The organism is Paenibacillus sp. G34 (assembly GCF_056856875.1).
In genome coordinates this window covers 1,326,442-1,384,112 of the sequence record NZ_CM166469.1, presented here as the reverse complement: position 1 = coordinate 1,384,112, position 57,671 = coordinate 1,326,442, and the positions used below count along the sequence as shown (strand labels likewise).

General features: G+C 45.6%; 46 protein-coding genes, 1 tRNA gene and 1 pseudogene (2 of these 48 only partly in view). 21 read left to right on the top strand and 27 right to left on the bottom strand.

Annotation, left to right across the window (positions count from 1 at the left end; translation table 11 throughout):
• Nucleotides 1-1,412 carry the 5' portion of an ATP-binding protein gene (locus tag AC1VYS_RS06055; RefSeq protein ID WP_482913453.1) on the bottom strand. It extends 490 nt beyond the left edge of the window, so 1,412 of the gene's 1,902 nt are visible here — the first part of the coding sequence; it begins with the start codon at nt 1,410-1,412; its stop codon lies off the left edge, out of view.
• A gap of 152 nt (nt 1,413-1,564) precedes the next feature.
• On the bottom strand, nt 1,565-1,846 hold the full coding sequence (locus AC1VYS_RS06050) for a hypothetical protein (protein WP_482913452.1): 282 nt from the start codon (nt 1,844-1,846) through the stop codon (nt 1,565-1,567).
• A gap of 144 nt (nt 1,847-1,990) precedes the next feature.
• Between AC1VYS_RS06050 and AC1VYS_RS06045 the strand changes: the two genes are divergently transcribed.
• The 3 genes from AC1VYS_RS06045 to AC1VYS_RS06035 all read left to right on the top strand — a co-directional run bounded on the left by AC1VYS_RS06045 (nt 1,991) and on the right by AC1VYS_RS06035 (nt 2,900).
• Entirely contained in the window at nt 1,991-2,152 is a 162-nt protein-coding gene (locus tag AC1VYS_RS06045; protein ID WP_221819028.1) for a hypothetical protein, read from the top strand.
• A gap of 132 nt (nt 2,153-2,284) precedes the next feature.
• Nucleotides 2,285-2,662 (top strand): hypothetical protein, encoded by a 378-nt coding sequence (locus AC1VYS_RS06040; protein ID WP_482913451.1) that lies wholly within the window; start codon nt 2,285-2,287, stop codon nt 2,660-2,662.
• Between the two features lie 40 nt (nt 2,663-2,702).
• On the top strand, nt 2,703-2,900 hold the full coding sequence (locus tag AC1VYS_RS06035) for a hypothetical protein (protein ID WP_482913450.1): 198 nt from the start codon (nt 2,703-2,705) through the stop codon (nt 2,898-2,900).
• 216 nt (nt 2,901-3,116) lie between these two features.
• Here the strand turns inward: AC1VYS_RS06035 and AC1VYS_RS06030 are convergent.
• A pseudogene (locus AC1VYS_RS06030) lies at nt 3,117-4,328 on the bottom strand (MFS transporter).
• A gap of 256 nt (nt 4,329-4,584) precedes the next feature.
• Between AC1VYS_RS06030 and AC1VYS_RS06025 the strand changes: the two are divergent.
• The 3 genes from AC1VYS_RS06025 (at nt 4,585) to AC1VYS_RS06015 (ending at nt 6,891) form a co-directional block, all read left to right on the top strand.
• Nucleotides 4,585-5,244: a peptidylprolyl isomerase gene (locus tag AC1VYS_RS06025; RefSeq protein ID WP_482913449.1), complete on the top strand. Its 660-nt coding sequence runs from the start codon at nt 4,585-4,587 to the stop codon at nt 5,242-5,244.
• A 431-nt stretch (nt 5,245-5,675) separates the two neighbouring features.
• Nucleotides 5,676-5,942, top strand: a complete 267-nt coding sequence (locus AC1VYS_RS06020; protein WP_482913448.1) for a YqkE family protein — start codon at nt 5,676-5,678, stop codon at nt 5,940-5,942.
• A gap of 154 nt (nt 5,943-6,096) precedes the next feature.
• On the top strand, nt 6,097-6,891 hold the full coding sequence (locus AC1VYS_RS06015) for an SDR family oxidoreductase (protein WP_482913447.1): 795 nt from the start codon (nt 6,097-6,099) through the stop codon (nt 6,889-6,891).
• 303 nt (nt 6,892-7,194) lie between these two features.
• On the opposite strand, the gene AC1VYS_RS06010 is transcribed toward AC1VYS_RS06015, so the two are convergent.
• Nucleotides 7,195-7,971: a YwaF family protein gene (locus AC1VYS_RS06010; RefSeq protein ID WP_482913446.1), complete on the bottom strand. Its 777-nt coding sequence runs from the start codon at nt 7,969-7,971 to the stop codon at nt 7,195-7,197.
• 303 nt (nt 7,972-8,274) lie between these two features.
• Between AC1VYS_RS06010 and AC1VYS_RS06005 the strand changes: the two genes are divergently transcribed.
• A complete protein-coding gene (locus tag AC1VYS_RS06005; RefSeq protein WP_482913445.1) occupies nt 8,275-9,249 on the top strand; it encodes a ring-cleaving dioxygenase in 975 nt (324 codons plus the stop codon).
• Between the two features lie 139 nt (nt 9,250-9,388).
• On the opposite strand, the gene AC1VYS_RS06000 is transcribed toward AC1VYS_RS06005, so the two are convergent.
• The 3 genes from AC1VYS_RS06000 to AC1VYS_RS05990 all read right to left on the bottom strand — a co-directional run bounded on the left by AC1VYS_RS06000 (nt 9,389) and on the right by AC1VYS_RS05990 (nt 12,698).
• Entirely contained in the window at nt 9,389-10,099 is a 711-nt protein-coding gene (locus AC1VYS_RS06000; RefSeq protein WP_482913444.1) for a stalk domain-containing protein, read from the bottom strand.
• A 243-nt stretch (nt 10,100-10,342) separates the two neighbouring features.
• Nucleotides 10,343-11,188 (bottom strand): hypothetical protein, encoded by an 846-nt coding sequence (locus AC1VYS_RS05995; RefSeq protein WP_482913443.1) that lies wholly within the window; start codon nt 11,186-11,188, stop codon nt 10,343-10,345.
• Nucleotides 11,189-11,420: 232 nt separating this feature from the next.
• Nucleotides 11,421-12,698, bottom strand: a complete 1,278-nt coding sequence (locus AC1VYS_RS05990; protein ID WP_482913442.1) for a methyl-accepting chemotaxis protein — start codon at nt 12,696-12,698, stop codon at nt 11,421-11,423.
• Nucleotides 12,699-13,031: 333 nt separating this feature from the next.
• Between AC1VYS_RS05990 and AC1VYS_RS05985 the strand changes: the two genes are divergently transcribed.
• On the top strand, nt 13,032-14,465 hold the full coding sequence (locus AC1VYS_RS05985; protein ID WP_482913441.1) for an aspartate ammonia-lyase: 1,434 nt from the start codon (nt 13,032-13,034) through the stop codon (nt 14,463-14,465).
• Between the two features lie 166 nt (nt 14,466-14,631).
• Here AC1VYS_RS05985 and rpoN read toward each other — a convergent pair whose 3' ends face one another.
• A complete protein-coding gene (gene rpoN / locus AC1VYS_RS05980) occupies nt 14,632-15,936 on the bottom strand; it encodes an RNA polymerase factor sigma-54 (protein WP_482913440.1) in 1,305 nt (434 codons plus the stop codon).
• Between the two features lie 219 nt (nt 15,937-16,155).
• The gene (pruA, locus tag AC1VYS_RS05975; protein ID WP_482913439.1) at nt 16,156-17,703 is read right to left on the bottom strand and encodes an L-glutamate gamma-semialdehyde dehydrogenase; all 1,548 of its coding nucleotides are present in this window, start codon (nt 17,701-17,703) and stop codon (nt 16,156-16,158) included.
• Between the two features lie 444 nt (nt 17,704-18,147).
• On the opposite strand from pruA, the gene AC1VYS_RS05970 reads away from it, so the two are divergent.
• Together AC1VYS_RS05970 and AC1VYS_RS05965 are read left to right on the top strand one after the other, a co-directional pair.
• The gene (locus tag AC1VYS_RS05970) at nt 18,148-19,071 is read left to right on the top strand and encodes a proline dehydrogenase family protein (RefSeq protein ID WP_482913438.1); all 924 of its coding nucleotides are present in this window, start codon (nt 18,148-18,150) and stop codon (nt 19,069-19,071) included.
• Nucleotides 19,072-19,631: 560 nt separating this feature from the next.
• Nucleotides 19,632-21,590 carry a sigma-54 interaction domain-containing protein gene (locus AC1VYS_RS05965; protein ID WP_482913437.1) on the top strand — a complete coding sequence of 653 codons (1,959 nt, stop codon included), beginning with the start codon at nt 19,632-19,634 and terminating at the stop codon, nt 21,588-21,590.
• Between the two features lie 509 nt (nt 21,591-22,099).
• On the opposite strand, the gene AC1VYS_RS05960 is transcribed toward AC1VYS_RS05965, so the two are convergent.
• Both AC1VYS_RS05960 and AC1VYS_RS05955 read right to left on the bottom strand, forming a co-directional pair.
• Complete coding sequence (locus tag AC1VYS_RS05960) at nt 22,100-24,172, bottom strand: nSTAND1 domain-containing NTPase (RefSeq protein ID WP_482913435.1); 2,073 nt, start codon at nt 24,170-24,172, stop codon at nt 22,100-22,102.
• Nucleotides 24,173-24,814: 642 nt separating this feature from the next.
• Complete coding sequence (locus tag AC1VYS_RS05955) at nt 24,815-26,485, bottom strand: PucR family transcriptional regulator (protein ID WP_482913434.1); 1,671 nt, start codon at nt 26,483-26,485, stop codon at nt 24,815-24,817.
• Nucleotides 26,486-26,674: 189 nt separating this feature from the next.
• On the opposite strand from AC1VYS_RS05955, the gene ald reads away from it, so the two are divergent.
• Nucleotides 26,675-27,808, top strand: coding sequence for an alanine dehydrogenase (gene ald / locus AC1VYS_RS05950; protein ID WP_482913433.1), 1,134 nt, complete (start codon nt 26,675-26,677; stop codon nt 27,806-27,808).
• Between the two features lie 338 nt (nt 27,809-28,146).
• On the opposite strand, the gene AC1VYS_RS05945 is transcribed toward ald, so the two are convergent.
• Together AC1VYS_RS05945 and AC1VYS_RS05940 are read right to left on the bottom strand one after the other, a co-directional pair.
• On the bottom strand, nt 28,147-28,926 hold the full coding sequence (locus AC1VYS_RS05945; protein WP_482914922.1) for a class I SAM-dependent methyltransferase: 780 nt from the start codon (nt 28,924-28,926) through the stop codon (nt 28,147-28,149).
• Nucleotides 28,927-29,075: 149 nt separating this feature from the next.
• Complete coding sequence (locus AC1VYS_RS05940; protein WP_482913432.1) at nt 29,076-29,993, bottom strand: RecB family exonuclease; 918 nt, start codon at nt 29,991-29,993, stop codon at nt 29,076-29,078.
• An 875-nt stretch (nt 29,994-30,868) separates the two neighbouring features.
• Between AC1VYS_RS05940 and AC1VYS_RS05935 the strand changes: the two genes are divergently transcribed.
• Nucleotides 30,869-31,552 carry a serine/threonine protein kinase gene (locus AC1VYS_RS05935; RefSeq protein ID WP_482913431.1) on the top strand — a complete coding sequence of 228 codons (684 nt, stop codon included), beginning with the start codon at nt 30,869-30,871 and terminating at the stop codon, nt 31,550-31,552.
• 250 nt (nt 31,553-31,802) lie between these two features.
• On the opposite strand, the gene AC1VYS_RS05930 is transcribed toward AC1VYS_RS05935, so the two are convergent.
• Nucleotides 31,803-32,699, bottom strand: a complete 897-nt coding sequence (locus AC1VYS_RS05930; protein ID WP_482913430.1) for a helix-turn-helix transcriptional regulator — start codon at nt 32,697-32,699, stop codon at nt 31,803-31,805.
• A 130-nt stretch (nt 32,700-32,829) separates the two neighbouring features.
• Here AC1VYS_RS05930 and AC1VYS_RS05925 point away from each other — a divergent pair, with 130 nt between their 5' ends.
• The 3 genes from AC1VYS_RS05925 (at nt 32,830) to AC1VYS_RS05915 (ending at nt 35,553) form a co-directional block, all read left to right on the top strand.
• A complete protein-coding gene (locus AC1VYS_RS05925; RefSeq protein ID WP_482913429.1) occupies nt 32,830-33,717 on the top strand; it encodes a sugar phosphate isomerase/epimerase family protein in 888 nt (295 codons plus the stop codon).
• Nucleotides 33,718-33,868: 151 nt separating this feature from the next.
• Nucleotides 33,869-34,936 carry a Gfo/Idh/MocA family protein gene (locus tag AC1VYS_RS05920; RefSeq protein ID WP_482913428.1) on the top strand — a complete coding sequence of 356 codons (1,068 nt, stop codon included), beginning with the start codon at nt 33,869-33,871 and terminating at the stop codon, nt 34,934-34,936.
• A 71-nt stretch (nt 34,937-35,007) separates the two neighbouring features.
• Nucleotides 35,008-35,553: a GNAT family N-acetyltransferase gene (locus AC1VYS_RS05915; protein ID WP_482913427.1), complete on the top strand. Its 546-nt coding sequence runs from the start codon at nt 35,008-35,010 to the stop codon at nt 35,551-35,553.
• Between the two features lie 63 nt (nt 35,554-35,616).
• Here AC1VYS_RS05915 and AC1VYS_RS05910 read toward each other — a convergent pair whose 3' ends face one another.
• Entirely contained in the window at nt 35,617-36,936 is a 1,320-nt protein-coding gene (locus AC1VYS_RS05910; protein ID WP_482913426.1) for a glycoside hydrolase family 125 protein, read from the bottom strand.
• A 253-nt stretch (nt 36,937-37,189) separates the two neighbouring features.
• Here AC1VYS_RS05910 and AC1VYS_RS05905 point away from each other — a divergent pair, with 253 nt between their 5' ends.
• Nucleotides 37,190-38,251 (top strand): LacI family DNA-binding transcriptional regulator, encoded by a 1,062-nt coding sequence (locus tag AC1VYS_RS05905; protein WP_482913425.1) that lies wholly within the window; start codon nt 37,190-37,192, stop codon nt 38,249-38,251.
• A gap of 91 nt (nt 38,252-38,342) precedes the next feature.
• On the opposite strand, the gene AC1VYS_RS05900 is transcribed toward AC1VYS_RS05905, so the two are convergent.
• The 4 genes from AC1VYS_RS05900 to AC1VYS_RS05885 all read right to left on the bottom strand — a co-directional run bounded on the left by AC1VYS_RS05900 (nt 38,343) and on the right by AC1VYS_RS05885 (nt 44,491).
• Nucleotides 38,343-41,294: a P-loop NTPase fold protein gene (locus tag AC1VYS_RS05900; protein ID WP_482934486.1), complete on the bottom strand. Its 2,952-nt coding sequence runs from the start codon at nt 41,292-41,294 to the stop codon at nt 38,343-38,345.
• Between the two features lie 340 nt (nt 41,295-41,634).
• Nucleotides 41,635-43,257 carry a hypothetical protein gene (locus tag AC1VYS_RS05895; protein ID WP_482913423.1) on the bottom strand — a complete coding sequence of 541 codons (1,623 nt, stop codon included), beginning with the start codon at nt 43,255-43,257 and terminating at the stop codon, nt 41,635-41,637.
• Entirely contained in the window at nt 43,238-43,807 is a 570-nt protein-coding gene (locus AC1VYS_RS05890) for an RNA polymerase sigma factor (RefSeq protein ID WP_482913422.1), read from the bottom strand. Before AC1VYS_RS05890 ends, AC1VYS_RS05895 begins: the two co-directional genes overlap by 20 nt.
• A 168-nt stretch (nt 43,808-43,975) precedes the next feature.
• Entirely contained in the window at nt 43,976-44,491 is a 516-nt protein-coding gene (locus AC1VYS_RS05885) for a mismatch-specific DNA-glycosylase (protein ID WP_482913421.1), read from the bottom strand.
• 120 nt (nt 44,492-44,611) lie between these two features.
• Between AC1VYS_RS05885 and AC1VYS_RS05880 the strand changes: the two genes are divergently transcribed.
• The 4 genes from AC1VYS_RS05880 (at nt 44,612) to AC1VYS_RS05865 (ending at nt 48,260) form a co-directional block, all read left to right on the top strand.
• Nucleotides 44,612-45,532, top strand: a complete 921-nt coding sequence (locus AC1VYS_RS05880; protein WP_482914921.1) for an AEC family transporter — start codon at nt 44,612-44,614, stop codon at nt 45,530-45,532.
• A 265-nt stretch (nt 45,533-45,797) separates the two neighbouring features.
• Complete coding sequence (locus AC1VYS_RS05875) at nt 45,798-46,865, top strand: WXG100 family type VII secretion target (protein ID WP_482913420.1); 1,068 nt, start codon at nt 45,798-45,800, stop codon at nt 46,863-46,865.
• 32 nt (nt 46,866-46,897) lie between these two features.
• Complete coding sequence (locus tag AC1VYS_RS05870) at nt 46,898-47,368, top strand: hypothetical protein (protein WP_482913419.1); 471 nt, start codon at nt 46,898-46,900, stop codon at nt 47,366-47,368.
• A 49-nt stretch (nt 47,369-47,417) separates the two neighbouring features.
• On the top strand, nt 47,418-48,260 hold the full coding sequence (locus AC1VYS_RS05865; RefSeq protein ID WP_482913418.1) for a hypothetical protein: 843 nt from the start codon (nt 47,418-47,420) through the stop codon (nt 48,258-48,260).
• Between the two features lie 143 nt (nt 48,261-48,403).
• On the opposite strand, the gene AC1VYS_RS05860 is transcribed toward AC1VYS_RS05865, so the two are convergent.
• The 8 genes from AC1VYS_RS05860 to AC1VYS_RS05825 form a co-directional block, all read right to left on the bottom strand.
• A complete protein-coding gene (locus AC1VYS_RS05860) occupies nt 48,404-48,655 on the bottom strand; it encodes an RNA-binding protein (protein WP_441926057.1) in 252 nt (83 codons plus the stop codon).
• Between the two features lie 176 nt (nt 48,656-48,831).
• Nucleotides 48,832-49,359 carry a pentapeptide repeat-containing protein gene (locus tag AC1VYS_RS05855; RefSeq protein WP_482913417.1) on the bottom strand — a complete coding sequence of 176 codons (528 nt, stop codon included), beginning with the start codon at nt 49,357-49,359 and terminating at the stop codon, nt 48,832-48,834.
• 437 nt (nt 49,360-49,796) lie between these two features.
• Entirely contained in the window at nt 49,797-50,351 is a 555-nt protein-coding gene (locus AC1VYS_RS05850) for a GNAT family N-acetyltransferase (protein ID WP_482913416.1), read from the bottom strand.
• 144 nt (nt 50,352-50,495) lie between these two features.
• Entirely contained in the window at nt 50,496-53,123 is a 2,628-nt protein-coding gene (locus AC1VYS_RS05845) for a polynucleotide kinase-phosphatase (RefSeq protein ID WP_482913415.1), read from the bottom strand.
• Nucleotides 53,120-54,595 carry a 3' terminal RNA ribose 2'-O-methyltransferase Hen1 gene (locus tag AC1VYS_RS05840; RefSeq protein WP_482913414.1) on the bottom strand — a complete coding sequence of 492 codons (1,476 nt, stop codon included), beginning with the start codon at nt 54,593-54,595 and terminating at the stop codon, nt 53,120-53,122. Before AC1VYS_RS05840 ends, AC1VYS_RS05845 begins: the two co-directional genes overlap by 4 nt.
• A 57-nt stretch (nt 54,596-54,652) precedes the next feature.
• Nucleotides 54,653-55,447, bottom strand: coding sequence for a nucleotidyltransferase domain-containing protein (locus AC1VYS_RS05835; RefSeq protein WP_482913413.1), 795 nt, complete (start codon nt 55,445-55,447; stop codon nt 54,653-54,655).
• Nucleotides 55,448-55,475: 28 nt separating this feature from the next.
• On the bottom strand, nt 55,476-56,969 hold the full coding sequence (locus AC1VYS_RS05830; RefSeq protein WP_482913412.1) for a TROVE domain-containing protein: 1,494 nt from the start codon (nt 56,967-56,969) through the stop codon (nt 55,476-55,478).
• A 153-nt stretch (nt 56,970-57,122) separates the two neighbouring features.
• Nucleotides 57,123-57,222, bottom strand: a tRNA-Asn gene (locus AC1VYS_RS05825).
• 225 nt (nt 57,223-57,447) lie between these two features.
• Here AC1VYS_RS05825 and AC1VYS_RS05820 point away from each other — a divergent pair.
• A protein-coding gene (locus AC1VYS_RS05820) for a helix-turn-helix transcriptional regulator (RefSeq protein WP_482913411.1) crosses the window boundary here: on the top strand, nt 57,448-57,671 show its start. Its footprint extends 1,132 nt past the window's final position; only the first 224 of its 1,356 coding nucleotides appear in the window; it begins with the start codon at nt 57,448-57,450; its stop codon lies off the right edge, out of view.

Here is a 57,671-nt window from a genome sequence, read left to right as displayed (position 1 = left end):
ATGCCGGAAGCCCGGTCGAGTTCTTCCAAGGCAATACGAACATATCCTTTATTCTTGTTATCCTCCTGCTCTGTCATAAGCTGAAGAAATCCTCGCGTCACCTGAAGTGGATTACGCACCTCATGAGCAACCGAAGCGGCAAGCTCACTAATGATCTCCATCTTCTCCGATCGCTGCAATTCATTGTTGAACAACTCCAGCTCTTTGGAGTACTCCAGTACTTTGTTATGCTTTTCCGCAAAACGGCTTCCCAGAATAGCAATTAACGAGATGACAAAGGCCACCATTGACCACTTCCACCACAAGAGATGGTACGCCCCATTACGCTGATAATACCATAACAGTTCGACTACACTGATCAGAGAAAACGTACCAAAACCGGATGCTAACAGGATTGCTTCACGGTTACGCTGCAGTGCTTTGGCTATGGTGCCAACCAGCAGGATGGTCAGTAAAATTACCAATACGATACCAACTACATGCTGTACTAGCAGACTGTACAACAGATCCCATTGCCCACCTGATACAACGTAAATAAACAATGAGAACACCGCTATTATGGAATAAGCCCATTGAATTTTTCTTAGTTTGGTAAATATTCCGTATACTCCTGGGCCAATAATTTGTTCAAAGAAATAACAAAGCGCCGGCATCCCGAGAATCATGGATAGATCAAACATAACTGAATACAGGTCACCATACACTTGAGAGAAAGTGTACAAGAATTGAGAGTAAGTGATCACCATTGTTCCGATGGAACCCATCACGACACACAGTGATACCCATAACCCTTTATGAAACTGCCCCAGGAAGAATGTGCAACTCAGCATTATTAGCGAGGTAAATACAAAAGTTGAACCCAGAATGATATCAATTAACCCATTATGGATATACTTCTCCTGCAACATGGAGTATGGCCCGACTTGGACATCACCTTGAATGCCCACCCATCCTCTTTCATTTTGTGCCCATACATAGAGTGTATTTCCAGAATTATCAGCTGATAACGGTAAAAAAACAGCATTATTGTCGTAATTATAATGGTAATTCTCATACACTTTACGATCTTCAAGATAAATTACAATATGAGTACCTTTAATATTTTCGAAACGAATCGCTGAACTTCCATCAGGCAAATAGGGAATCGTCAAGCGTGACCACAAAGATCCGGATGGTTCTTTCGTAATGTCCATCATCTGATCGGCGCTCTGTTTCTCCCAAATCTCATCTTTACCCATGGCCTCACTGATGAAACCTTGATCGCCCGCGTTCCCCCATTTCACTTCCCATCCTGTTATGGATACAGGCTGCCGAATCTCTTCTGGTGCTGCAAGTACATGTCCGTGCGGCAACCACAGAATCATCCAGACCGTCATCCACAAGACGATGATCGCTTTGGGTACATTTCTCATTCACAGCACCTCAAAGTTTTTATTTTCTCTTCTTCATATCCCCTCATATATCATTCGCCACCGTATATCATGTCACCTTCTTATACAAAATCAAAATTCACATATAAGTAGATTTATAGTCTTTTTTCCATTTTATTGTTATACAAGACCCATTAATCTCGTAAGTCCTCATACTGATTTTCGATCATCTCACGTTCCTTCTGTTCCACTTTCGTTCGAAACTCAAGCCATTGCTTCGTATCTTCATCATCGTAAATGGTCCATATATCGGTGAACAAAAAATCACGTAGCTGAACGACCTGACCGGACCAGATACCACCAACCCAAAATAAACCATCAGGGCGACGAATAACGGTGCGGGAAAATCCCGGCGTAGACGCTTTCTGTCCGATCCGAATACGCGTAATCATATTACCAAGTGTGTACCAGTCCATGAGGCACCCTCCTTATGTATCCAAGCTTTATCATAACATAGGCAAAACAAGAAAAGCTGTAAAAACGGGTTGGGCGATTCAACCTTGCGGATCATGTGTAATGGTTTCTCAAAGCAAACACTCACTAACAAGGAGATGATTACAATGAATGAGCCTCATCGTACGGTAGAAGTTGAACATAAGGATGTACAACACAAATCAGATTCAAGTATGGTCGCTTCTACATTCATCAAATATGCCGCATATGTCATTATCTTTTTTGGTTTTCTCTACTTCCTCGTGAAGTATGTATTTCCGAAATTCTAACGAACTCCTGACATAACCTGATCTATTTACGGGGACAATATCATGCTCGGTATGATAATGAAACGCTGAAATGATGGGTTTACTATGTAGAATTGTTTGTACTACAAACTTGTACGGAAGGATGTGCTGATCATGTCTGACAAACCAATTAGCAACGTAGAAAGCGAACGCTATTATGACCGCTACCAGAGGTCCCGTGATATCCCTCCTGAAACTGAAGTCCCGGAAGGTGACATGGATACCTTTGATGAAGTTTCTGGGCGCCGTATTGAGATTGAAATGGAAGATTCGGAGCAGCCACCCGTTACTTCATCTGATATAGATGAAGCAGGTTTGGAATCCCGCTTGACGGAAACTCCACTAGAATCTGTCCCTGATGCAGATTTGGTGCAACCGGGTAGCCCGGTGGACCCCGCCGCACCTGATCCCGATGCCTTGCATGGTACAGATCTGTTAAACGGCGCTGGAGCTGACGCTAAGCCACAACAGAATATCCTGCCGCCACGTTAAACGTTTGAATTGGCGTATTCTGACATTAGGAGGGGCTGACATGACCAATAATAATCAGAAAGAACAACGCGAAAAAACGAATAACCTTGTTACAGAGCGGGATATCGATCCTGATTTTGGACTCTTCACCGAAGACTCTTTCCCAGGTGCGCTGGAGGACGAAGATCAGCGGGATGCAATCCAACATGCCATTCCCGAAGATCATACGTCAGATAAACCCTCTTCGGATAAATCTTGAAGTGTAATCTAATGTAAAACATTGTGACAAGTGAACCGATATGTATGCGCAATTTTGCGCTGAATTTGATGCTGGAGAAACCTCACAAAGTAGGGGTTTCTTTTATTTTTCCACTTCAAAGCTTGCCCTCGTTTCTATAGAAAAGAAGATGACAACTACATCTCCGCCATCTCCTTTCCATATCAGAAACTTATTTGTATCCATATCAAATCCTAGTTACTTCTCCACCGCTTTGGCCGCTCCCGGAATCTTGTACTCCAGTCTGGACCATTTCACCGCTATTGCAGTAGCCAGGAGTGCTAGACCGTTAATGATAAATATCCAGCGAATAGGTATCCAGCCGCCAAGGACCCCACCGATAATCGGTCCTGCCATCGTTCCAATCTGAGCAGCAGACTGGTTCAAACTGAAAGCCCGTCCCCGAAATGCCGGTTCAGTAACTTGCACAATCATCGCATTGATCGCAGGAAACACGGCCGCAAAAAAGAGTCCGTAAACAAATCTTAGGATGCCAAACGCGACATAACCTGTAGTGAAAAATTGCAGCAAATTGCCTACCGCCCCACCGATCAGTCCAATCACTAACACTTTCCCAAAACCGATCCTTGACCCGAGCTTGCCCCAGCGCGGAGCCATAATGACCGTTGCAACCCCTACCGCCGAGAAAATAATCCCTGAGCTTAAGGAAGCCCGATCAGGCTGAACGCCCATCTCCATAACATATACCGTCAATAGCGGCTCGAGAATCATAACGGAAAAGGTACATATGCCCATCATACTGAGTACAGTAACAAACACACGATTCGCTCTCGCTTCACGGATATCATCCATAACATGCGAACGGGCTTTGTTACGATTAAAATTCTCTTCCTTGACCCAGAAGGTTGCAATGAGCGCAGACACCAGCACGACTATCGCCGAAAATAGAAACGCACTCCGGTTGCCATAATAATGGCTGACAAACCCACCAATCAGTGGACCGATAATACCACCCGTAGCTCCCGCTGTAGACATAATGCCCAATGCATATCCTGTCTTCTCCTCGGGTGTATTGGTTCCTACCAGTGCAATCGCCGCAGGCACAAATCCCGCAAGCAACCCTTGGAAAAGTCGAACCACAATCAGTGAATACGGATCTTACACAAAAAAATTAATCAGATACAGGATGGCCAGGCTATATCCCGATCGAATTAACATCGGCTTGCGCCCATATTTATCTGCCAGTGACCCCCAGAAGGGTGATACAAGAGCGCTTGCAAGAAAGGTAATGCCAAAAGAAAGTCCTGACCAGAATTCCAGATGATTGCGCACGCCCAGATCGCTGCTTAGAAATAAGGGCAAAAATGGAATTGAAATTGAATATGCCGTACTGCAAAAAAAGACACCGATCCACAATATGATCAGATTACGCTTCCAAGAGAAGTTCATATCCCCGCACGTCCTTTCCGTAAATGACGCCGGGACTGCCGTGTTTGGAGCGGACGGAACAGACCCGTACGTCCCCCTGATGCGGAAGCATTTTCCTTATTTTACACCCATGCTCTCTTGAAGACCATCCCCAGTTCACCAGATTAACACGGCTTGCATTGCCATTCTGCGCCTAGAAACGGTATGATAGTTGAAGAAATAACCAAACTATATTTCATGAAATTCGTTATACAACGAACCAAGGAGGAACCTATTCATGTTTTCACGGTGGAAAAAAACAACCGCAGTCTCGCTTGTCTTTGCGATGCTGTTAATCGTTGTGAGCGGGTGCGTACGCCCTGCAAGCAATGCTGCACAACCCTCGGTTCCGGCTCCGCCGGAGGGGCCAAAACCTGTAGCAACAATTGAGATGCAGGACGGGCAGAAGATCGTCATTGAACTGTATCCAGAAATCGCACCAAATACAGTGTACAATTTCATCTCACTTGCGAACAAAGGCTTCTATGATGGTCTGATCTTCCATCGGGTTATTCCTGGCTTTATGATCCAGGGCGGTGATCCTGAAGGTAGAGGTACAGGTGGTCCAGGCTATGCAATTAAAGGTGAATTCACCTCTAACGGTCATAAAAATCATCTGAAGCATACCCGTGGAGTAATCTCCATGGCTCGTGGAGATAATTTGGACTCAGCGGGTTCCCAGTTCTTTATTATGCTGGCAGATGCAGATCATCTGGATAACGCCTATGCTTCTTTTGGTAAGGTTACCGAAGGTATGGACGTGGTTGATGGTATTGCAGCACAAGAAATCGGTGGAGGAGACAAGCCGGTTACGGACCAAGTCATGAAAAAAGTAACCGTTGATACACACGGACTGGAATATCCAGAACCTGTGAAGATTACGGAGGAGAAGAAGTAACCTCTTCCAAGAACAAACAAAAGCTCTGTTCTGTGCATGTAGCGCAGAGCAGAGCTTATTTAATGATAACGTTTACATTAATAACTGAATCAAACCTCTTTTTCGGCCACGGATAACACCTCAATGTATCCATCCCAATAAATTCAGCCACCCGATAACCGCAATCCATAGTGGGAAACTAAAGGCCATCCCCCATGCAAGCCCTTTCAACAAGCTACGGTTTGCCTCCATGAACAACGACTCCTTTCTCCAGGGAATAGTCGTAGTATCGGTACCATTATATGGTTTTATACCTGTCTTCATTCGCCGTGACATGCCCTTTTTCCTGCATCTGCCCTTCAACTTCATGGAATGCGCACGATGAACCTGATATACTATGACTACTATAATGATGTGGACTATGATTTATGTTGTGAAAGGAGATTTTCCAAGTGGCTAAATCCAAAAGACATACTCCAGCACCCAAGGCGAAGGCTCAGAATCAGGACCAACCGACCACGCTGAAAGATTTACTGAGCAGTGATGTTCTCGAGAAACTGAAAGCACAGGCCGATGAAGCCAAAGCTGCTGAAGCGCAGCGCAAGGAACAGGAGCGTTTACAGGCAGAGGAAGCTCGTAAGGCAGAGCAAAAGCGCCGGGATAATGATTTTGAATACTTGCTGAATAACAGCTCCATGGACTGGAAGAAACATAAGTAATCAAGGGAGCAAAGAAAAAAAACAATGTTACTTTGGAGACAGGGTCCAAATTGGGCTCTGTTTTTTTATATGTATACATATGATTCACCTCCCCCATGTCGGGTATTTAGAAGTAGAGTGTTCAAGGACAATTCATACATGGAGGGATCAATGAATGGCTGAACAACGTTTGGAAGGCAAAGTAGCAATTGTTACTGGAGGCGGCTCCGGTATTGGTCAGACCTCTGCCATTCGATTTGCCGAGCAAGGGGCCAAAGTATACATGTTAGATCGTACGCCCGAGAACGCAGAGGAAACGAAACAGATCATCGAAAAAGCCGGTGGCGAAGCTTATGTGATTGAATGCGATATCTCCAAGCCGGAACATGTAGAAAAAGCCATCAACCAGGCGGCAACCGAAGCAGGCAAGCTGGATATCGTTTTTGCTAATGCAGGAATTAATGGCGCCATGGCTCCAATTGAAACGATGAAAATCGAAGATTGGGATCAGACGATGGAGATTAACATGCGTGGTACGTTTGCAACCGTGAAGTATGCCATCCCTCATCTGAAAGAACGCGGCGGCAGCATTATCATTACGAGTTCCATTAACGGCAACCGGGTATTCTCCGGCATCGGATTTTCTGCATACGCTTCCAGTAAAGCCGGTCAAACGGCTTTTACCAAAATGGCGGCACTGGAGCTGGCTCGTTACAAAATTCGTGTTAACGCTGTATGCCCGGGAGCGATTGATACGAACATTGACGACAATACGTATCCATCGGATGACCTGAAAGATGTTCAGATTCCAGTTGAGTTTCCTGAGGGACATGAGCATCCACTCAAGGGTGAACCAGGAACATCGGAGCAAGTTGCCAATCTGGTGCTGTTCCTTGCTTCAGATGAAGCCTCTCATGTGACAGGCACACGAATCTATGTGGATGGCGCAGAATCCCTTCTGCGTGGATGAAGTTATCTACACCTCCACTCTGATGACAGAATAACCTTCTAATCGCTGTTATACCCCAGATTTTTTTGATTCCCTTTTCCAAAGGGGAAAATCCGGTGATAAGCATATGCTTCCGATGCAGCTTTCTTTCAGAAAGCTTTTAGGCGAACGCTTCGCTTTCTCTGGTTTTTTCTGTCCTCTCCGTTCAAGTGTAAATGAATCTTTCATCTTAATTTTAGTGTAAAAAATCTAACAAACCCGCAAATTTTCTGGATGATCAGAATGTTTGCGGGTTATCTTAATTAAAACTAAGATTCAGGAAACTTAGTTTTTCGAATCATATTGTGACTGCTTTAACCTTTTGCTACTGATACGTTTCAGCCACTCCGGAATTGCAAAGAGCAACAGATATAACAAGGAGAACAACACCAGAGCCAGAATTTCTTCTCCAAGAATATAGACCGGATAAGGTCCAAGCATATCTAACACAGAAGGTGTGTTCGGTTTATGTCTCAGGAACATATAATTGGCATCAAGAAGCACATCAATAACGTACACCACGAGCGCAGCAATATTCACGAATATCATGGAGCCTGCAACAGATCTCCATCCAGGACGAAGTTGTTCCACCCATGTCATATAAAGTAGAGCAATAACAATCATCGCATGTGCAACAAAGAATTGAATGAAGCGGAAATGAGCAAAATCATATCCGAGATTTGGCGTTACAATCGCCATCAGAGCACCAGCGATACCTGAAAAAAGTAAAGCAGAATATAACCATCTTTTACGTGTCAGTAATAACAGAGCCGATAATAATAACGACAGACTACACAATTCTAGCGGTAGTGAAGTCTGCAGACTCCAAATCCCTCCATACATATACCAGAATTGTAGTACAATCTCACAACTAATCATGAACCCTGCCAGCACGATGCGCACTCTCCGGCTTGAACGTTCAGACATTAAACGAAGCCGATGCCGAACAAGAAATAACAGGACAACAAGTACAGCAATGATGATCATGGATACGATATGTGAAGTCGAGAATGCCGCAAAAGGCTCTGCATCATATGGGTCAAGCCAAGGTGGGTAGGCCATACCTTTCTTCTCTCCTTTTGTTCAGGTTAACAGGGGTTACTTTTTACAACGCGAATGGTAACTTTTCTCATTTTGCCACCGAAACTAATAACTGTCCAGCTTCATTCAGATAAGTATTGTATTTTAAATATCTCTATGTTAAGATAAAACCAAGAACAAAACAAACAAAAAGTTAGTAACTTTAAATTCCGCATTTCAAATATGATCTTAATTGATCTGAGCTTATTCTTATTAACCTTAGCGTTCTAATACATTCAGGAAAATTTCAGAAGATTTCAACTTTACCTTTAGGAGGAATATATTATGCTAATCAAAGGACTCCACCACGTATCCGCACTTACCGCACATGCCGATCAGAACTACCGGTTCTATACAGACATCATGGGCCTGCGTTTGATCAAAAAAACTGTCAATCAGGATGACGTCTCAGTCTATCACCTGTTCTATGGAGATGAAAAAGGAAATCCCGGTACAGAGCTTACCTTCTTCGAAATTCCGATGGCTGGACGTACACGTGAAGGGGTGAACAGCATCTCCGCTACTTCACTTCGTGTACCAAGTGATGCTGCTCTCGCCTATTGGGCTCAGCGATTCGACGAATATGAAGTCCCTCACGGAGAGATTATGCAACGGGGAGGCCGTGCGACACTGGCATTCACAGACTTCGAAGGCATGCGGCTGATTCTCGTATCCGACGAACATAACTCGGGTGTTGCCGGGGGTAAACCTTGGGACCGAAGCCCCGTGCCCGCCGAGTATGGGATCATTGGACTCGGCCCCATTCATCTGACTGTTCAGGATGCATCACTCACTACCCCTGTTCTCACAGAGCTGCTTGGATTCAGAGCAAAAGGAAGCTATCCTGCATTTACTCCAGGTCAGCCTGATGTGCTTGTGTTCGAATCTGGCGAAGGTGGCAGCGGTTCGGAAGTTCACTTGGAGGAGCGTAATGACTTGGAGCTGGAACGTCCTGGACGCGGCAGTGTTCACCATGTGGCATTCCGTGTTGACAATGAGGAAGAATTGCGACAATGGGTTGACCGCGTGCATCAGTTCCAATTCCCAAGCTCCGGTTTTGTAGACCGCTTCTACTTCCGTTCCCTGTACTTCCGTGAAGCTAACGGTATTTTGTTTGAGCTTGCTACAGACGGCCCAGGATTTGATACAGATGAGGACTTTGCAACTCTCGGAGAATCGCTCGCACTGCCCCCGTTCCTGGAAGGGCGCCGTGCTCAGATTGAAGCAAACCTGAAACCACTGAATACTATAATCCGCTGATGTCCGTAACAACCGGGTAAGCCAATTTTCAATAAATCAAAAATAAAACGATGATCACCCGGCAGCTCTAATTCAAAACTTGAATCAGAGAATGCCTGGTGAATCATCGTTTTTTATTAGCCAGCATACGTAGTCTGTCTTACTTAGTCAGATATGATGTAGTAAGTGGTACAAACAAGGCTGAACCTGGATCTTCGGATACAATCTCGACATACACAGCATCTGTACCTTTAACATCCACATCAAGACTCATCATACCGCTTTCCGGAGTGATGTTGAACTTTTTGAGTGTCGCGAGATCCTGGTCGTAGATATGAATCTCCTGATTTCCCTTCAGCGCGGCGAGTTCCAAGTGCAGAGAAGAATATTTTTTCCCCGTGTTGATCTGAATATCTTTCCCCTGTTTCGCAGGGTCATTATGAAGATACACATCTTTGTAATCTTTGCCTTTGTATGTGGTATCCTTAGGATCTTTGGTGTGCCAAGCGGTAGATCCCAGTACGGACGTTCCAAGTACACTCAGCGTTACATTGGTGTTTGTTACTGGCGCGGACCCATTTGATCCTCCACCGATGAGGACGGATGAAGTTGCACCATCATAATTGATCTCTGTTCCAAGCAAAGTACCTACCGCTCGAACCGGCAGATATGTGGTTCCGTTATATGTGATCGGCAATACTGTCTTGCCATTCGCATCCTTGGCTGTCACTGTCTCACCATTTAATTTCAGGGTGATTTTGCTGTTGAGATACGCTTTGATTTGCTCCAAACCTGTCGCTGCAAGTGCACCTGTACCAATACCGAGTGTCAATGTGCCCACCATCAAACCAAGTACGACTTTTTTCTTCATCAAATTCCCTCCCAGACGTTTAAATGAGTTGTCCTTTATACATTTAAACGACTAAAGCGTGAATGTCAATTGTTTTCAGCATTTTCTCGAAACTTTTTTTATTTCCAGACAGCACAAAATGAGGCTGAAGTCACTCCTTTTTTTTCAGCCCCATTCGATGGTCACACTTGCCATAGCATATCCGATATTTTATTAGGTATTTACATCTAAGACCTCGCGCTGCAGCGCAAGGCCACCCTTTGTTCAATCAAATGATTCGTAGTACTCTTCTTCGTATACTTCCGTATTATATTTCAAGTCGTTTGCTTTCCACTCTCCATTCTCATACACATAGGAAAACGTCAAATCACCGGCATACACCTCTTCGCCATATGCCCCAGATGTAGAAACAACAAGCTTTCCATCCTCCACGCTATAATAGGTCACACGGCCAAATTGTAACTTATCATTGTAGAGGCCATCACCGACTCCCTTCTCCACATGGGAGGACTCGGCTGGAACCCCATCCACGGCAATATCTATGTTGATCTGGTCGGAGTCTGTAGTCACTCTGGACTCCACATGTTCTTTCACAATCTCATCCAAAGTCTGCATCTTCATTACTTCCAGTGAAACCGGATCAAGAATATGTGCCTGACCCAGATAAATTCCGGTTCCGTGTCCCTCGGAATACAACACCACTATCTCTTTTTTACCGTCACCGTTCAAATCCAGTTCATGCACTTCAGGTTTGTACGATCCGCCCTCTGCTCTCCAATCACTAAATTCACGTTTCTTGCCGTTCGCCTCAACTACAAGGCCATTATATATATATCCAGAGCCTTCGACGCTCATCGGGTACACTCGAACATCGTTATTCTCTGGTGCCACCGAAACATCATCTGCTTGAACTTGCGTCATCTCTTTGTTGCTGCTCACTGCATCATTCATTCGATCTATATGGGAAGCCTCGACCGCTACGGCCTGGCTGGATGATTCATCTATATTAAGCTGTTGTTGCGACTCATTTGTCGTTTTGGCAGTTGAAGTTATCGAAAGTGTAGCCACCGCCAAAATAATCATCAGCAGGATACCTGTCCAAGTTTTCAATATACTGGGCTCCTTCTTCTGTTGTGATAATCCTATTATATCTTCATTTATCGCCCGCGCGTTGCAATTTTGTTAATCTTTCTTAAAAAATCTTTACAAATCTTCAACCAGGCGAAAAAACGTTCGTCTTTTACCATAATAAGCTAGATCGTGTCTGAAAACGCTGATGAAAGCAGCAGGTTCCAAGACACGCCCTAATTTTCCGGAAAATAAAAAACACTCCGGAAGCAGCTCAAGGCTGCATCCGAAATGCTTTGGTTTTATCGAGTAATCGATCCGTCAGTTGTCTTAACTCTTCTGCTGAAGATGATATTTCTTCCATAATGGCTGTTTCTTCGTGCGCAGCATCCATAATGCGTTTGGCTTCATCTGAGAAGGAACCAGCTTTACCTTGGATCTTCTTCACATGACCATGCGTTTGCTCCACACGACCTGTCTGTTCAGCAATTTTGGCACCGATATCATGAGCACCTTTCATAAACACTTCAACCGTTCCTGTCAGTTCATGCAACGTCTGATCTACAGAAATCGTCCGCTCCGACTCGTTCACTACTAGTCCATGCTGTTCATGGCTGAGCTGCACCGTCTCCCTAATCCGTTGCTGCACACGGCTGATCAATTCATTAATGCGATGTACCGAATCTTTACTCTCATCGGCAAGCTTGCGGATCTGTTGAGCTACTACAGCAAATCCTGCGCCCTCTTCCCCAGCCCGCGCCGCTTCAATCGAAGCGTTCAAGGCGAGCAGCCCTGTTTCTTCAGCAATATTTTTGACAGACTGTGTAATCGCTTCAATATCGGAAGCTTCCTTCTCCAGCAGCAACATAATATCCCGGGAACGATTGTGAGACTCCGCTAGCTCGTCCATTCCCTTCATCAATGATGAGAAGGTTTCTTTCGTATGATCTACTGATTTTTCCATCTGGCCAGATAGCTCTGTCATGCCCAAAGACTGATTTTGCATCTTCTGAAAATCATTCAGCATCTCGTCTGCGGTAATCAGAGAATGATGGGAAGTTACTTTCTGATCCTCTACACCAACTGCGATATGATCTACTGCTTCCGACATCATCTCGATTTGTTCGGCAGCTTGGGTAATCGCTTCACTAAGCGACTGTGCATTTTGAGAAGTTGTGCGTGTACTATCCGCAATATCGTTCACAATACTTCTCAGATTAGAAACCATTACGTTAAAAGCATCATATAATACCGTAAGCTCATCTTGCGTACGACGCTTCGGAATCTCCGTGGTCAAATCGCCGGAAGATACCTGTTGTGCTGCACGAGACAGCTGAACAATTGGACGAGTCAGATAGCGGGAAGCTATCCAGCCGAGAATGCCGTTCCAACATACTCCCATAAGCAGAATGATAGTTATGTATAGCCAGTTTGGCATATCAAGTGAAATCCAGTCTTTTACAAAAAAAATAAAAAAGCCGCTAGTTCCGTACGTAATAATTGAAATTAGTACCAAACCTGCAACAGTCTTTGCCCCTAAAGTCCATTTCATGTTCGCACCCCGTAGTCCTTTTTTCCTATTTTACCAATCTTGTACCAAATTTCATGTGACATATATCACTGAAAACGCTCTATTTACCTTTTGTATACAGTTCATGCATGACTTTCATACCATAAAGCTCATAATGAATAAGACAAGCTTAGGTATCCCTCCCTTGTTGCTATAATCATGATATGAAATTTTAAATTCCCCAATTTAAATTATTATCGGTTCCAAGGAAAGAATCATTTAGCTTGGCATCTATTTTGCTTAAATGATATACTGAGTGCGCTTCAGCAACGCTGGAGCCGAACTATTTTTATGATGCCACTGGAGGCGAACGAGATGTCTACTATGTCCACACGGACGGAGAAAGATTTTATCGGCGAAAAAGAAATCCCGGCTTATGCGTACTATGGAATTCAGACAGTTCGGGCTGTAGAGAACTTTCCGATTACCGGCGTTCCGGTTCACCGGGAACTGATCACAGCACTCGCAGCTGTCAAAAAAGCTGCAGCTATGGCGAACATGGAACTGAAAATGCTTCCGAACAAGATTGGTGAAGTCATCATCATGGCAGCAGATGAAATGATGAAAGGCCATCATCTCGATCATTTTATTGTAGACTCCATTCAGGGCGGTGCAGGCACCTCCATGAATATGAATATCAACGAAATTTTGGCCAACCGCGGACTTGAATTATTAACGAAAAACAAGGGTGACTACTTCCACTGTAATCCGAACAACCACGTAAACATGTCTCAGTCTACCAATGACGTTGTGCCAACAGCTCTGCGCATTGCGGCTTATCAGTTATCCGAGACCCTGTTAGGTACGATGAAAAAACTGCAGGAAGCTTTCCATAAAAAAGAAATCGAGTTCAACGATGTTGTCAAAGTAGGACGTACCCACCTTCAGGATGCCGTGCCTATTCGCCTTGGACAAGAGTTCGGTGCTTATGCGCGCGTGATTGGACGGGACATCGAACGTCTTCAATATGCAAATAAACGCATGCTCTCGATCAATATGGGTGCAACGGCTGTAGGCACAGGTCTCAATGCCAAACCCGAGTATATCATTAAGGTTACCGAGTATCTGTCAGAGGTGACTGGCCTACCGTTGCAGACGGCAGATGATTTGGTTGATGCGACGCAGAATACGGACGCGTATCTGGAACTCTCTGCTGCTCTAAAAGTATGCGCAGTTAGCCTGTCCAAAATCTGTAATGACATTCGCATGATGGCTTCAGGCCCGCGTGCCGGATTTAATGAGTTGCTTCTGCCACCTCGGCAGCCGGGATCTTCCATTATGCCTGGTAAAGTCAATCCGGTCATGGCAGAGGTAATCAACCAGGTTTCCTTCCAGGTCATGGGGAATGACCATACGATTTGTATGGCTTGCGAAGCAGGACAATTCGAACTGAATGTGATGGGCCCAGTCATTGCATTCAACCTGTTACAATCACTGAAGATCATGAATAACGGCATTGATGTCTTCACACGATACGCTGTGGAAGAATTGGAAGCCAATCGTGAACGCTGTGAGTTAATTATGAAACAAAGCTTCAGTGTCGTAACTGCCCTTAACCCGCATCTTGGGTACAACGTAGCAGCTTCGATCGTAAAAGAAGCTTTAAAAACCGGAATGACCCTGCAGGAAATCATTCTGGAGAGAGGTTTGCTGACACCGGAAGAATTAGAAGAAATCTTGCATCCAGAGCAGATGACCACCCCGGGGATTGCCGGAGAACATTTCCTGCGTAATATGGAGCGCATGTAAACAGATTGATGTTATGAGTAACCCATGAAAATTGCCAGAAAAAGAAGCCATGTTATCCGTTCCTTAACGGTTAACATGGCTTTTTTGAAATGTGACTTTTAAGAATAGACTTTCGATGTTAGCAATTGTCCAAGTCTAACCTGATTTGACATAAATGCATTACACGTCAGGCCCAGCGTTTCCGTTCCAGAGATGGCAGAATTCGCAGCTCCTCCCTGTATTTCGCAACTGTTCTTCGGGAAATAATAATTCCCTCTTCGGCAAGGATCGCAGCAAGTCGGCTGTCCGAGTATGGTCTGCTCATCTGCTCCGTGCGAATGACTTCCTTCAGTCGCCGTTTAACTGCCGATGCAGACGTCTGCTCTCCAGATACAAGCGTAATGCCCGAGTCAAAAAAAACCTTAACCTCATACACCCCATACGGCGTGTGTATATATTTTCCGTTTACAGCCCGGCTAACTGTTGACTCATGCATTTGTATCTTCTCAGCAACTACAGCCATATTAAGCGGCATCAAGGCATCAGGGCCTTCACTCAAAAATCGCTTCTGCTCATCCATAACAGCCCTCAGCACACGAAGCAACGTCCTGCGTCGCTGCTGCACACTGCGTATAATAGCTCTCGCCTCTGCTGCCCGGTTCATCCAGACCTCCCCGGGGGATGATTCCCTGATCCAATTGTTGCAAGCATCATTCATGGATACGCGCGGATTGCCTGCAGCAGGCAACTTAAGCACCATTTCCCCATGAACCAATTCTACAACTGCATCGGGGACAATATAATGTGGGCTTTCATTACACCCTATCGAACGGCAAGGTTTCGGATCGAGCCGAGTAATATAGTCATAGGCCAATTGTGCTTCGTACGAAGTTATACCAAGCCTGCTTGCTGTCCGTCCAGGATAAAAAGGAACCAAGGCCTCCAGCCCTGCCTTCACGATCCGCTCCGCATGAGGAACCGCTGCTGGATCACGCTGGATCTGTAATAACAAGCATTCCTGTAAACTCCGTGCCCCAACACCTGGAGGTTCCAAAGACTGCAGCAATTCAAGCCCTGCGTTCACTTCGCTCACGGACACTCCGAGTTCAGCCTGTACTTCGGATAGCTCAACCCTCAAGTACCCTTCATCACTCACGCATCCGGCTAAATAGACTGCCACCTTCTCCAGTCCATGCTGAACATTCAACAGGCGAATTTGCGAAGCAAGGATATGTTCCAGCGTAGGTGCTGACTCTTTGGCATGAAGCAAAGGATCATAGAACGCTTGCGTTTGCTGGTGATTTCTTCTTACAGGTTTATAAGGATAAACGGACTGCTCTTCCAGTTCAAGTAACGGATTATCTGCTGCGGCATCCCGCAAATAACGAATCAGTTCCTGACCGGGCATGGTCAGCAAATGAAAGGACTGCTTCATCTCCGGCGTGATGGACAGCCGGAACCGTTGTTCCTGCACCAACTGAACACCTAACATCCGATGCCCTCCTTATGTCATGATAGACACAATTGATTACTAAAACTATATCCATTGAACAGTGAGTGATTTACACAATACACTTCCATGACAGAACAATGTGGAGAATAGCGATTTCCAGATTACATTCTTCCTTTTCCAAAGGTATTTGCAGGCATAATACCATATCGTTCAGCCCTTGTCAGCATGTCAATACAGAGATGCTGCCTCCTGCATCATTTAATATTTTTCAGACACCAGCTTCGCTTGGGTAAACAACAACAGATAATCCCTGCCACCTGCTTTGGAATCCGTACCCGACATATTAAATCCGCCAAACGGATGCGTACCTACCAAGGCTCCCGTGCACTTCCGGTTAAAATACAAATTACCCGCAAAATATTCACTTCTTGCCTGCTCCAGATGTGCTCGATTACGGGAGATCACGGCACCCGTCAGACCATAGTCTGTGTTATTGGCAATCTCCAGCGCATCCTGGAATGAATCAGCTTTGATAAAAGCCAGTACCGGGCCGAAAATCTCCTCTTGTGAGATCCGGGCACGGGGTTCCACATCTGCAATAATGGTCGGTTCGATGAAATATCCTGCCGGATCTCCGGTGCCTCCTCCATGAACCAAACGTCCTTCCCCTTTACCAATCTCGATATATTCGATGATCTTTGCGTATGCCTTATCGTCAATGACAGGGCCCATGTCATTCACCACTTCAAGCGGACTACCCATCGTTAGTTTTCGTGTCCGTTCAATCACCTTTTGTAATACTTTATCATATACATCCTTATGAATAATGGCACGGGAGCACGCCGAACATTTTTGTCCCGAGAAACCAAAAGCCGAAGCCGTGATGGACTCGGCTGCCAGTTCCAGATCACTGTCACTGTCAACCACAATGGAGTCTTTACCGCCCATCTCGGCAATCACACGTTTGATCCACTTCTGACCCGGAGCGGTGCGTGCAGCACGTTCATTAATCCGCAGACCGACATCGCGGGAACCCGTGAAACTGATAAAACGTGTCAGTGCATGATCGACAAGATAGTCGCCCACCTCACTCCCTGGCCCAGGCAAGAAGTTTACTACGCCGTCCGGCAGACCCACTTCTTTCAGCAGTTCCACGAACTTTGCAGCAATGACTGGTGTCGTGCTGGCAGGTTTTAACACCACCGTGTTGCCTGAAACCAAAGCTGCAGAGGTCATGCCGGCCATAATCGCCAGCGGGAAATTCCACGGTGGAATCACCACACCAACCCCCAGCGGAATATACGTTAGTTCATTATCCTCACCAGCAATCCGTACAAGCGGCTGCGGCTCACTGAGACGCTGCATTTCCCGCGCATAAAACTCCATAAAATCAATCGCTTCAGCCGTATCTGCATCTGCTTCAGGCCAGGTTTTGCCCGCCTCATAGACCATCCAGGCGGAGAACTCATGCTTGCGGCGGCGCATCATCGCAGCTGCTTTGTAGAGATAACGGGCCCGTTCATTCGGGTCCGTATGTTTCCAGGTATGGAACGTTTCCGCAGCCGTTTGGATGGCCTTCTCGGCCAGCTCCTGATCGGCTTGATGAATCGTTCCAATCACCTGATCCTTAGCAGCCGGGTTCACGGAGGTTAACGTGCGGCTGCCGGTTACTTTTTGCCCACCAATAATCATCGGATATTCCTGTCCAAGTTCAGATTCCACCTTACGGAGCGCTTCCTCAAAGGCTTCCCGGTTCGCTTGCACCGCAAAAGCGGTAAATGGTTCGTTAACAAAAGGGATATTCATCAATGATTCCTCCTTCAGGATGTGGGTTCTACTCACTTTATAAGTTTCACAAAGATAATTTACACGAGCACTCCTAGGACAGAATAACCTTCCATTCGCTGTTATCCCCAGATTTTTTTGGATTCCCTTCTCCTAAGGGAAAAATCCGGTGATAAATGCGACCGCTTCGCTTTCCAGGTTTTTTCTGTCCTCTCCGTTATTTGTGTAAAAAGTTGTTCAACTTATATCGATCGCTGCTCGGATTCACGCAGCACTTACGTCTCATTCAAATATATGAAGCAAGAAGCGTGCCAACTCCGCTAGAACATGAAATATTTTTTTGTCTCACGGAGATAAAAATTTTCACAAAATAATTAGGGCATCAGCAATCGCATTCAACAGATTCTGGCACGGTTTTTGCTAGATATGTAAATACACAATCATGAATGTTTAGGAGGAACCACGATGAGTGTCGGAACGGAACTATACCGCAAAACGTTGTTAACCGTGGCTGGCAATAAAGCCGTAGAGAACCTGTCCCTCAAATACGGTAAAAAGCTGGCTGGCAAGTTTATAGCGGGCAATACACTGGAAGAGGCACTGGAAGAAATTCGTATCTTAAACAGCAAAGGTATCATGGCGACCCTGGATCATTTGGGTGAAGGCATCACCCATCTGCGCGAGGCGGCACTATACAGAGATGAATACGTGAGGCTGGTTGAAGGAATAGCGCATAGCGGTGTGAACTCCAATGTTTCACTCAAGCCAACCCAAATGGGGCTGGCGCTTGACCCGGAAGAAGGTTATCAGAATATTCATGCGGTTGCATCACGGGCAAAGGAACATGAGCTGTTCGTACGCATCGATATGGAGGACAGCCCGTTTACACAGGCAACTCTTGATATCGTGCGAAGATTGCATGCGGAAGGGCTGGATAATTCAGGTACCGTATTACAAGCTTATCTGCATCGAACCGAAGAGGATACACGCGATATGATCCGGGAAGGCATTCGGCTGCGTCTTGTCAAAGGAGCTTACAAAGAACCTGCAACGGTCGCATTTCAAAGTACAGCCGAGGTCATTCATCAGTTCAAAACGATGATTCGTCATCATCTGGATCAAGGCGTTTATACGGCTGTGGCCTCCCATGATGATCATATCATTAACTGGACGAAACAATACGCCAAGGACCGGGATATCCCTCCGGAGGCCTTTGAATTCCAGATGTTATATGGCCTGCGCATGAGTGAGCAGGAACGCCTTGCCCAGGAAGGTTATCGCATTCGTTGTTACGTGCCCTATGGCACAATGTGGTACCCCTACTATACCCGTCGCCTGGCAGAGAAACCCGCGAATCTCTGGATGGTTGTGAAAAACATGTTCCGCTAGAATATATGTAAAAAAGCTCTGGCCATGCCATGCATTGAGCCATTCAGCCATTCATCCATGCAACCCAACCCTACCAAGCCATGCCACCCAGTCTGTCTGGAGAACATGGCTCTTCCTTTTTTTGAATCACACAAAACCACACCTCTAACACGCCATCCCCATACAAAATGAATGTCTAAAAAATAAGAATCTACAATATGTAATGTCAAAATTTTTAGACAAAATAACTTTAAGTGTACTCACACTTTGCTCCTGTTTCGTTATCTCACTCCTCTCTCAGTTAGTTACACTTCAATTTTCAAGTTAATCAATGTCATATAATTTAACAAAGTACCCAAATAAAACTCCTATAAAAAGCCAAAATTTGCAGTAATATCAACAGTTTGTATCTAGTTCATTCAATGAAATCGCATACATAAAACTAACCAAATTTATAAACCGCTTTCAAACAATTCCCGAACAAAGCATGTCAAAAAATATATACACAACAACACGAGAGCGATATAATAGTACTAAATTCCAATCACTTTAATCCGTATGGTGTAATCGAGGTGATCCTGTTGAGACATTTACTTCCCACTCTGAAAGAACTAACACGAACAGATATGCAAATTTACGATGAATCCACCGTCCTGGAACATATCCTACCTTGTCCGCATCCGGATTCCGATGACACGGAAGCTCGTCCAGTATTTGTACGCTCTGCTACGGGAGACGCTTATCTCTATTGTTCGTTAATTGATCAACCAAACACGCTTGCTGAGCAAGGTCTGCCTTTCACATCTTCATCTTCATCTTCATCGTTTTCTACATCAACAGAATCCAGCTCATGTACAGTTAATCGCCCATTCTCTATCCCTGTCCCTATGATCTCGCCTTCCATGCAACTTGCACATACCCTTCCGTTGTTCGCCAAGAGCCCTCTTCTCATCGTCAAAAACAATCGTGACGAATGGGCCGGTTATCTCTCGGCGGCTGATGTTATAAACGCCCTGTTACAAGCTCATCGGCTGATGGAAGCTTATTTGGAGACCACGCTGGAGACAGCGGGCTCTGCCTTGTCATTAATTAATGAGGAAGCGAAGGTAGCCTACTGGACATCCGGTGCGGAGCATATTTTTTCTATCCGCAAAACCGATATCATCGGCCAGCCTGCCGCTAACTTTTTTCCACCCGAACGACTTCAATCGCTCAAAACGTTATATACCGGTGAGACGGTTTACCGCAAACAGCATCAGCCCCGACCTGATCTGTTCGCTTTGATCAATGCCCGCCCTGTCAGACTGGACGGCCGTATTGTCGGCGCTGTCGCTGCGGAGGTGGATATCACAACCGAGATTCGTCTGCATCAGGAACTGCTGCATATGTCCTCCAAAATTCAGCATTTGGAAAAAGCCGTTGCCCGGCTTCGTCCCGAGAGCGATCCTTTTGCCCGTATCAAAGGCAGCAGTCTTATTATGAGGCAATGTCTGGAGACCATCCGCAAGATCAGCACCACCCCAGCTACGGTGCTCATTATGGGGGAAAGCGGCACCGGCAAAGAATTGTTCGCCAAAGCCATCCATGATCTGCGTGAACCGGAGACTGCTCCTTTTATTGCGATAAACTGCGGGGCTATTCCGGCTTCATTGTTCGAAAGTGAATTGTTTGGCTATGAGAAAGGTGCGTTCTCCGGGGCTGATCCCAAGGGCAAAAAGGGGAAAATCGAACTTGCAGAGGGAGGCACCCTTTTTCTCGATGAGATTGGTGAGATGCCTTCTGAACTGCAAGTCAAATTGCTTCGCGTGTTGCAGGAACGAAGTTATTTCCCGGTTGGGGGTACACGTACCAAACAAGCTAACTGCCGGATCATTGCCGCGACCAATCAGGATCTTCCTTCCATGATCGCCCGCAATCAATTCCGGGAGGATCTCTATTATCGACTGAATGTCATCAATCTCATTATTCCGCCACTCCGACTGCGCAAAGAAGATATTTATGAGCTTACCCAGACCTTCCTGCAAGAGTTCTCACTGCTCTACAATCGTCATATTGAAGTCATTCCGCCAGAAGTGTTCAAACGGTTATTCGAGTACGATTGGCCGGGTAATGTCCGCGAGTTGCGTAATGTGATTGAACGCCTGACCATTTTAACGATGGATGGTGAGGTTAAATTGGAATACTTGCCTGATTCGCTTACATCAGCGAAATTAAATGAACCATCTGAACCGGAGCATACAGCAGATAGCCTCACGTTTGCATTTGAAGCCGGAGCAGATGATCCGGATGTGATGGAGACGCAGCAAAAAAGCCAACTGCCTAACCCTTTTGCAGCGGCAACGGAAGAAGTGACTGGCCAGATTGATATAAGTCACGGACAAAGTCCCGGCGACTCTTATCAGCAACAGATGGATGCGTATGAAGCTCGGCTTTTGCTTCAATATTTGAAGGCTGCAGGCGGAAACAAACGGACTTTAGCAAAACAACTCGGCATCTCCAGAGCTACGCTTTATAACCGCATGAAGCGGCTCGGTTTATAGTAAACAACGCCGCGTTGATTACCGCTTGCATATAAAGTTGAGTATCTTGCAAATTGAGCATCATGCAAAGCCAGAAAACGCTAGAAGAAGCTTATTCTTTCCTATGCTTTGCCTAGCGAAAGGACATAGCAAATCGGAGGAGAATTAGGAGAAAACGCATCGAGAGCACAGTCATTATCAATTCAACTCTTGGGCGACTCTAACGATCACCACAGACCTTATTTGCCCATTCTGACGAAGGTTAAAAATCTAACGATCACCAGCGACGCTATTTAGCTGGATTCCAGATGAAAACGGAATAAACTAAACGAATGATGCAAAATAGCGTCGCTACGGATCGTTAGAATTTCAACATGCCCATTTTGGGCGAAATAAGGTTTCTCCTGATCGTTAGGATTCGTGGGGGTTTGTTTATGAACCAATGTATTTACTGCTCACTTTCACACTTCACGCTTCACGCTTCACACTTCATACTTCATACTTCATACTTTATACTTCATACTTCACCCTCACAAAATTCTCGCTAAGCGAATCAGTGCAGTTCTAATATGGCGATAAAAGGTGGCTCTACTCATCGAACAGACCTGCGCAGCGGCAGTTGGATTGCCGGCGTGGGTCCAATAAGCCGCATGTAACAGCTTCTGATCCTGGGGAGACACCCCATGGATTCTTCCTTCCAGCAGATCCAATACATATAATTGCAACTGAATGCCATCTTTCACCCCTGTAACTCTGTCAGCATACTCCTGTAACTCGCCCGGAGAGCGAAGGTGCCCAAGCATTTTGCGCACTTCCTGCTCAGACCAACTCTTGTTACCTGCTCCTGTTATCTCGGGTTGTATTGGATTAACCGATAGGTCTGGATGCAGTAGCGACATTGCCCATGCACCGAATTGTCCGCTACGCAGATCCAGTTCCAGCACATCCGCCCGATCTTCATACCGATCACAAGCACGCGAGCACGTTCTCCGCATCTGAAAACCGATGCTCCGCAGAAATAATTTCAGATGCGGGTTAGTCGCAACAAGAATCGCTCTTGCTCCATCTCCCAGCAACGACAATCGATCCAGAACCATATCCCCGACAAGCTCCTCCCGTGTAAATCCGGGTACATCATCTCTTGCCGCTGCCAGCAAAGCGAAGTGTGTGTCACTTTCATCCGGGTCTTTCTGCAATTCTTCCGGTGCAAAACATTCTTTCATTTCATTCGGAAAATACTTCAGGAGCAAATCACTTGTCTCCCGGTGCACTAGCACTGTAATGAACATCGCAATCGTCCCGCCCTGCTTGTCCCGCTTCAAAACGATACCCTCAGGATATCGATGAGCCAGCTCATGCAAAAAGGGAGCATAGTTTGTAGACTGCCAAGGCTCAACACTGTATTCACACCATTGCTCCAGTAGCTTGTGCAAGGACGGCAGATCTGCCAGATTCATCGGTTCAAGCGGCGAGAACAAAGAATCGCGTGATACATCGGCATATTTACGAAACTGAAGCATGGACTCCTGACAGAGTAGGAGCATTTTCCGCGCTATCTGCTGGCGCTCATGTGTACCGACTTGTTCATGCATCAGTTTCAGCAGTTCAGCAATCCGAATACGCATGGACTGCAATCGGTTGGGCTCCCGCTGCCGAAAGTCCCTCATCAGATGTACTCGGGCCATATCGTGCAGAGCCAGGCCGTCCGGTGCAGAACGGATGAAGGACATCCGCCTCAGCGTATGATATTCTTCCGTTTCAACGGTAATATTCAGCGCAGCGGACAACAGCTCCTGATTTGCTGTCTCTACCAAGGTCAAAACCTCTACCATCGGATGCAAACGGGGTGACGTAAGCTCGAGGAGTAGTCTGGCACTGATCATATGTGATAGCTCAGCCCATTCGGCATGAAGAAGATTGCGCCCCTGATCAGCCGCTTCCACGGCAAGGGCAAGTCCAAGCGGATGTCCATCCGTCATTCTCGCGATGATACCAGCCACATTCGGCTTCAGTGATCCAGCAGTTGCAATATACGTAGTAACCTCATCTACAGTAAAATGCTGCAACTTCAGCTGCACCAGATGCTCATACAGCCTTGGGTGCGTTCGCCATGCTGCTGAAAGCTCTGGACGAGAAGCAAGTATAATCAGTACCCCACTTAGATGAAGTTTCGCAATGAAAACTTCCATAAACCAGCTCTCGAGCAATACTAGTTCCTCGTAGTTATCTACTGCAATAACGAGCCGCTTATCCCTTGGCATGCTTTTCAAAACCGAGAGCAGATGAGCACCGTGGCTGTTTAACAATCCCAGTTCCAGCCCAAGTGTTGAAATAAAATAATCCATAAACACGGAAGGTGTTGTGCCACACGCCCGTCCGTCCATCCATATAGCGGTTGCTCCCCTCTCCCGAGCGATGGACAACATTTCTGAAAGTAGCGAAGACTTTCCGATGCCACCCATACCTGTAACTGAAAATATAGTCATAGGCGCTTCTTCATTTTCAAACCACTGCTCTAGTGTCATTAGTTCTCTAGCTCGACCAACGAAACGCTTTCCGTCCCTGACAACCTTCTGCTTTTGAGATCCACTTCCGTTCCCCATATATATCCTCCGCACTAGATACTGGTACTTTTACTGTAGCTTACTTTTTTTAGAAAAATGAGACTATATTGAGACGCGCAATCGCTTCCGAAATGTTAGAATCTTGATAAAAGCCAATTTATAGAAAAAGACAAACTGTGGACTCTTCTACATCTATCGAACCATACCGCTTATGGATATCACAAAACGAAACACTCCGCCATTCACTCTGAGCAAGCCTGTACACGATTTCCCAACTTAGCTTCATGCTTTCCTTTCGTACCTACTTCAGCCCGATAATTCAGGAAAGGCGGATTTGTGTGAAAAAACATCTCGACATTTCTCATTTGAGCGGACAACTTGGCATCCATTCCAGCGAGCTTCAGGCGTGGTTAAACCTTACCGGCTTAACTGTTGCTGATCCACAAAACAGACGGGATCGAAGGTCTGAACGTATAACATTTCCATATCGCCTTTCAGTAACCACCTCACTATCTCAGGCTCCCTCTTCCCTTGCATCCGAACGTAATCGGGGCCGTTTCTCCAATACAGGGTCTCGTCGCCGGTCTCGTGCCTTACGAGGTATACGACGTATCAACAAGATGTAAACGAGCAAGAAACACCTACTATTCGAGCACAGCCCCTATCTCAAAAACGGTATTGTCATGACGATTGACCATCTCCGCCTTCAATCATGGCGTTAGCAAGCAATGCCATTTCCAGACACACCCGTTTTCCCTGTTGCATGTAATCCGGCCCCAGCAGTTCTTCCAGTTTCTCCAGTCGGTTATATAAGGTCTGCCGATGAACGAACAGCTGGGCAGCCGCATCTCTTTTGCACCCGAAATTCGCAAGATACGCAGTCAGCGTCTCTACCAATCGCAACTGGTGGTTTCGATCATGCTCCATAAGCACCCCCAGATGATCCATCGCAAAGGATTGCAGGAAAGAAGGTGGCATCGCTTTTAACATTTGATATATACCCATACGATCGTAAAAGTGAACATGTTTCATCGATTTTACAGACCGTGCTACTTCAATCACCTGATATGCTTCTTGAAGGCTGTCCTTCAAGCGAGTTAGTTGATTTCGAAGTTTGCCGAATCCGGCATGAATTTCGACTTGTTTGAGATTCGAACTGGCAAATCGCTTGATATCCTGAGTGATGCTCTCTAACATTTGCATTAGTTGCTGCTGTGAAGAAGCTCGTGTCTCTTCCTTTGCACAGCAGAGGTAGATTTGATTATTTTTGAGCATGATGAGACTGGTCAGATGATTTTTCTTCAGAAGTGAACGGAGCAGAACCAGAATATCCTGATGATTCGCCTCCATTCGTTCCCGGCCCGCTCCTTTCATGCGATGCTCAATCTCCAATAGACCTCCCGCGAACCAGTATTGTCCCTTCACCAGCAGACGAAGCCCCATACGTGTTCTCGCTTGCTCCTCCTGCTCAATGAGACCATTCATCAGATCCTGAATCAATTCATTCTGGTTACGTACCATTTTCTCTTCAAGAAATTGGGAACGAAGGGTAAGCGCCGCCGCAGCTTTGGCTGTGTAATCGAGCAGTAGTTTAAGGTACTCCACCGTCGCTGACGGATGCACAATCATGCCTATGGCTGAGAATACTTGACCAAAACAGACCACCGGATAACAGAGCAGCACAGTCTCTTCATCCATATGAAACCACAGCTCGGTATCGGAATCATTCAGATTCAGCTGTTCGACCTCCCGGCTGTACCAGCTATAAATCGCCTGCTCCATTTCCGGAGCTAGCTCAGGTACAAAACTGCCCGCTTCCATGGACGAAATGTACACCACCGGTTTTGCCGCATAGGCGTAGAGCAGTTCCAGCACCGCAGACATATCCGTACTCTGCAACGTTCGCAACTGAAGCTCACGTGAATAGGTCTCCAAGCTCTTTAATAACTGGTGCTGGTGGTTAATAAGTAGGGAGTGGATATCTTGCGTGATCTCAACAAATCGCACGGGTTGCTCAAACACGATGAGCGGAAACTGATGCTGGTTCGCCAGTTCAATTAACGACTCGGGAATCGCATGAATGCTAGTTCCAAACTCGACACATAATCCAGCCGCCTCGCGATTGATCAACTGCATTAGATACGCTTCACGTCCTTCTTCTGACTGAAGCCAAAGACCCGTGGATAAAATAAGATCATTCGGGCTCACAAAAGGAGAAACATTCGTAATTTCCAGCACATGAACCCAGCCCACCTGACGATCCAACCCATCTTGCCCTGCCGCAAGCCGCGCTTGGCTAAATACCGGACGTTGCAGGATATCTCTGACAGTAAACACACGGTCATTTCGCAAAGTTAATCCCTCTTAGTGTTATTTTTTCTTACATTATAATCCAAAGACATCTGTCCTGAACAGTCTGTTTCGACGAAATGTTGAGTCTTGTTTCTGATAAATAGACATCGTGTAAGGTGCAAAACAACTTGTGGAGTCATAAACTTGTAGTATAAGCTAACAACCAATAAATGGACGAGGTGCATGGCGATGAGAATCGGAATTCCCAAAGAAATCAAAAACAATGAAAACCGTGTCGCGATGACTCCTGCCGGGGCGGCTGATTTCGTGAGAGCCGGGCATCAAGTCTTTATCGAGCAAGGTGCCGGACTTGGCAGTGGATTTATGGATCAGGAATACATTCAAGCTGGTGCCCTAATTGTTGAGGAAGCCACGCAGGTATGGCAGGATGCCGAACTCATCCTTAAAGTAAAAGAACCTCTTGCCAGTGAATATCCTTATTTTCGCCCTGGACTGATTTTGTTCACATACCTTCACCTCGCGGCAGAGCCAGCTCTTGCTAAAGCACTGGTTGAAAAACGGGTGACCGCTATCGCATATGAAACATTGGAAGTCGGCGGCTCCCTCCCGCTCCTCACACCCATGAGTGAGGTAGCTGGGCGGATGGCTGCGCAGATTGGTGCGCAGCTTCTGGAGAAAACAGAAGGCGGCAAAGGCATTCTGTTATCCGGTGTGCCTGGCGTAAGCCGCGGCAAGGTTGTCATTATTGGCGGCGGTACGGTAGGTACCAATGCCGCCAAAATTGCACTTGGCCTGGGGGCGGATGTCACGATTCTGGATCTGAATCTGAATCGGCTGCGCCAGCTGGACGATATATTTGGTAATCAGATCCAGACGCTGGTATCCAGCCCTTCCAATATTACGTCCGCTGTCGCTGCGGCGGACCTGCTGATCTGTGCGGTGCTGATTCCGGGCGCGAAAGCGCCAACGCTTGTCAGCGAGCAGGTTGTGAAGACCATGGCACCCGGTTCGGTCATTGTGGATGTGGCGATTGATCAGGGCGGGATCGTCGAGACCATTGATCATATCACCACTCACGATGAACCCACCTATGTGAAACATGGTGTCGTGCACTACGCGGTGGCGAACATGCCTGGCGCCGTTCCGCGCACGTCCACGGTGGCGCTGACCAATGCCACCATGCCTTATGCGCTGCAGCTGGCGAACCACGGTGCAGCCGCCGCGATCCGCGGCAGTTCGTCCATTCGCAGCGCAGTGAATGCGCTGAATGGACACATCACGTATGAGGCGGTTGCCCGTGATCTCGGGCATGCCTATGTTCCCGCAGGACAGGCGCTTGAAGATGGCGCCGCCGTCCAATAAATCTTCTGGCCGTTCCACCCGGGATTAGGCTGTATCCAGCCCGTGGAACGCATAGAAGCGCAGTGCACCAGGAAGGATTTCTAGGGGCACTGCGCTTCTTTTTTTTGCATACAGGATATAGGCTAGAGACATCGCCAACAAAACGCGGAAAACGCACGTTAAGCCATTCGTTGCATAAAAAAAGCGAGCCCCCTTGTAGAGTAAGGGTGAGCCCGCTTTCCATAAATGTAGCAAGAAACAGTTCAACTAACGTCTCCGTTAGCCAACCATGCCGCAAGCGACACTACAGATTTACAGAAGTAAATCCATGAATTCTTCCAAGGGAGTTCAACGATCATTTATAACTTTTCTGCAACAATAGTAAACGTTTTGGGGATGCCTTTATCGAAGACGTCCGAAGATTGATTAGGCAGTTCTTCAAGGACCTTTATACATAGCCTGTTGCTTGCAATGGACGTCACGATCTCTCCGAGGGTCCAGTTACGTAAAAGAACTTTCTGCGCCTGGCTGCTGTCGTTTATAAATTTAGAAAAAGAAATTTCTTTTTCCTCTAATGACGTATCGAAGTAGTCGCCCGTTACCTTATGCTTCCGGATATTGGCTGTCGTGCCGCGAGATGAAATTAACTTTGTAGTCACTGGATGGAAATCTTGTAACACCAGCACTCCGCCGGGGTGAAGAAGTGCCTGTACCACTTTAAACAGCACCTCTAAATCCTTAAAGTAGTGAAGAATCCCATGTTCCATGTATACAACATCGAAGTTACCCGTTAACATTTCAGCCGGCAACTCAAGCACATCGGATACAACGTACTGTAAAGGAACGCCAGCAGCATCGGCTAGCTCCAGTGCATACTTTTCATTCTCAGAAGAAAAGTCCACGACTGTAACATCCGCGCCTAATAACGCCAATGCGACAGCTTTATTCCCATTTGAACCAAGCAGATTCGCGATTTTCTTATCTGTGACATCTCCGATAAAATCCAGGGCTTTGCCAATTCTTTTTGTCGGGTCCTGCTTTATCTTCATCGCGGCTTCGGCGGGTTGACCGAACCGGTTGATCCATGCTTGATATGCCCCGCTATTCCACGATCCCTTATTCTGCTGAGAAGTTCCCAGACGAATCACCACCAGTAGGTTTTATGTCCATTATACCGCAGATACCACTTCAAAAGTAGAAACCTGCCGTTTAGCTTAATCCGCTAACCAGTCTACTTTATTTTCTGATGCCAGCTGTCGAATCGTTTGGCATCAGTCTGTTGTTTATGTTAAACCACTCGTTCGCTGCATACCTCACGAAAGTTGCAATCCCGGCATGCCCGGTGCGAAGGCATCGGGGTGAAGTAGGACATGTCCTTGGGACGGTTGTAATACTCATCGGCCACACAGGAACGCATCTCCTCGATGTAACGCCCTACGTTTTCCTCCACTTTGCGAATGTCCTCTTCGGTTGCAGTAAACTCTTTATGTTTGCCGGTCAACAGATACTCCACCCGAATTTCAATCTGTTCCAACGGAACCCGGTAGTGCTCTCTTACATAGGAAGCGTACAGAATTAACTGATCGGAGAAATCATCTTCTTTGCCCGTCTTCCAATCCACAATGACAATATTTCCGTTGCTGCGTCTGTATAATAAGTCCATTTTCACATATACCCGTGTATCATGCAGCAGCATCGTATCCCATTTCTCAATCTCCAGAATCGTTGTACTTGCACGGGACAAATCTTCCCACGTCAGCGTCTGATACAAGTTACCTACACAGACGCCTGCGCGTTCTTTAATAATTGCGACCCGGTCGTTCAGTGTATCATCGCCATAATAAATTTCCGACAACATCGTATGATTTTTCGGATTGAGTCGCCATTGCTCCGGATTCATGGACTCTTTGTATGCCTGGTTCAGTAGATCACGTATCGTCTTCTGCAAAAAAACTTCACGGGGCTTGGGCTTGCCTTCCTCCCTGCTCCTTACAGCCGATTCACACATTCGGTGTGCCAGATCCCCGAATACCAGATACAGATTGCTCAGCTGCTTCAGACGATACAGACGTACCTGCATCTCATCTGCCGATTCTGTTTTCCAGCCGTTGTGGGCACCATAATAATGATAATAATATTTGCGCAGGCACTCATCGAACATACTCGCCCGCGACTGCGAATAAGACCACTGCGGGTATTGTGCCATATGATAATCTGCCTTTCTGTATACCGGATTCTTTATGCCAATGCTTCATCCTATGCCGTGGGGTGAGTTTGCAGGAAATATTGCAAGACTGCTTAGTAAAATATAACATCCGAACATTGCCATACATGCCCGCCCTTGCATATTGGGCTAGAAGATCCTTTTATTGCTCAAAGTATAAAGCCCTGGCCCTCATGCCGCAACCCGGCTTCCGTTATTTTCTTGTGCACGCAACCGTTTGAGGAACGATACGTATCGTTTATATAGTTACATCAGGATGAAGGGAAGTTATCGCTCGTCTTCATAAAAGGAGAGCATCCCAACCATTGCGAGGCGTTAGAATGCAGAGGTTATCTCGTGCGGAGGCAACGTGCGGAGGCAAGAGGTTATGACGCATACGCAGTAGAATGTCTCTGGCGACGCTAACGATCACCACAGACCTTATTTGCCCCTTTTGATGGAGTCTCAAAATCTAACGATCACCAGAGACGCTATTTAGCTGGATTTCAGTAGAAAACGGGATAAAACGGACGAATTAGGCAAAATAGCGTTCCTACGGATCGTTAGAATTCCAACATGGCTATTTTGAGCGAAATAAGGTTTCTCCTGATCGTTAGAATTTGTGGAGAGGTTGAAATGCATGGAGTATAGGGCCATTCACCCAAAGTTGAAATCGAGCACAAACGGTATTAATCTATTACGTAAATTAAGCTTAAGCTTTCCTATGATCCGCTAACAATTACAACATAACTGCAATGCATAATTGCAGTACAACTTAGAACCACGAATAGATAGAGCATGACAAATCTCCCTTACAAGACACTGTCTTTTCAACTACGGAAAATATGTACAGGCATATCCAAAAGGAGGCGCCACCCATGAATCAGCCAGATTGGTTCCAGGCGGAAGCAGCATTACAACAGATTCAAGTCATCGGAAGCGATCGGAATGAGCTGGTGAAGATCATCGGCGAGACAGCAGGAGTGAACTGCATTGGAATTGGTACGGATGCAGCTGTATTTACGTATGATCAACTGCCGCAGTATGCCTTCAAAATGTACTCGGATCATGCTTTAGATAAACTAAATAATGAAAAACAGGTCTACGCCCAGCTTAAGGGCCTGCCCTACTTCCCGACGTATTACGGCAGCGGCCGAAATATACTGGTCATCAGTTACGAACCCGGAGACACTTTACTCGAATGTTTGGAAAAAGGAATCCCTGTCCCCGAGCAGGTTATGCTCGATGTAGACGCAGCGCGAGAAGCCGTTCGTCGCCTTGGACTAAACCCTCGCGACATTCACCTGAAAAATGTACTTCTCCAGAATGGACGCGGCAAAGTACTCGACGTATCGGAGTATATTCAGGAAGGAGACGACCATCGCTGGGAGCATCTCGTATGGGCATACCACAATATCTATCCACGCATTGAAGGCACGCCTATATCTCCCCGAATGCTGCAAACAATCAAATGGACGTATAATCAGTTCGACCAAGCCAACCTTAAAATGGAGGACCTCTCCAGGAAAGCCAATCGATTACTCTCCAAATTTTTGAAATAAATGTGCTAATGCAATTCTATAAATCCACATGTGGTAAATGAATTCACTGTTTGCGGTTATACCAGGGCTTCTCCCTTCCTCAAACCACTCGAGTTTAGTCGATAATGGGCTAGATTAGAGTGGTTTTTGTACTTCCACATTATTTACTTCACATTTACTCTACTTTTACTTCACGCTCCTTCTTTCACGTTTCTTCCTTCCCCTCCCCTTTTCATCCTTCTGCCCACCTTTCAGCACTCTCTTTTCCTTCTCACCCTTCCGTCATTCCCCGTGCCTGCGAAGGCGTCATGCCCTTATACTGCTTGAATAATTTTGTGAAATAGTTCGCATTGTCGCATCCCACCTGAGCGGCTATTTCCGTAACTGTGAGGTTGCTACCTTGTAGTAGGCGCTCAGCCTCGCTCATTCTGCATCCGTTTACGTATTCTACGAGCGTACGTCCGGTCAGCTTTTTGAACATTTTGCAGAAATGATATACATTCAGGCCTACTTGACTTGCCGCTTCGCCAACAGACAATTTCTCCTGCGGATCAGCCTCGATCCGAGCAATCAACTGCTTGAACCGCTCGCGGTTAGGAAAATACACCGTACCCGCTCGATCCCGCAACTGATGCGGCATAAACGTCCGGGCCATCAGCGTAAACAAGGCATGCAGCTTGGATTTCACCACAAGTTGGTACGCCGGAGGCTGCATCGCCATCTCTTCCACAGCTTCATTTAATAAAGAATAATACCCGGCACAGGCTGCATTCTCTGCGGCTGGTTTGACCGGAAACCGCACACTGCCTTCCAGATAGGGCGCAACATACTGCTCATGTACTGGATCGCTCGCAAAATCCTGAAATAACGCACGATTGACCACAACCGAGTCATAATGCACATCTCCTTCATCCAACGCGTATCCAACATGCAGAGCACCACCCGGAATGATAATAACCTCTCCAGCCTCAATTTCATAAGGTCGGCTATCAATATGAAATACAGCTCTCCCCTTACGCATAATGATCCATTCAAAGTGTTCATGCCAGTGCAAATATAAAATGCATTCTTCCGTCTTTTTCGCAGAACAGCGATTCTGGAACAACTGAAACGGATGGGATTTATGATCAATTCGCGTATCTTCATGAAGCGCTTTCAAGTCTAGCATGGCTTTCTTCCCCCTCACCACAAAATCCGACTAATAAAGCACAAAATTGTTTAGAGCCTTCCCTTAGATCCACGGCTATAATGAGTGTGTCACGAAGTACTATAAGCCAATATTGGAGTGAATGACAACCATGAATCCATCCATTCGTATCGGAACCCTTGTAGGCGGCCATGATGCCGTTCGGGTCATTCCGCAGATTATGCAACACGGCTTCGAATCCTTTAACCTGACGTTCTGGCAAAGCACGGGCAATCTCGATCTGGCAGAAACCGCCAAACGCGTCCGCGATATCGTTGACGAACATGGCATCACCATTTCAGCTGTAAGTGTATTTGGTAATCCGCTCACCGGCTCTGGGGATAACGCCGACACCTTGGCAAGCTGGGAGCGTGTCATTGACCACGCACAGCTGTTTGGGGCAGACATCGTCTCCGGCTTTACCGGACGTCTGACCAATCAACCAATTGACGAATCGATTCCACGGTTCAAGGAAGTGTTCGGTGAACTGGCACGACGGGCGGCAGACCGGGGCGTACGCATTGCTTTTGAAAATTGTGATATGGGTGGAACGTGGCAGACCGGCGACTGGAATATCGCTCACAACCCTACCGCTTGGGAAATGATGTTTAATGCCGTCCCTGATGAAAATGTCGGTCTGGAATGGGAACCCTGTCACCAGATGGTCAGCTTGATTGACCCGATTCCGCAGCTTCGCAAATGGGCCCCGAAAGTGTTCCACGTCCATGGCAAAGACGCCACCATCGCCTGGGATATTGTTAAAGAACATGGCGTACACGGCCCGCATGAATTTGTCTGGCATCGCACCCCCGGCTTTGGAGATAGCAACTGGGCAGATATCATTACTATTTTGCGCCAGAACGGCTATCAAGGCACGATCGACATTGAAGGCTGGCATGACCCGGTGTACCGGGACGAACTCGAAATGACCGGGCAAGTACACGCATTGAATTATTTGAAACATTGCCGCGGCGGTAGTTTTGTGCCCAATCCGGTGTAAAGACATAACAACATGAAGACTGAAAGACTCAGTTACTCATGTGCCCAGAAAATACAAATGCTCGTCACAATCACATGCACTTCTCGCATGGAGCAATAACTTATAACATGGATCAATCACATCTATGCATCTATATGAGGGAGTTGAGCATATGACCTACCCTTATCGGGTTATCATCGCAGGTTGCGGGGCAATGGCAAACACCTGGGCCGACTATGCCAAAGAAAGACCAGATACAGAAATCGTGGGACTTGTTGATCTCTACGAGGAAGCGGCATCATCATTCGCCAAGCGCCACAATCTATCCTGTCCAACCTTTACGAATATTCACGATGCCCTTCAGGCTGTCGATGCCAACATCGTATTTGATGTGACCATCCCTTCCAGCCATTATCATATTGCGATGACCGCACTACAGGCCGGTTGTCACGTCTTTGGCGAGAAACCGCTCGCAGAATCATTCTCGGACTGCACGGATATTGTGCAAACCGCCCGTAGTACAGGACGTATTCAGGCAGTGATGCAGAATCGCAGATTTGATCCGCGTATTCGCGCCTATCGGCAGCTCATTTCCAGCGGAACGATTGGGCAGCCAGGATATGCAGGAGCAGACTTCTTTATAGGGGCACACTTTGGCGGTTTCCGCGACCTCATGGACAGCCCGCTTTTGCTGGATATGGCGATACATACCTTTGATCAGGCGCGTTATATCCTCGGCGCTGATCCGGTGTCGGTGTACTGTCACGAATTCAACCCTCCAGGTTCCTGGTATAAGGGCAATGCGATGGCGATATGTATTTTCGAGATGTCCGACGGATCTGTGTTCGATTATCGGGGGTCCTGGTGTACCGAGGGTGTGCCTACATCCTGGGAAGCAAGCTGGCGTGTGACGGGTGAAAAGGGAACCGCCATCTGGGATGGTCATGACAACATATATGCCGAAGTGGTTAATACACTCACGCTGGAGGCTGATGGCAAACCAGCATTCCTTCAACGCGGTGAACGAATCGAAGCCGAACTGCCTGTAATGGACAAAACCGGACACCACGGCTGTCTTGAAGAGATGTTCGCTGCACTTGAAGAAAAACGCCTGCCCGAAACGGATTGCAGCGACAATCAATACAGCATGGCTATGGTGCTCGCCTCCCTCGAAAGTGCACGTACCGGACAAAAGGTACGGATTGCAGATTTATTGAAAACAACAGGGCCGTCATCCTGAGCTTGAGCAAGATTAGGGTTAATGTTGTTTAAATATATATTTTCAATCGCCATAAAAGGAAGTGAGTCTTATTGGATAGTGAAAGTAAAATTATGATTTCTCCATTAAATGCGGACTTAGTGGATGATATCCATACGACTAACGATGATTTTACGTTATTCGGTAAAATCATCCCCAGTTTACAATCTGGACAATGGTCCTATGAAGAAGTTCTTTTTGATGAACCGAAGGAAACTCGTTTTCCAGATGACAAGCTGGATTGGGACGAATATATCAACCAGGACGATAAAATGTTGTTTTTAGCGTATATGAATCAGGTTTGTATAGGACAGATTAGAATCATTAAGGATTGGAATCGCTTCTGTTATATTGAGAACATTGCGACCAAAAAAGAGTATAGAGGTAGCGGAGTCGGAAGGCTGCTCCTCCATAAAGCAGAAGAATGGGCAAAACAAAAAAATCTTATTGGAATGTCCCTCGAAGCACAAGATGACAATCTGGGTGCATGCCGATTTTATGTAAAACAGGGCTTTGTACTAGGTGGAGCCGACACACTCAAACAGTCCTATACCCCTAATATTGATACCACTTTATACTGGTATAAGTTATTCAAGTAACGAAGACTCCGGCAACATAAGGAAAACAGCCGTTCCAACATTGGAACGGCTGTTTTTATTCACCTACAAAATACGCTTCTTCATCGCTTTGTACACCAATTGCGCAAACAAACTGTTGGACCATGCGAACCATGGACGCGTATACGTATCCGGATCATCGACATGAAAACCTTCATGCATATACCCCGTTCCCGCGTCGGTGTTCTCCAGCAAATCAATCATGGCGAGCATCTCCGCGTCATTGTCTGCCGTCAGTCCTTGCATGGATAATGCCATATGCCAGATGTACCCTGGTGGCGTGTGCGGACTGCCAATGCCCTTGGCCGCTGTTCCTTCATAATAATACGGATTTTCTTTACTCAAAATAAAACGCCGTGTATTCTGATACACCACATCATCCACGGAAACATATCCGATATACGGAATCGACATCAGTCCTGGTGTGCCCGCATCATCCATTAGACAGACGTTGCCATACCCGTCCGTTTCATAAGCGTAAATCTGTCCATACACCGGATGACGGTAGGTACCATAAAGGGCAATGCCGTGCCGGATTTCCTCCTCCAGGCGCGCCATACGGCTCACCAGCTGTTCGTCACGGAACACCCATTTTGCAATCTCCCCCATCTGGCTCAGCGTCACCGCGGCGAACATATTGGACGGAATATTGTAGTGAAAATCACAAGCATCGTCGCTTGGGCGAAAGCCCGACCAGATCATGCCCGTATAGTTTACTGGCATCCCCATTCCCTCGTTACGCAGTGTATCGTGCGCCGGGCAGTTACGCCGCATGAATCGATACGGGGATTGCTCTACATGACGCTGTTCCGTTTCCCACAGGTGCATGATCTGCTCCATGACCTTTTTAAAACGTTCATCAAAGATGTCTGTAAGCTCAGTCTCGCGCCAATATGTATATGCCAGCTTCATAGAGAAACACAGGGAATCCAGCTCAAACTTCCGCTCCCACACCCAAGGCGACATCTCTGTCTCATCATTCGCATCCCAATGCCAGCCGTTAGCCGTTTCGTTAAATGCGTTCGCATAGATGTCCACTTCCGCATAAAAAGTATGCCGCTTGACCAGACCTCCGATAATACGCTGCAACTGCGCGTCATGCTTCGCCAGCGGAACGTAATGGATCACTTGCTCCACCGAATCCCGTAGCCACATCGCGGGAATATCTCCCGTAATGACAAAGGTTGTACCATCATCCAATAGCTTGGTAGTCGTTTCGAGCGTGTTCGGAAAACAATTGCGAAACTGAGCCAGCAGCTTCGGTCTGTGCTTCAAGCGCTCGTCTGCTTCAGCCAAAACATCACGAACAGCTTGGGGTAATTCCAACTCGGGCATCGGAATTTTAGGTAATCTGAACTGATCCATGGGAGTCCTCTCCGTTTCTATGTAAACTGTTAATCAACCAAAATAGACTAATATAGACCTTCTAACAGGATTGTTGTTATTTTTGTTATTATATTTTATAATAACGTTATTAATTGTAAGTGTACCTGTTCCATGTAAGCACGTCAATTGACAATTAATCAGTTTTCTATTCAACTAGCTACCCATATGACACAAGTCATTTTCTTACTGATAAAATTAGGTTTATCCATCTGTCCATAAAAGGAGTAATCATATGTCTCGAAAAGTATCCATCCAAACGCTGGCTGACCAGCTCGGTTTGTCCAAATATGCCGTATCCCGCGCGCTCAGCGGTAAAACTGGTGTCAGCGAGTCCACACGTACTCGTGTTCTGGAACTTGCCCGCGCGCTCGGGTATCGTCAGAGTACACCTGGCTCGGCGAAACAAACTGCCACTACCACTCAGCCAGCCGCATCTGAATCTCCCTTCGCCCTGATCTGTATGAATCAACTCAATCGAGGTGAGCCTCACTACTGGCAGCGTGTCTTGTCAGGTATCATCTCAGGTTGTACCGAACAAGGCTGGCATCACGTTATTGTGTCGCCTTCACTAGATATGCCAGATAAAGAGATCACTCCCGAAAAGGCAATTGCTCCTCATCTGGACTGGACAAGATGTGCCGGGATTATCGTCATGGGCGCTTTCCCACATGCGGTACTGCAACGGCTCGTACAGACAGGCCGCCCCATGATTTTGGTTGATCATCAGGAGCCTTTGCTGAACTGTGATACGGTCAGCCATGATAATCTGGAAGCAGGGATAACTGCAGCCAGATATCTAATATCGAAAGAGTGCAGACACATTGGCTTGATTACTGATGATGGACGTGCCGCCAGTTTTGCACAGCGTAAGATTGGTATCGAGCTAGCTTTGGATCACTTTCATACGGATGCGAGCGAAGACGTCCGCTTTCAAACCTGGAATATAGCTTATGAAAACGGAGATTGGGTGAACAAGCTCGCTGCCACCATTCAAGGTTTGCCTGCGGAAGAACGCCCCGATGCTTGGATTGGAGCGAACGACGATATCGCCTTACAGTGGATGTACAAACTGCAACAGATGGGATTCTCCACGCCTAAGGATTGTCTGGTGATCGGAATCGACAATGTATACACCGCTGCCACCTCCTCTCCCCCGCTGACTACGGTACATTTGTGCAAAGAGGAACTTGGACAACGAGCAGCCCAGGCTTTGAAGCGTCGAATCGAACGCCCAGGTACTCCGAAAGAAACGGTCATGTTATCCACTACATTGATTCCAAGGGATTCGGCGTAGACTAGAATATCTACAACAAGTCAGGAATAATTTCAAACAAAAAAAGAGGACCAAATCTTAGGTCCTCTAGAGGGCTATCAAACAGGCAGAGTTAACTTTGGGATACCAGCTTCTCTACCAAGAGCCCACAATTTCTCCAATACAGTTCACTGTAAATATTTTCATTATGTTTTCCATCAATAATTTTATAAATTTCACTTATATATTGAGAAGTTTCCCTAGATAAAGGATTCATGCCTACTAATTTATTTATTTGTATGATTGTATCATGAAAATAGTGGTATGTTTCGCTTGATTCACTAACCCTATTTGGTGTTATGATTAGATAATGCATTTCCCTAATGGTTTCTTCTACTTCTCTTAATGAAGTTAAGTACTTTGGTTTAACCTCATAGAGATCAGAAAACTTCCCTTTAGACAAAGAATCAAAAATAACATAATGACAAGAAAGAAGTTCCTTAAAGAGATTAATACGCCGTTGACAGTATGTTAGTGCTTTTAAGACCTCTGGCTTTAAGTCATCAAGTTGATTTATTTCGTCCAAAATACTAGCCACATTGTTCTCAAACCAATCTAAATCAATTACTGATTCACTATTGTCTTCTTTTCTACTTAAACCGGAGTACTTCTCCAACGTATCGTTTAATTTTTTCAAATTAGATATGTCCTCTGTTAAATCAAAGAAGAAATTTGAATATCTTTTTTTATGAACAATCTCAGAAGTAGTAATGACTAGCTCAATATCTCCAAGGAAAAATCGGATCAAAGATTGTTCGAGACCATTAAGAATACTATCTAATCGTATCTTCTCATTATTATCTTCAAATACGAAAGGCTTTGTAGCGATTTCCTTAGATAAACTATCGAGAAAAGAAGGGGCTATAGTTAATAAATTTACAGTAATCGTTTTATAATCAAATAATTCAAGAATCTCTTTTGCTTGCACCTTCCCCTGTTTAAGTAAAGATATAATTACATCAAAAACTGTTTCCAGACGCTTCTTAACAAGATTCATTTCCTCTATTCCTATTTTATTCTTTATTGCTTCTATAAAAGGTAATATCTCATCAATAATAGTGATATCAGTAAGTAATTCACTTTGATTATCTATTAGTCTTAACCTATGTTCGGTTTTAGTTATGATTTCTTGTAAATACTCTTCTTCATCTGTTCTTTGAAAAATAATCACATGATACAATTTAATTTTCATTTCTTGAAGAATAACATCACTTTCTCTAAAGAGATTTTTAGATACATCCTGCAGCATGTGTTCTTTGATTAATTTAGATTCACATTTCGAAAGATAATTATTCATATTTCCAGATCTAATTATTAGTTCAAACTCTTCTTCAAATAAGTATTTTATCATCGCTATGTTAAAAACAATACGATGAAGCTCTGCCTTTTTTGCATTTTCAGCAAAAAAGGGATTCCTCTCATTTTGATAAAGTTTGTCCAAAAACATGAGAGCTTCTTTTGATTCTCTTAAGATACGTTTTAATCTTCGTGGATTATTTATTTTTTCTTGAAACAGTTGAAGTTCATTCTCATATTTTTTTAATTGAGATTCAATATCTTGAAGATTATTATCTTCCTTACCCTTCCGTTGTAATCTCTCTTGATGCCCCTTGTGAGTTTTATCAAGAATAGAAAGAATTCCTTTTTCTGCTTCGTCCATATGTGTTATAGCTTTATCCTTTAATATATCCATTTCATCTGAGATAAAACTAAGAGAACCGTTCTCTATCGACAACATTTTTTTGTGATTTAAATAGTAAGTCAAAATCTCTCGGTAGCTTACTTTTTCTAGATCGAATCGCTTCCCTATGAATTTATCCAAATATTCATGCGTAATCTTCTCACCAATTACTAAATTATAGTTCATTAGAAATAAAACCCCACAATATTTGAAATCGACAAGCTCTTTTATGAAAATTAATGTTTCAAGCATCGTGTTTTTTTCCACTCGGTCAAAGTCATCAACTACAATATATAGCCTACGCATCTGTCCTTTTGATGAATACGACAACATCTGATGTATGTCCTCTTCAAGACGCCTTTTCGTTTCTCTAAACTCCTCATTTTTCTCATTCTCGAATACACCTAAAATTTCCACGAAAATATCAATTTTATTGTTCTCTACTAACTTTCCAAATTGCTCAATATATTTTTTGATAGCGCTGCCCTTACCTGTATATATCCCACTATCCTTTAGAATTACCTCAAGTTCGGAAAAGAAAAAATTGATAAGTTTTTCTCTGGTATCAGTAATTGTTGGTTTAAGGAATACAACTTTATTTTTATCTTTTTTCAGTTCAGAGGTTAAAACCTGAATTAAGCTACTTTTCCCTTCACCAAAAGCTGCATTAATTGCTAATGCAAAAGGCTCTTGATATTCCTGAGATGTCATGTAGCTTTTTATTCTTTCTAGCTCTCTCTTTCGAGTAGGGAATAATTGGTCTGGGTTTGCAACTTCTTGGTCAGCCTCTTCTCCCACTTCATTTAGAGAATGAGGCACTGTTGATGTAACGTTTAATGAATTATATATACTAAAAAGAATAAACAAAATACTGATTAAGTTAATACAATCGACAATTTCCCAATTTGATGAAACTATAGTAAAAGGAACTGAGACAAGTCCAGAAAAATATAAAGCCTGAATTAATCTCCATTCAAGCTTCCTCTTCGTTTTCCAGTACAATACTCTCTCTTTTACATATGATATAACTATAAAATAAGTAATAAAAATAATTAGAGGAGAACTACTCAATAATACTCCAACCCACTTTACATTCGGAGAAATAACCAATATCATCCATCCAATTCCACAGACAAACAATATGTGGTATACAAAATGGGAAGTTATCCGCCACTTAAAATCTCTATATTTATAGATAGATATCAATATGTAGTAAACGGCTAAAATAACTAAGACAATTAAAAAAAAAGCTTTATGCATAACGTATGCTGCCACAATACGCATAAAAAAGGCCTGCGTTTCTATTCCTAAATCCCTAAAAAAAATTGTTAGTAAATCTGTCATCCTTTGACCCAAAAAAAGAACCTCCATTGTAATCAGTTTCATTAACTTTAATACATCTTACGTAACAGAATATCGTTAAATAGAACAAGATTCTCAATATTATTTGAATCATACCATACATAGAATTTTGATCAATAGAATTACTGGAATTAGACCTTGATATGCTATCCTAGCAATATTTAATTGAAAGGAGCAATAGAGAGCTAGATTTATTAAAAAGATCCCAATTAGATGAAATGGGATCTCTTCGTCTCGTATGCTTAAATCAGAATCTAAAAAATCTATACTTAGCACTAAATTATATTTGATTTTCTTAATGCCTTGATTGAATAGCCTACCGTTATTGATCCCAAGGCATACTTGAATTACTCGCAAGTTTTACTTTCCAATCCACATCCCCGAAATCACGATGCACCACGGTTCGTTTTAACGTCAATTTCGTCCCTTTATCCTTGTTAAAACCATGCACAATCAGCTTTAGGTCATTAACTACGTACTCTTCCTTATTATTGGGTTTGTCTCGAATACCCATCACTTCGACAGGATACTCTCTTCCCTTAGGATCGATTGCAATCCACTGATCACCATAAAACTCATTTTTAAAAACACCGCCTCCTTCCAGAACCAGGGAAGCTTTCTTCTCCACGTCTGTATCAGCTGATTGCTGCCCAGACTGATAACTGTAGTCCATTACATCTATCAAATCCCCAAGGTGATTAAACGAGGCAAATAAGCGATACGGATTATTCTTTCTGCTCAGATCAACTTCCATCGTCTGTCCCTCTTTCACAGGTATCGTGTAACCGTCCAGGACAAAGCGAATATTGTCTGCATTCAGTGTCACCAAAGACGGGTCCCATGTCTCCGATATCTTAAGTGGACCTCCTGCACTCACTTGGCTTAAATCTCGATAACGGAATTTGGCCTGACGCGCATTGGGTCTGCCCCCGTTGAAAATACGATACTCTCCCGTGTCCTTCACTTCAATATGATACAGAATCTCCATGTCCTTAGCCCAATCTTCTGCTGCTTTAGCACGAAGCTCCTCGTTCAGATTCACTTCCAGATCAAGCCGGGTTCCATTTGGCGTCTGCACCAATTGTGTCATAGCCAGTTCCAGCCCTTCCGGTGTTGTATAGGACGCATTCATCGGCGTTTCTTTGGACATTACTTTGGCTTGGGTCATATCCAGTTTAAACTGAAAGCTCCAGTCTACGGAGACCTTTTTATCCGTATAGGTTTTGGTATTCACATCATAACCATAGCCATCTCCTACATCTAAATGCCCGAAATCTCCACGAACTGTGATTTCATCAGGGATATCTTGGTGCAACTGAAACACAAGCTTATTAAAAGAGCCACTACCTTGCCTTGTATCAAACGCAAGCTCAGCAACATCTTTTCCGTTTTTATCCGTGATGTGGATATCCTCTGCTTTTGAGCCAAGCAGATACATTGCTGTCCCATCAGGTGCCGTTTGTTGCAGCACAAGTATAAGTTGAGAACCGTCTACAAGCACATCTTCAATCTTGAGTTTGTACCCCTGATCATTAATATCCATGTTCGGGTTCAACACAAGTCCAAGCGGTTGAAGCCGTTTGTAGTCGTCTGCCAAATCGGCATCTCTCAGAACCTCCGGGACAGGAATGTTAGGCAAAGGGGGGATATTTACGGCGTTTACAGGAGGCTGAACTGGCTTTTCCTTTGTCCGATCCCAAGCAGCCCAAGCCCCTCCTGCAACCAGTACCGCAACCGCTGCGGCGATACCCGTTCGATAAATCCATGTCCTCTTATGCGACTTTTTGGTTTCCCATGGTACCTGCACATGAGGTTCTTCCATAGACACATGATCCAGCTTCTGCATCACTTGTAATGTAAAATCTACATCCGGCCCCTCGCGGAACAGCTCCTCTTCCCACTTGCGGTCCTGCTTCTTCTCCTGCTCACTTGAAATGGGCTTCATAGGTCGATAAACCTCCTTTGCGTTCCATCTGCTTTCTCAGCATTTTCTTGCCTCGATAAAGTGCATTACGTACTTGTGCGTCACTCATATCTGTAATCGTGGCGATCTCTTCATAGGTCAGCTCATTGGTGTATTTCAAGAGCAGTACAAGCCGGTACGTTTCCGGCAACTGTTCAAGATGACGATGGATTTCCCTCTTCATTTCCTTGTGCATCAATTGTTTCTCAGGTGTGTCTTCACTGACAGATTCGATCTCCTGATCGGCGGTCATCATCGGTTTCTTTTTCCGCATATGATCCCTCATGATGTTCACCGCAATGGTATACACCCAGGCCGAGAAACTGCTCCCCTCTCTCCTGGTTGGCATATATCGATAGATTCGAATAAATGTGTCCTGTGCGAGATCCTGTGCATCCGGGTGACTTGCGCCCATTCCGCGCAGGATGCCGTAGACTTTATTTTTATATCGATCCACGAGCACACTAAACAGCTGTTTATCCCCATCCATAATGCGCTGAATCAGTTCCTCCTCTGGTATCAGATGTGTCATGTAATCCCCCTTCTCTACAGCGTCCATGCATGGTTCTGTACTATATAGACGGAAGCCGCCCTCGAAACCTCTCACTTTATCGTCAAAAAAAGAATCCACCCTCTCCGGCCATCGCCGAACGGGTGAACTCAATCCTACGAAATATAACGTGAAGTACGCCGATTTTTCCTATTCTCCACCGTTCTTCTCGGCCACGAAAGCCGCAAGCTGGGCATAGATTGCCACAATATCATCCATCGACATGCGTACAAGTCCGCTGGACGAAGGCGCAACGAACTCCTGAATCTCTTTCACAACCGGGTCATCCTGGAATCCCCATTCTACTTTGGAGCGTTTGCTGTATTGGGTGTATACACCTTTGCCCACAAAACAAGCGATATCCGGCCGGTATGTCTTCAGCTTTTTCCGCAAAATCTCGCGTCCTTCCGCATACTCTTCCTTCGTAATATCCTCAATGCCTTTGGTTGGGCGGGCTACGATATTGGTGAAACCATATCCCAGCTTCAGTAGCTCACCATCCTCTGTTGCATCATATAGACGCGGGGTTAGTCCGGAACGCTCCAGAATGCGCCAGAAGCGATTGCCTTTATACGCATAATGATGACCAGTCTCTCCCGATGTAATGCTGGGATTGAATCCAATAAACAAAATCGATAAGCCAGTATCCAGATGATCCGGGATCATAGGGTGGCACCTCCTGAACTTTTTTGACCAAATGCCCTTGCAGCTGTGTATAAAATGATATAATGATCGAAGTGTTTTCCGTAAAGAACTGAAATTTTCATGAAAAAGGAAGCTGAACCAATGATTGCAGACATCATGTTAGAAGTCGTCCTGCCCGTCTTTCTCCTGATTGCTGTCGGGTCCTGGATGCAAAAGGTGTTCAAGCTGGACTTGTACACCCTCGCCAAAATCAATTTCTATTGTATTACCCCCGCAGCCGTCTTTATGAGCATGTATCGCTCGAATATGTCCGGTGAGTTGCTTGGTACGGTTACGCTTTTTTACGCGATCTATGTACTCATTCTCTATATTATAGGCTCTGTGGTATCCCGCTCGTTCCGTATGAACAAAGGCATGAAAGCCGCCTTCAACAATAGTATCATGCTGGATAACGCAGGCAACTACGGTCTACCGATTAACGCACTGGTATTCAGGGGTGACCCGCTCGCCTCATCCATTCAGGCACTGGTCATGTCCTTGCAGTCTTTGCTCACCTTCACCTATGGTGTTCTGTCCATCCAGGGTGCGAAGCTCAAAGGAAACTACCGTGCAGTCATTATCGGTTTTCTGAAAATGCCTGTACCGTATGCGCTCTTGCTAGGGATTTTGTTTCAGGCGTGGAAGCTGCCTTTGCCTACATTTCTGTCCATGCCACTCACCTATGCACAGCAAAGTATGGTTGCCGTTGCACTGCTGACACTCGGGGCACAAATCGTGAAATATCCGATTCGATTATATCGTCTTGATGTGTATGTTAGCACATTTTTACGCCTGCTGATTGGTCCGGCAATCGGCATCAGCATCGTGCTGCTACTCGGGCTGGAAGGCATAGCGGCTCAAGCACTCATTATCGCATCAGGCATGCCTACCGGGGTCAACTCTTCCATTCTTGCCGAGGAATATGACAACGAGCCTGATTTTGCTGCCCAGACGGTGCTGATCTCCACTCTACTTAACATTATTACGATTACGGCACTGATTTCGTATGCCAAAACGTTCTAATAATTAACTAAGCTCACATCCCTAATTAGGGGTTGTGGGCTTTTCTCATTTAGCTTCATTCGTCCCGGTTATAGACATAAAGTCTTAAGGGTATCTCTTCTCTAATCCAACCTTAGAACCTTTTCGCGCGTCAAAAGGGTATTATCCGTTGCGAAACTACGTTTCGGCCTTTAAAATTATTGGGTAATAAATTCTGGAAGTTATTAAGTTCATGGTCTACATTTTATCTACATATCTTCATTATCATTTCTACGAGGTGAATGTTGTGACGAGAATTGTTGTACCCCCTGAGAAACTTCAGGAGATTTCCAACCAGTTTGCCCAAGCTTCGGAACAAAGCCGAAACATGATCAGTAATTTAAGCAGACAGATTAGTTCGTTACAGAGTCAGTGGTCCGGAATCACGCAAGAGCGTTTCTTTCAGAACTTTCAAGTGGCACACCGACAAATGGCGAACTTCTCCACTTCGGTATCTTCCATTGGCACAGAGCTGAATACGATTGCCACTCGTTTTGCACAGACAGATCAGTCTCAAGGTCAAGGCGTGCAGGCAAATGGAGGCCATCCCAGCTCAGGCAAAAATGTGAAAACAACGCTATCAGATCTGTATGATCAAGGGAGCAAGTCTTGGGATGTTATTAATACAATACAAGGAAACTTTGCCAAGGCGGGCACCATGCTTCATGCAATCGCAGCAACCTCAATGGTTATGACACGAACTGTGCAGTTCAACACAAGTGCATCAAAACCGATGGGAACTGCTGTACATACAGCTCCATGGGTCAAAGGAAAAGGCAACACACTCCTAAGTCGTATGGCTAGAAACATAGACAAGCAATTTCGAAATCCTGGGTTAGTTATGAAAGGGCTAAAAGGGTTTGACCATTTGACGACAAAGTTAAAATTGGACGGTTTGGGTCTAGGATTTAATAAAGCAAAGAGCTTCACACAGTGGACTAGAAACGTCATTGCAGGTGTTCATACAGGCAGTATCGGAATGAAAACTTCTTCAATACCAAAAATGATTAGCAGAAAATTATTTCCTATCAATGTGGGCTTGAACGTTATTGATGAAAGCATCAAAACAATAACAAGGATCAAAGATGGAAGTTTAACCAAAACTGATCTTGCTGTATCCACATCCAATGTTATTATTAAATCGGCCGCCGCAGGAGTAGGTTCAGTATTCGTTGGAACTTTAGCATCAGTAGTTGGACCAGCGGGAACAGCTATCGGAGCTTATGCAGGCGGAGCTATTGGGGCTTTTGTGGGAGATCACATAGCTAAAGTAGCTGAAAAAGGCATACGTTGGGTGAGTAGCTTATTTAAGTAGAAACACTTATTTTCTTTCATCGGGGAGGAACTATGGAGTCCATAACCTATACTAGAAAAACAGCATTTTACAAATCTTTTGTCTGTTTTATTTTAATTTTGATTGCTTTCATCCTTTTATATGAAATCTTGACCGCTGACCTAAGCTTCTTTCAATATGCTTATTACGGTTCGGCTTCATTTCTATGTTTTTGGTTCTTTGGGCCGGCTTGGTTATCGTTAACCTGGATTGCAATGGCTAAAGAACCTGTACTCGTTCGTTGGGACAAATCTCGAATTCTACTAAACAATGGTACATCCATCCCTTGGAAAACCATTACTAGAATTGAACTCAAACAGCCATTCTTGCGTAAATGGGTACAACATTCACCTCCTTTTTATCGGCTTCATTTACACCATAATAAATTTGAAGATATAAATACATTTCATATGCTCACAGAGAAAGAACTAACCTCTTGTTTGGGGAGGCTGCGTCAGTGCTGGCATCAATATAAAGATAACTAATGTACTTCACCTGTAATGATCATCTAAGCGAAAGAAGGAGATTCCACTCATGACTAAACCTCTAGTTACCTTGTCCATCGAAGAATTCGGGTTTGCACTTGCTACCCTTGGTGCAGAACACATTGCTGCCGGGCTTCTAAAGCCAATGTATGGCGAGTTATCTGAACAGCACTGGGAGCTTGTTCTGAGAGCAGCCTCCCATAGTTTATTATCCAAAGGGCTCATCGTACGCATGGAAGAAACGGAGATTGAACTCGAACCGGAGTTTCTGAGGATGCTGACGCATTTTTCCCAGAGCCGCAGTATGATTCGTGCCTATTCGGACAGCCTCGGACAAGAAAAGGTACTGACTATTCACCAAGGTACAGATAACAACGATACATACTTATATCACTTGGCAGTGGATCAACGTGTGCACCTGTTCACTTGGACAGAACCGAAGGAATGGATGGAAGAGCTGTTCCAGTTCTACACAGGTCAGCAGAAGCCATTCATTGAACAGCCTACTCGATTTAAGATCACGGAAGAACAATGGAATGTGCTTACAGACGAGGATAACCACGCATCCTTGGATAATTTAACGAGTAATTGGGAGTTCTCCTCAGAATCGCATGAGTTACTATCACGTTGGCATGAATCCTTTGAAACGTCTGGACGGCAACTGGATAACCTGAGCATTATTCGTTATACCAGTGACCAATCAGAAATACCGTTACCAGATCAAGCACTGCTCATGCTTCATACCGAGCAAGGCTTCTGGAGCATTTCCAAAGATAACTCTGACAGCGAAAACGATGCCAGCATCGAGATTACTCAGCATTCCGCAGCATCCTTGCGTAAACAATTACAGGCCTGGATCGGAAACTTCACTACTCCTGTCTCTACTCCTTAAATGCGTATCTAATACAAAGAAGTCCAAAGGCAACGACTCACCGCTGCGCTTGGACTTCTTCTATGTTACGCCTGTTCAATTGTTTGTTGCCGGATGTTACCCGATGATCTGATAAGCCTTATTCGTAGAAGGCCTACGATGGACTATGATTCAACCGTGGTTCGCTCTGGGAACTTGCCGCCTTCTCTGAACAAACATCGTACCAGCCACTGAGCTGCCTTATTGAAAAAAAAGCTGGGACTGACTCCATCCACTTGAACAGGCTCCAATTCTTTCACACTTTCCTTGATCTTATTCATCTCAATGAGTCCCATCTTCCGCTCATTCGGTCCGAATCGATAAATAACCTTTTCATCGTCCTCCGTCTGTTTCACCAGCAAAATCAATGACGCCATACAGGTTACCCCCTCGTTACGTAGTGAGATTCCAATGCTATTCACTCCTCTTATAATTATTACCTAGAATAGAAAGATTAGATATAGGGCTTTGGTTTATTCGGCTGATTCAAACATCCCATCTTTCCTACAAAAAAAAGAGGCCCTTAGGCCTCCATTTTCATCATACCAAGCTACTAATTTGATTCCAGACTACTAAAAAACCGTTCAACAAAAACATCACCATATATTTTCTTCATATATGTCGTGTTAAAAATATATTGTTCCATACCCTCAAGCTTGCGCAGACTGCGTACCAGTACTTTCCGATCATCATCAGATAAATCAAGGTTATCATCAATCTTTGTCAAAGCATTTTTCACACGTGCGGACACCTGTTCAACATACCGATGGTTATTGGATTTTGGCGGAATGCATTGCGTCAGGTCACAGCCCACAAAACGAACACCGTCAAGGATGCAGTTTTCTAAATTGACGATTAGCTTCTGTTTGCCATTCCCCTCAAACGTAATATCCACTAACTTGCCACTAAAGGAACAATTGACGATATTGGCAGCTTGTAAAATCCGATCATTGAATCTACATTTAACAAAGGTACAGTCAATAAACGTAGCATTCTCCAATGTCATGCCTCTCATATCGCAGGAGGAGAATTCGCAATTGGTGAAAACTGCTTCACCTTTGGCAATGCCAACAGATCGCAAGTCCGAGCGAATAAACGTACACTGATCAATGGTACTACCAGCAAAAAATCTCGTATTCGTAAGATCACAGGTATCAAATACAAGCTGATGCAGAGTGCAGTCTCAGAATATAGGTGAACCAACATTTGAGTTTGTTACGGTTGTTCCGCTTATCGTTTCGTTTTCATACCTGAAAATATCAGAAAAACATTCGTTGTCCACTGACATACCAGACTCAAGTTTTCTCATCCCGATCACCCTATCATTTCTTCCAGTTTAGACCAAAAAATTTCCTACTCTTAACTCGTTATTATATCATAAAGCTATATAGATATTGAGATAAGTACGGCAATGAGAACATTCCTTGTCTGATACCAAAAAAGCCGCTGAAATCGCGACTTCAATGGACTCTTACGATAAAAACAAATATTATGTCGAAATTTCGTTGTTATATGAAGTTATTTGTATTTTTTTATCACATTATGTCTTGGATCAATGAGCCATGTAAACCGTTCCTTATTCATATATACTTCCCGAGCATTCACAATAGATGGGATCACATCCTCCCCCTTATAGAATACTCTTCCCCCGACTTTCTGAATCGGCACATGATATGAAATGCGCAAGGCTCTCATCAACACCGGCTCCAGTAACATGGCATAATAAGTGATCTGGTTCTTCTCCGCATAATGTACAATCGCAGATAATAAATCGGTGACATATCGTCCCCGGAAGGTCGACAATATGGCCAGTTTATCAATCTCGGCAATGTTCCCCATTTCAGCCTGGATCAAGGGATGTTTCAGAAATGGCCCGATTTGGTTCATCAGGCTTTCTTCAGCATATGGTTTGATTTCAATTGAACCTACATAGTGACCTTCCTCCGTAATCACGACATATCTTTCTAGAAATTCCTCTGAGAACTCGAACTCAAACCCCTTTTCGTTCCAGACCGTTGTCCATATCCCGTTAAACATCGCAAACTCCAATTCATTTTCTACACGTTTAAACATTTTCTTCTCTTCCTCTCTGAGTCTTTATTTGGAAAACTCACCATTACTATCGGTTTAAACCGTTAAAATTGAACAACAAAAAAGGAATGTAACCAGGATGAAAAATCATCCCATTACATTCCTTTTTAAGTTCGTTCCATAGAACTATAAACGCGGATCAACGCGCTCCGATTCGAGAGATAAAGCGGCGAGTACGCATTCATGAATCCGCTCTATGGATTCTCCTCGCAAAAAGCGTTCAATACCTTCCATGCCCAAAGCACTTTCAAGCAGCGCATGTCTCTCCTTTTTCGACGTTTTACGTTTGCGAAGACGGGACACGTGCTCAGGAGCCAGATAATCCATGCCGTAGATGATATGCAAATATGCACGTCCTCTCACTTTGAGCGCAGGCTGAATCATGTTGTTACCGTTCCAGCTGCGGAACGTCTCGGGTTTGATGACAATGCCCTCATGCCCCTCAGCCGTCAGATCTTCCCACCAGCGAATAATCTCTTCCTCATTAGCCTCATCCGCAATAATACGGTATTCTGTTTCCATCATTAACTCCGAAATTCGAGCCAACTCACGATTTTGTTCCATGTGCCACTCATGTGTCTGCTCCCAGAACGTTCCCGTGCTGTGAGCCAGCGTGTGAAACGGTGCAATGCCAATGTCGCCAATATCCTGCACATCCCAGCAATAATACTGGAACACATCCCGGAATGTCTGGGCATTCGCCAGTTTATTCTCGCTTTCCTGTAACCAGTCCGCAACATCACGACCGATATTCATAGCCTTACGGATGTTTCCAGCCACAATGCTGCGATCCATCAGTGCCGCTTCCGCGACATGGGCATATTGAGAAGCGATAAGCTCTCGTGCTTTCAGGTTCCAAGGCACGATTTCTGCGTCCAGCAAGACAAATTCGGTGGAATACCGTTCGAAATATCCGCCCGCAGTCAAGTCCGCATGTAACTTGGCAAGCACCCTTTGTTCTGTCTCAGGATCAAAAAAGGATCGGCCTGTACGAGTTACAATACTGCCCAGCATCGGTCTACCCACTCGCTGAGATGCAGCCTGTTCGTCCCGGTAGAGAAGCAGAATTGCTCGGCTGCCCATATGCTTTTTCTCTGCTACCATACGGGTGACACCTTGTGAACGATAGTAGCGGAATGCATCCCTGGGATGCTCCATAAAACCTTCCACAGAGCATTCACCTGGCGGCGGACTCATCGTTGGCGGGATATAAACCAACTCCTCCAGCGGCACGGTATAATGAGACACGGTATCCAGTGCCGTCTGCACCACTTCTCCCTGTACAGCGACATTCAACCGCGACCCCGTCTGAACGGTAAAACCGTCCTTGAACTTGCGAATATTCGGCGGTGCAAACCGCCGCTTTTCCCAGCGCTTCAGCGGACTGTCTGGATCTTGGGCATAGTCCTGCTTCGCTGGAACACTAAGCATTTCCCGTTCCGGCATTCTCCACGCCGTAAGCATACCACCAAATACAACACCCTGATCAATATTCACCGTATCATTCACAATGGTAGGATACGGCCTTGGGTCATGCCCCCAGACAATGCATTCACCGGACGTATGATCCACGTACCAGTCTTTACGCACAGGCCGACCCTTCTCATCCGTTCCTTCCACATCGCCATAGCGGCAGTAATCCTGAATGCGTTTCGATTGCTTGCCGATAAAATGATCCCGTATCCCGGCATGGGCGACAACAACTTGCCTTACCCCATTCCGTGTAAACACCAGATGGGCAGGTGCATCCAGCAGAAAATGCTTCAATGATTCCCGTACCCTTTGGGCCTCGTCACTGCCTCGTTCCTGTTCGAGCTGAAGTAATTCAGCCTCTACAAGCTCATCCCCATGATTTAAGGTGACATCGCGTCCGTCCAAATAACGTGCAATTTTCCAACCATGGTTACTGTCAACCATATAAGCAAGACCAGCGGCACACTGTTGTTGCCAGAAAAGCAAACATTTCAACGATTCCGGCCCCCGGCTGCTCACATCTCCGACAGAAACAAGCCTCCGACCCTCAGGATGGCGCATCAAGCCATCTCCTTGCTCATCCACGTATCCGAGACGATGGATGACTTCCATCATTTCATCATAACACCCGTGGATATCACCAATGATGTCAATACCTGTGCCCATGTCTATCATCAGCGGATTAACTGTACGCACAAAGGTCACTGGGTAAGGATGCTTCAGCACATAACTGGCATCAAATCCTTCATCGCGGATCGCACGCAAGGTACGTTTGAATTGCTGTAGCTGCTGTTTTACCCTCTGACGTCCGCGCGGATGCTTACGCTGATCATCACGTTCGAGCAGCACGGCCTCCGGCACATCCAGTACCATAGCGATGATAGGCACATGGGCTTTACGTGCCAGTTCGATTAACCGTCCGCGATCCTCGGGATACAGATGAGTCGCATCCACCAGGGTCAGCTTGTTCAGACGACAACGAGTGGCGAGCATCGCTTCCATCGCTTCGAATGCCTTGGCAGATACTTGCTGATACTCCGCATACAGCACATCCGCTTCACTGCGAGGACGATGCTTCCATTCCACATACTCATCGTCACCGACCAGCATGCGAAACTGATCTGACGAGACTACTTCGGTAGCACGAATGACCTCCTCTGCCACAAGCTTTGCGAGCAAGGTGCTTTTACCGCTGTTCGATGGGCCAATCAGCACAACAATTCCGGCATAAGGCAATCGAACCTCTCGCTGTCCATCCTGCTGTCTGCTTTCTTTTCTCATACATGCCCCTCCTTTCCCCGTGTGAATACTACCAGCTGTGTCGGCTGTCCATAACCTTCCTTGTCCTCACCGATGCCCCTGATCTCGTAAGCATAATTGCCTTTATCTGCCCACCCCGCACATCGGACATTGAACTCCTGACGTGTCCATTCAAAACGGTGATCATGGTGACGTAATTGCTCTTGCTCCATTGCATATACTTCGTTATATTCCTTATTCGGTGTAGTAACTAACAGCACTTCAGGCTGATACTCTTTCAGAATCGTATCCATAATGCCATCCAGACGATATTCCTCAATATGTTCAATCACTTCACACAAGATCATGACATCCTGATGCTGCAACTGTTCGTCAAAATAAAACAGGGAACCGAGCATCGGCTCCGGCATAGCCTGAACTCCTGCCCGATCCTGCATTTTGGCGAAACGTTCCATTGCCCGCAGACGTGATTGCCCGGAGGGCTCAACGGCAAGGATCGATTCTACTCCCGGGATATAGGCAAGATGGGCAGACAGCTTCCCCTCACCTGCACCCATGTCCACAATATGTCGTTTGTCAGGCAAGGAAGCCACGATGTCCGTGATCGCTCGATAACGCAAATCATTTAATCGCACAGGCTTTTTGGATGAGTCTTCAACTTCATCTGCACTTGTACCCTCATGCGCAGATAATACCGACTCCGATTTCAATGTTTCCTCTTCGTCAGCGCCTGTCCCCTCACCCTGCACAGCTCCTAGTAATTCAGAAGCTAATGCTCCATGCTGTCGCTCATACGTCCGAATGAGTTCGGCAAAATGAAGCGTACGCCTAACGATAAGTCCCTTAAGCGGGTGGTAATTTAACCAACCCTCGCCATACCGGTTGATTTTATCAATCTCATCCTCACTGATGAAATAATGTTTGTAGTTATCCAGCACTGGAATGAGCAGAAATAACTGACGTAAGGCCTGTTGTATCGTTTGCTCACCACGCAGGGTGATGTGACGAACCGTGCTTCTATTTTTCAGGTCAAACGAATACGCCGATTCTCCCCGTTCCACAACAACGTCATACCCAAGATTAGAGAACAGTTCCTCCACTACTCGGTCGGGCAAGTCGGAGGCTACCGGGCCGAACTTCATCTCCAAATCAAAGGCGTGATTCACCCATTTCACATAGTCTTCCTTCGGTTTTCCATTCAGAGCCGTGCCCAGCGCATTCCGTATGTAAGAGCAGAATAGGCTGCTGGTCACAAACTCTCGGTCGTTAATATACTGTGTGATATCATATCCGTCCGGTGTACCTCTGACGAGATCTACCGGATCGGGCTCAGCATGAATCAACACCTCGATCTCCTGCTCCTCAGCCTTGGTGTATACCATGCGTACACGTACTCCCTTGTCTGTCCGGTCATACACGTTATTCGGATTTTTAGCGAACAGATGGGATATAACCCCTGCACCAACTCCGCTTGCTTTTATAATCAGATGCATCCTTTCTCCTCCTCTCATTGATCGATATCCTTTGATAAAGGTTATCCCGTGCTTCGTTCATTGCCAGACTTCCTGCACAGCTGCTTGAAAAATCCGGTTTAACGCCTCAATTTCCACATTTACATGTCCTTCGATCCCAACAGCAACCTGCTCCACATGGGCAATCTGGTCCGTAATGTAGGCTTGTATAGCCGGAAGCTGCGGCTCCATATCCAGTTCGTCTCCGGCTTTTTTTCGGCGTAGCAGCTCATGAATCTCGGTATACAGGGGCGTGCCCGCTGGTACCAAGGTCTCAACGAGTTCGTCAAAAGCCATCGGCGGCATGGTTTCATAACGTTCGATCCAGCCACAGGCCAGCAACGGGCGCAACACATAAAAGTATTTTTTGATTTTCACTTGTTCGCCCTGCAAGTAATCACGGAAATTGCCTTTGGCCATGTTCAGGTAGTGATACATACATGATTTCGGTGAAAACGTCAGCGGTGACAGGCTCCGAATCTGTTCAGCTACGCTATATTGCTCATCATATTGAATCGGGGACTGTAACCACTCGAGTAGCGGCGGATTGGACTTGCGAAACAGCTTCAATGCTTTGCGTATATCCCATCCGTTAATATCCAGTTGGTCGCTGATCGGACGTTCAATCACATCCCGCTGATCTTCAATCGACAGATACCACGCCAAGGGTCTGACATAAATAAAACGCACATCGTAGTCACTGTCCTGCGAAGGAAATCCCCACGCCCGGCTGCCTGACTCACAGGCATAGATAATGCGAACTTGTTCCTCCTGCTCAATCTGTGCAAGCTGCTTGGCGATAGTATCTCTCATCGCCTGGTCTACATTGCTCATCCCTGTTCCCCTCCTTCGCTGCTTTCACTTAAAATTGAAATTTCCTTACACGCCCCGCAATCGTCTCATACCCTGTTGCTGTCTCTGCAATATATGTCAGTACGGCTTCACTCCAGCCATAGATGTAAAAGGTTTGACCATCCCGCGGCGGAACCATTGCCTGCCGATAAGGGGTAATATCTACAATGAATGCCTGTAGCCCCGAATTCATAAGACGTCGGTACCGTTCTAACTCGGCATAAAACGAGCTCCCCTCATTCTGCTGTTCATCTGTAATCATAATGATGCGATCTACCATCTCTTTGGACTCTCGTAGCTCTCGTACAGGTCTTCCTGTATCGGTTCCACCTTGTGCACGAATTCGATCTGCCTGAGCAAGAATACCCTCATCCAGCTTGGGGCGGGCATCTTCGACTTGTTGATCGAATAACCAGAACAGTGAATTGCCCTCGGTTTGTTTGTACAGCGCCAGTGCGAGCACGGAACCGATACGTAAGTAGTCTCCCTGCATGGAGCCTGAGCGATCGAGGAAAATAGCCGTTCTTCCCGGCAACCGTGGCAGATTGTACACGGATAGCTCCACGGCCTGCTGCAACGCTTCCCTCAGTTCTGCCCGCTCAACCATCTCATAAGCTTTGACGAAGCGAAAAGGCAATATCCGCGATTGACGCAGTGCCTCTGCATCCGTCAGACGACGTGTGACGTAAGCGATATTTTTCTTTTTGGCAAAAACACCGGCACGATCCATCGCATTTAAATGACGCAGGAGCGCAAACATCGGCATCTGGAGCATTAAGGCTTCCCAAATCGGACGCGTCGGCTGAAGGATCGAGGTCACGACCGAATAAGGTAGTTTCCCTTTTTCAATCTGATGAAGCTGACTGGCTGGGTTACGTGTCGTTTTCAGTTTCTCCAGTGCCTGTAGTTGCGGAAGGTCCACCAGACTGGTCTCATGCCCCCGCAAATAACGGAATAAGGCTTGTTGCTTCTCATCCTTCGGCTTGGGATGTGCAGTGGCAATCATATCACCTAGACTGTACCCACGCCCACGTCCATTATATTTGATCGCCCAGTATTCGCTGATTTCGTTCAGGAACTGATTGACTTGACGCTTCACTGCACGTCCTCCCTCTCCCCGCCCGCTTCCTCTGAGGATCGTCAGAAAATCGGCCAGATCCGCTGGTGTCTTCACCACATGAGAGAAAACCTGTGTGAACTGCTCTGGATTAATTTTAGACAATATCGCGAGTCCGTATAAGGGCTGTAACCGCATGAACCCTTCATTCCGAGCATATACCAAAGCCTTCGCCATGAAACCTGCGTCCAGTTCAGCCATCTCCTGATGGCTGCTCCCCGCTTCTTGCATCAGCTGTTGTTCATCTGCATAAAACGTATTGTTCATCGTATTGGTCGTCAGCATCTGAATATATTGTTCCTCGACCAATCGCTCATAAGCTGCATAGCCATCATGATTATGTACTATAGATTGAGGTGTATTAAATAATGATTTGGCTCTACTCATCACACATTACCTCCCTACGAGTAAAATGCTCTGCTTCATCTATGTGGAACATCTAACGTTGTTGGTCAACGTTTCTTCGTTTCTTATAGAAGGTTTCCGAGGAAAAAGGGGGAAGGTTTTACCTGCTCTACCGCTGAGCTACACCGCCATAACCGGCGGCGATTGGATTCGAACCAACGACCTGGTCGATTAACAGTCGAAGTAACCCTCCCAGGCGCCTCGGAAATCAGATCAGCCGAGCTAATTCACTGCCCCGCTTCACATCCTTATTATGCAATGAAACCTTCAACCACGAACATGGTGAAAGTATGGCGACTTGGCGTGAATTAGAGTGAGTTGCAGTAACTTGAAGCCAATTGATTGCAGTACCTAGGTCTGAATCGACGTGACTTTGAACGGATCCGAGCAACTTTGTTATGAAAGAAGGCGTTTATCTTGATACAATGAGAAATATATAGTCCAATCGGGAGTGAGTCAGATGGCTAAAGAAAGCTTTGACAAAGAAATTCAGTTCCTGCGTATGCTGTCTCTGACCAGCGGCGCATATAATCGTCAGCAGTATGCCAAACGGCTTGGCATCTCTGTACATACCTTTGATAAAACACAGCGCAAGCTGCGAGATATTCGTCAGAGTCTGGCTGACCAGCGAACAGACAGCGAGGCCGGTTCAGAGATCAACGACCTTGTTCGTTTCCAGTACGG

Coding starts and splice junctions, on each gene's coding strand:
- AC1VYS_RS06050 (WP_482913452.1), bottom strand. CDS start 1,846: ATGGACTGGTACACACTTGGTAATATGATTACGCGTATTCGGATCGGA.
- AC1VYS_RS06045 (WP_221819028.1), top strand. CDS start 1,991: ATGAATGAGCCTCATCGTACGGTAGAAGTTGAACATAAGGATGTACAA.
- AC1VYS_RS06040 (WP_482913451.1), top strand. CDS start 2,285: ATGTCTGACAAACCAATTAGCAACGTAGAAAGCGAACGCTATTATGAC.
- AC1VYS_RS06035 (WP_482913450.1), top strand. CDS start 2,703: ATGACCAATAATAATCAGAAAGAACAACGCGAAAAAACGAATAACCTT.
- AC1VYS_RS06025 (WP_482913449.1), top strand. CDS start 4,585: ATGTTTTCACGGTGGAAAAAAACAACCGCAGTCTCGCTTGTCTTTGCG.
- AC1VYS_RS06015 (WP_482913447.1), top strand. CDS start 6,097: ATGGCTGAACAACGTTTGGAAGGCAAAGTAGCAATTGTTACTGGAGGC.
- AC1VYS_RS06010 (WP_482913446.1), bottom strand. CDS start 7,971: ATGGCCTACCCACCTTGGCTTGACCCATATGATGCAGAGCCTTTTGCG.
- AC1VYS_RS06005 (WP_482913445.1), top strand. CDS start 8,275: ATGCTAATCAAAGGACTCCACCACGTATCCGCACTTACCGCACATGCC.
- AC1VYS_RS06000 (WP_482913444.1), bottom strand. CDS start 10,099: ATGAAGAAAAAAGTCGTACTTGGTTTGATGGTGGGCACATTGACACTC.
- AC1VYS_RS05990 (WP_482913442.1), bottom strand. CDS start 12,698: ATGAAATGGACTTTAGGGGCAAAGACTGTTGCAGGTTTGGTACTAATT.
- AC1VYS_RS05985 (WP_482913441.1), top strand. CDS start 13,032: ATGTCTACTATGTCCACACGGACGGAGAAAGATTTTATCGGCGAAAAA.
- rpoN (WP_482913440.1), bottom strand. CDS start 15,936: ATGTTAGGTGTTCAGTTGGTGCAGGAACAACGGTTCCGGCTGTCCATC.
- pruA (WP_482913439.1), bottom strand. CDS start 17,703: ATGAATATCCCTTTTGTTAACGAACCATTTACCGCTTTTGCGGTGCAA.
- AC1VYS_RS05970 (WP_482913438.1), top strand. CDS start 18,148: ATGAGTGTCGGAACGGAACTATACCGCAAAACGTTGTTAACCGTGGCT.
- AC1VYS_RS05960 (WP_482913435.1), bottom strand. CDS start 24,172: ATGGGGAACGGAAGTGGATCTCAAAAGCAGAAGGTTGTCAGGGACGGA.
- ald (WP_482913433.1), top strand. CDS start 26,675: ATGAGAATCGGAATTCCCAAAGAAATCAAAAACAATGAAAACCGTGTC.
- AC1VYS_RS05940 (WP_482913432.1), bottom strand. CDS start 29,993: ATGGCACAATACCCGCAGTGGTCTTATTCGCAGTCGCGGGCGAGTATG.
- AC1VYS_RS05935 (WP_482913431.1), top strand. CDS start 30,869: ATGAATCAGCCAGATTGGTTCCAGGCGGAAGCAGCATTACAACAGATT.
- AC1VYS_RS05930 (WP_482913430.1), bottom strand. CDS start 32,699: ATGCTAGACTTGAAAGCGCTTCATGAAGATACGCGAATTGATCATAAA.
- AC1VYS_RS05925 (WP_482913429.1), top strand. CDS start 32,830: ATGAATCCATCCATTCGTATCGGAACCCTTGTAGGCGGCCATGATGCC.
- AC1VYS_RS05920 (WP_482913428.1), top strand. CDS start 33,869: ATGACCTACCCTTATCGGGTTATCATCGCAGGTTGCGGGGCAATGGCA.
- AC1VYS_RS05910 (WP_482913426.1), bottom strand. CDS start 36,936: ATGGATCAGTTCAGATTACCTAAAATTCCGATGCCCGAGTTGGAATTA.
- AC1VYS_RS05905 (WP_482913425.1), top strand. CDS start 37,190: ATGTCTCGAAAAGTATCCATCCAAACGCTGGCTGACCAGCTCGGTTTG.
- AC1VYS_RS05900 (WP_482934486.1), bottom strand. CDS start 41,294: ATGACAGATTTACTAACAATTTTTTTTAGGGATTTAGGAATAGAAACG.
- AC1VYS_RS05895 (WP_482913423.1), bottom strand. CDS start 43,257: ATGAAGCCCATTTCAAGTGAGCAGGAGAAGAAGCAGGACCGCAAGTGG.
- AC1VYS_RS05890 (WP_482913422.1), bottom strand. CDS start 43,807: ATGACACATCTGATACCAGAGGAGGAACTGATTCAGCGCATTATGGAT.
- AC1VYS_RS05885 (WP_482913421.1), bottom strand. CDS start 44,491: ATGATCCCGGATCATCTGGATACTGGCTTATCGATTTTGTTTATTGGA.
- AC1VYS_RS05880 (WP_482914921.1), top strand. CDS start 44,612: ATGATTGCAGACATCATGTTAGAAGTCGTCCTGCCCGTCTTTCTCCTG.
- AC1VYS_RS05870 (WP_482913419.1), top strand. CDS start 46,898: ATGGAGTCCATAACCTATACTAGAAAAACAGCATTTTACAAATCTTTT.
- AC1VYS_RS05865 (WP_482913418.1), top strand. CDS start 47,418: ATGACTAAACCTCTAGTTACCTTGTCCATCGAAGAATTCGGGTTTGCA.
- AC1VYS_RS05860 (WP_441926057.1), bottom strand. CDS start 48,655: ATGGCGTCATTGATTTTGCTGGTGAAACAGACGGAGGACGATGAAAAG.
- AC1VYS_RS05850 (WP_482913416.1), bottom strand. CDS start 50,351: ATGTTTAAACGTGTAGAAAATGAATTGGAGTTTGCGATGTTTAACGGG.
- AC1VYS_RS05845 (WP_482913415.1), bottom strand. CDS start 53,123: ATGAGAAAAGAAAGCAGACAGCAGGATGGACAGCGAGAGGTTCGATTG.
- AC1VYS_RS05840 (WP_482913414.1), bottom strand. CDS start 54,595: ATGCATCTGATTATAAAAGCAAGCGGAGTTGGTGCAGGGGTTATATCC.
- AC1VYS_RS05835 (WP_482913413.1), bottom strand. CDS start 55,447: ATGAGCAATGTAGACCAGGCGATGAGAGATACTATCGCCAAGCAGCTT.
- AC1VYS_RS05830 (WP_482913412.1), bottom strand. CDS start 56,969: ATGAGTAGAGCCAAATCATTATTTAATACACCTCAATCTATAGTACAT.